This window comes from Pelosinus sp. UFO1 (assembly GCF_000725345.1).
Taxonomy (GTDB): Bacteria; Bacillota; Negativicutes; order DSM-13327; family DSM-13327; genus Pelosinus.
The window spans coordinates 2,950,685-3,008,355 of the sequence record NZ_CP008852.1; the positions used below are offsets into that span (position 1 = coordinate 2,950,685).

General features: G+C 39.2%; 56 protein-coding genes and 1 riboswitch (2 of these 57 running past the window's edge). Of the genes, 5 read left to right on the forward strand and 51 right to left on the reverse strand.

From position 1 onward, the window contains the following. From UFO1_RS14010 to UFO1_RS14070, 13 genes are all read right to left on the reverse strand, one after another. Positions 1-167, reverse strand: the 5' end (the start) of a protein-coding gene (locus UFO1_RS14010; RefSeq protein ID WP_038671762.1) for an amino acid ABC transporter substrate-binding protein. Its footprint begins 616 nt before the window's first position; the window shows 167 of its 783 coding nt (coding positions 1-167); the start codon lies at positions 165-167; its stop codon lies off the left edge, out of view. Positions 168-536: 369 nt separating this feature from the next. Further along, on the reverse strand, positions 537-1,577 hold the full coding sequence (locus tag UFO1_RS14015; RefSeq protein ID WP_038671764.1) for a low specificity L-threonine aldolase: 1,041 nt from the start codon (positions 1,575-1,577) through the stop codon (positions 537-539). 131 nt (positions 1,578-1,708) lie between these two features. Continuing rightward, positions 1,709-3,127 (reverse strand): FAD-binding oxidoreductase, encoded by a 1,419-nt coding sequence (locus tag UFO1_RS14020; RefSeq protein WP_038671766.1) that lies wholly within the window; start codon positions 3,125-3,127, stop codon positions 1,709-1,711. Then, a complete protein-coding gene (locus tag UFO1_RS14025) occupies positions 3,124-4,344 on the reverse strand; it encodes a pyridoxal phosphate-dependent aminotransferase (protein WP_084159835.1) in 1,221 nt (406 codons plus the stop codon). The genes UFO1_RS14020 and UFO1_RS14025 overlap by 4 nt, the downstream gene beginning before the upstream one ends. A gap of 38 nt (positions 4,345-4,382) precedes the next feature. Then, complete coding sequence (locus UFO1_RS14030; RefSeq protein WP_038671768.1) at positions 4,383-5,159, reverse strand: ATP-binding cassette domain-containing protein; 777 nt, start codon at positions 5,157-5,159, stop codon at positions 4,383-4,385. A 7-nt stretch (positions 5,160-5,166) separates the two neighbouring features. Further along, positions 5,167-5,952, reverse strand: a complete 786-nt coding sequence (locus tag UFO1_RS14035) for an ABC transporter permease subunit (RefSeq protein WP_038671770.1) — start codon at positions 5,950-5,952, stop codon at positions 5,167-5,169. Between the two features lie 17 nt (positions 5,953-5,969). Beyond that, positions 5,970-7,010, reverse strand: coding sequence for an ABC transporter substrate-binding protein (locus tag UFO1_RS14040; protein ID WP_038671772.1), 1,041 nt, complete (start codon positions 7,008-7,010; stop codon positions 5,970-5,972). A 212-nt stretch (positions 7,011-7,222) separates the two neighbouring features. Further along, positions 7,223-7,939, reverse strand: coding sequence for a hypothetical protein (locus UFO1_RS14045; RefSeq protein ID WP_051788940.1), 717 nt, complete (start codon positions 7,937-7,939; stop codon positions 7,223-7,225). 12 nt (positions 7,940-7,951) lie between these two features. Further along, the gene (locus UFO1_RS14050; RefSeq protein ID WP_038671774.1) at positions 7,952-8,839 is read right to left on the reverse strand and encodes an ABC transporter ATP-binding protein; all 888 of its coding nucleotides are present in this window, start codon (positions 8,837-8,839) and stop codon (positions 7,952-7,954) included. A 121-nt stretch (positions 8,840-8,960) separates the two neighbouring features. Continuing rightward, on the reverse strand, positions 8,961-9,890 hold the full coding sequence (cysK, locus tag UFO1_RS14055; RefSeq protein WP_038671776.1) for a cysteine synthase A: 930 nt from the start codon (positions 9,888-9,890) through the stop codon (positions 8,961-8,963). A gap of 37 nt (positions 9,891-9,927) precedes the next feature. Further along, a complete protein-coding gene (locus UFO1_RS14060; protein WP_038671778.1) occupies positions 9,928-11,442 on the reverse strand; it encodes a nitrogenase component 1 in 1,515 nt (504 codons plus the stop codon). 13 nt (positions 11,443-11,455) lie between these two features. Further along, positions 11,456-12,796 carry a nitrogenase component 1 gene (locus tag UFO1_RS14065; protein ID WP_038671780.1) on the reverse strand — a complete coding sequence of 447 codons (1,341 nt, stop codon included), beginning with the start codon at positions 12,794-12,796 and terminating at the stop codon, positions 11,456-11,458. Between the two features lie 20 nt (positions 12,797-12,816). Further along, the gene (locus UFO1_RS14070; RefSeq protein WP_236639200.1) at positions 12,817-13,896 is read right to left on the reverse strand and encodes a uroporphyrinogen decarboxylase family protein; all 1,080 of its coding nucleotides are present in this window, start codon (positions 13,894-13,896) and stop codon (positions 12,817-12,819) included. A 596-nt stretch (positions 13,897-14,492) separates the two neighbouring features. On the opposite strand from UFO1_RS14070, the gene UFO1_RS14075 reads away from it, so the two are divergent. The 4 genes from UFO1_RS14075 (at position 14,493) to UFO1_RS14095 (ending at position 17,336) form a co-directional block, all read left to right on the forward strand. Continuing rightward, the gene (locus UFO1_RS14075) at positions 14,493-14,696 is read left to right on the forward strand and encodes a hypothetical protein (protein ID WP_038671782.1); all 204 of its coding nucleotides are present in this window, start codon (positions 14,493-14,495) and stop codon (positions 14,694-14,696) included. Between the two features lie 357 nt (positions 14,697-15,053). Continuing rightward, positions 15,054-15,461: a DUF4418 family protein gene (locus tag UFO1_RS14085; protein ID WP_051788942.1), complete on the forward strand. Its 408-nt coding sequence runs from the start codon at positions 15,054-15,056 to the stop codon at positions 15,459-15,461. Beyond that, positions 15,458-16,657: an FtsX-like permease family protein gene (locus UFO1_RS14090; RefSeq protein WP_038671784.1), complete on the forward strand. Its 1,200-nt coding sequence runs from the start codon at positions 15,458-15,460 to the stop codon at positions 16,655-16,657. Before UFO1_RS14085 ends, UFO1_RS14090 begins: the two co-directional genes overlap by 4 nt. Before the next feature lie 13 nt (positions 16,658-16,670). Then, entirely contained in the window at positions 16,671-17,336 is a 666-nt protein-coding gene (locus tag UFO1_RS14095) for an ABC transporter ATP-binding protein (RefSeq protein ID WP_038671787.1), read from the forward strand. A 304-nt stretch (positions 17,337-17,640) separates the two neighbouring features. Here UFO1_RS14095 and nifB read toward each other — a convergent pair whose 3' ends face one another. The 33 genes from nifB to UFO1_RS14260 all read right to left on the reverse strand — a co-directional run bounded on the left by nifB (position 17,641) and on the right by UFO1_RS14260 (position 51,963). Continuing rightward, positions 17,641-18,909 carry a nitrogenase cofactor biosynthesis protein NifB gene (gene nifB, locus UFO1_RS14100; protein WP_038671789.1) on the reverse strand — a complete coding sequence of 423 codons (1,269 nt, stop codon included), beginning with the start codon at positions 18,907-18,909 and terminating at the stop codon, positions 17,641-17,643. Between the two features lie 129 nt (positions 18,910-19,038). Beyond that, complete coding sequence (nifH, locus tag UFO1_RS14105; protein WP_038671792.1) at positions 19,039-19,914, reverse strand: nitrogenase iron protein; 876 nt, start codon at positions 19,912-19,914, stop codon at positions 19,039-19,041. A gap of 199 nt (positions 19,915-20,113) precedes the next feature. Further along, positions 20,114-20,551 (reverse strand): cupin domain-containing protein, encoded by a 438-nt coding sequence (locus UFO1_RS14110; protein ID WP_038671793.1) that lies wholly within the window; start codon positions 20,549-20,551, stop codon positions 20,114-20,116. Positions 20,552-20,956: 405 nt separating this feature from the next. After that, positions 20,957-22,087 carry a RuBisCO large subunit C-terminal-like domain-containing protein gene (locus tag UFO1_RS14115; protein ID WP_038671795.1) on the reverse strand — a complete coding sequence of 377 codons (1,131 nt, stop codon included), beginning with the start codon at positions 22,085-22,087 and terminating at the stop codon, positions 20,957-20,959. A 279-nt stretch (positions 22,088-22,366) separates the two neighbouring features. Then, positions 22,367-22,945 carry a DMSO/selenate family reductase complex B subunit gene (locus UFO1_RS14120; RefSeq protein ID WP_038671797.1) on the reverse strand — a complete coding sequence of 193 codons (579 nt, stop codon included), beginning with the start codon at positions 22,943-22,945 and terminating at the stop codon, positions 22,367-22,369. A 3-nt stretch (positions 22,946-22,948) separates the two neighbouring features. Beyond that, a complete protein-coding gene (locus UFO1_RS14125) occupies positions 22,949-25,207 on the reverse strand; it encodes a DMSO/selenate family reductase complex A subunit (protein ID WP_038675215.1) in 2,259 nt (752 codons plus the stop codon). 127 nt (positions 25,208-25,334) lie between these two features. Continuing rightward, on the reverse strand, positions 25,335-26,801 hold the full coding sequence (locus tag UFO1_RS14130; protein ID WP_038671799.1) for a nitrogenase component 1: 1,467 nt from the start codon (positions 26,799-26,801) through the stop codon (positions 25,335-25,337). A 56-nt stretch (positions 26,802-26,857) separates the two neighbouring features. Continuing rightward, on the reverse strand, positions 26,858-28,174 hold the full coding sequence (locus UFO1_RS14135; RefSeq protein WP_038671800.1) for a nitrogenase component 1: 1,317 nt from the start codon (positions 28,172-28,174) through the stop codon (positions 26,858-26,860). A 200-nt stretch (positions 28,175-28,374) separates the two neighbouring features. Further along, complete coding sequence (locus UFO1_RS14140; protein ID WP_038671802.1) at positions 28,375-29,397, reverse strand: ABC transporter substrate-binding protein; 1,023 nt, start codon at positions 29,395-29,397, stop codon at positions 28,375-28,377. An 18-nt stretch (positions 29,398-29,415) separates the two neighbouring features. After that, a complete protein-coding gene (locus UFO1_RS14145; protein ID WP_038671804.1) occupies positions 29,416-30,261 on the reverse strand; it encodes an ABC transporter permease in 846 nt (281 codons plus the stop codon). Positions 30,262-30,266: 5 nt separating this feature from the next. Then, on the reverse strand, positions 30,267-31,049 hold the full coding sequence (locus tag UFO1_RS14150) for an ABC transporter permease (protein ID WP_038671806.1): 783 nt from the start codon (positions 31,047-31,049) through the stop codon (positions 30,267-30,269). Positions 31,050-31,345: 296 nt separating this feature from the next. Further along, complete coding sequence (gene nifH, locus UFO1_RS14155) at positions 31,346-32,221, reverse strand: nitrogenase iron protein (protein ID WP_038671808.1); 876 nt, start codon at positions 32,219-32,221, stop codon at positions 31,346-31,348. A gap of 172 nt (positions 32,222-32,393) precedes the next feature. Next, on the reverse strand, positions 32,394-32,585 hold the full coding sequence (locus tag UFO1_RS14160) for a DUF1858 domain-containing protein (protein WP_038671810.1): 192 nt from the start codon (positions 32,583-32,585) through the stop codon (positions 32,394-32,396). Positions 32,586-32,872: 287 nt separating this feature from the next. Then, entirely contained in the window at positions 32,873-33,628 is a 756-nt protein-coding gene (locus UFO1_RS14165) for an amino acid ABC transporter ATP-binding protein (protein WP_038671812.1), read from the reverse strand. Continuing rightward, on the reverse strand, positions 33,625-34,341 hold the full coding sequence (locus tag UFO1_RS14170) for an amino acid ABC transporter permease (protein ID WP_038671815.1): 717 nt from the start codon (positions 34,339-34,341) through the stop codon (positions 33,625-33,627). Before UFO1_RS14170 ends, UFO1_RS14165 begins: the two co-directional genes overlap by 4 nt. Beyond that, entirely contained in the window at positions 34,338-35,546 is a 1,209-nt protein-coding gene (locus UFO1_RS14175; RefSeq protein WP_038671817.1) for a M20 family metallopeptidase, read from the reverse strand. Before UFO1_RS14175 ends, UFO1_RS14170 begins: the two co-directional genes overlap by 4 nt. Next, complete coding sequence (locus UFO1_RS14180) at positions 35,543-36,253, reverse strand: amino acid ABC transporter permease (RefSeq protein WP_038671819.1); 711 nt, start codon at positions 36,251-36,253, stop codon at positions 35,543-35,545. The genes UFO1_RS14175 and UFO1_RS14180 overlap by 4 nt, the downstream gene beginning before the upstream one ends. 18 nt (positions 36,254-36,271) lie before the next feature. Then, positions 36,272-37,120 carry a transporter substrate-binding domain-containing protein gene (locus tag UFO1_RS14185; protein WP_038671821.1) on the reverse strand — a complete coding sequence of 283 codons (849 nt, stop codon included), beginning with the start codon at positions 37,118-37,120 and terminating at the stop codon, positions 36,272-36,274. Positions 37,121-37,498: 378 nt separating this feature from the next. After that, on the reverse strand, positions 37,499-37,705 hold the full coding sequence (locus UFO1_RS14190) for a hypothetical protein (RefSeq protein WP_038671823.1): 207 nt from the start codon (positions 37,703-37,705) through the stop codon (positions 37,499-37,501). Next, positions 37,702-38,571, reverse strand: coding sequence for a 4Fe-4S binding protein (locus tag UFO1_RS14195; RefSeq protein WP_038671825.1), 870 nt, complete (start codon positions 38,569-38,571; stop codon positions 37,702-37,704). The genes UFO1_RS14190 and UFO1_RS14195 overlap by 4 nt, the downstream gene beginning before the upstream one ends. 11 nt (positions 38,572-38,582) lie before the next feature. Continuing rightward, entirely contained in the window at positions 38,583-39,167 is a 585-nt protein-coding gene (locus tag UFO1_RS14200; protein WP_038671827.1) for a hypothetical protein, read from the reverse strand. 161 nt (positions 39,168-39,328) lie between these two features. Further along, complete coding sequence (locus tag UFO1_RS14205) at positions 39,329-39,781, reverse strand: pyridoxamine 5'-phosphate oxidase family protein (RefSeq protein WP_038671829.1); 453 nt, start codon at positions 39,779-39,781, stop codon at positions 39,329-39,331. A 78-nt stretch (positions 39,782-39,859) separates the two neighbouring features. Continuing rightward, positions 39,860-41,158 (reverse strand): O-acetylhomoserine aminocarboxypropyltransferase/cysteine synthase family protein, encoded by a 1,299-nt coding sequence (locus UFO1_RS14210; RefSeq protein WP_038671831.1) that lies wholly within the window; start codon positions 41,156-41,158, stop codon positions 39,860-39,862. Between the two features lie 30 nt (positions 41,159-41,188). Then, complete coding sequence (locus UFO1_RS14215; protein ID WP_038671833.1) at positions 41,189-42,541, reverse strand: nitrogenase component 1; 1,353 nt, start codon at positions 42,539-42,541, stop codon at positions 41,189-41,191. Further along, positions 42,534-44,072 carry a nitrogenase component 1 gene (locus UFO1_RS14220; protein ID WP_038671836.1) on the reverse strand — a complete coding sequence of 513 codons (1,539 nt, stop codon included), beginning with the start codon at positions 44,070-44,072 and terminating at the stop codon, positions 42,534-42,536. The genes UFO1_RS14215 and UFO1_RS14220 overlap by 8 nt, the downstream gene beginning before the upstream one ends. 149 nt (positions 44,073-44,221) lie before the next feature. Then, positions 44,222-45,538 carry a nitrogenase component 1 gene (locus tag UFO1_RS14225; RefSeq protein ID WP_038671838.1) on the reverse strand — a complete coding sequence of 439 codons (1,317 nt, stop codon included), beginning with the start codon at positions 45,536-45,538 and terminating at the stop codon, positions 44,222-44,224. Then, entirely contained in the window at positions 45,522-47,003 is a 1,482-nt protein-coding gene (locus tag UFO1_RS14230) for a nitrogenase component 1 (protein ID WP_038671840.1), read from the reverse strand. Before UFO1_RS14230 ends, UFO1_RS14225 begins: the two co-directional genes overlap by 17 nt. Positions 47,004-47,090: 87 nt before the next feature. Further along, positions 47,091-47,933, reverse strand: coding sequence for a MetQ/NlpA family ABC transporter substrate-binding protein (locus UFO1_RS14235; RefSeq protein WP_038671843.1), 843 nt, complete (start codon positions 47,931-47,933; stop codon positions 47,091-47,093). Positions 47,934-47,957: 24 nt separating this feature from the next. After that, positions 47,958-48,626, reverse strand: coding sequence for a methionine ABC transporter permease (locus UFO1_RS14240; RefSeq protein WP_038671845.1), 669 nt, complete (start codon positions 48,624-48,626; stop codon positions 47,958-47,960). After that, the gene (locus UFO1_RS14245) at positions 48,623-49,402 is read right to left on the reverse strand and encodes a methionine ABC transporter ATP-binding protein (protein ID WP_038671847.1); all 780 of its coding nucleotides are present in this window, start codon (positions 49,400-49,402) and stop codon (positions 48,623-48,625) included. The genes UFO1_RS14240 and UFO1_RS14245 overlap by 4 nt, the downstream gene beginning before the upstream one ends. A gap of 164 nt (positions 49,403-49,566) precedes the next feature. Beyond that, the gene (tsaA, locus tag UFO1_RS14250) at positions 49,567-50,046 is read right to left on the reverse strand and encodes a tRNA (N6-threonylcarbamoyladenosine(37)-N6)-methyltransferase TrmO (RefSeq protein WP_038671848.1); all 480 of its coding nucleotides are present in this window, start codon (positions 50,044-50,046) and stop codon (positions 49,567-49,569) included. Between the two features lie 121 nt (positions 50,047-50,167). Then, the gene (locus UFO1_RS14255) at positions 50,168-50,563 is read right to left on the reverse strand and encodes a NifB/NifX family molybdenum-iron cluster-binding protein (RefSeq protein ID WP_038671850.1); all 396 of its coding nucleotides are present in this window, start codon (positions 50,561-50,563) and stop codon (positions 50,168-50,170) included. Positions 50,564-50,730: 167 nt separating this feature from the next. After that, positions 50,731-51,963: an MFS transporter gene (locus UFO1_RS14260; protein ID WP_038671852.1), complete on the reverse strand. Its 1,233-nt coding sequence runs from the start codon at positions 51,961-51,963 to the stop codon at positions 50,731-50,733. Positions 51,964-52,220: 257 nt separating this feature from the next. After that, positions 52,221-52,321, forward strand: a riboswitch (SAM riboswitch). A gap of 124 nt (positions 52,322-52,445) precedes the next feature. Here UFO1_RS14260 and metA point away from each other — a divergent pair. Further along, positions 52,446-53,363, forward strand: a complete 918-nt coding sequence (metA, locus tag UFO1_RS14265; protein ID WP_038671854.1) for a homoserine O-succinyltransferase — start codon at positions 52,446-52,448, stop codon at positions 53,361-53,363. A 10-nt stretch (positions 53,364-53,373) separates the two neighbouring features. Here the strand turns inward: metA and UFO1_RS14270 are convergent, their stop codons facing one another. From UFO1_RS14270 to UFO1_RS14290, 5 genes are all read right to left on the reverse strand, one after another. Next, positions 53,374-54,234, reverse strand: a complete 861-nt coding sequence (locus tag UFO1_RS14270) for a 4Fe-4S dicluster domain-containing protein (protein WP_051788943.1) — start codon at positions 54,232-54,234, stop codon at positions 53,374-53,376. An 85-nt stretch (positions 54,235-54,319) separates the two neighbouring features. Further along, complete coding sequence (locus UFO1_RS14275; protein WP_051788944.1) at positions 54,320-54,820, reverse strand: hypothetical protein; 501 nt, start codon at positions 54,818-54,820, stop codon at positions 54,320-54,322. Positions 54,821-54,825: 5 nt separating this feature from the next. Continuing rightward, the gene (locus UFO1_RS14280; RefSeq protein WP_051788945.1) at positions 54,826-55,626 is read right to left on the reverse strand and encodes a 4Fe-4S binding protein; all 801 of its coding nucleotides are present in this window, start codon (positions 55,624-55,626) and stop codon (positions 54,826-54,828) included. A gap of 38 nt (positions 55,627-55,664) precedes the next feature. Continuing rightward, on the reverse strand, positions 55,665-57,278 hold the full coding sequence (locus UFO1_RS14285) for a rhodanese-like domain-containing protein (protein WP_038671855.1): 1,614 nt from the start codon (positions 57,276-57,278) through the stop codon (positions 55,665-55,667). Positions 57,279-57,360: 82 nt separating this feature from the next. Continuing rightward, positions 57,361-57,671, reverse strand: the 3' portion of a protein-coding gene (locus tag UFO1_RS14290) for an ABC transporter permease (protein ID WP_038671856.1). 472 nt of this gene lie beyond the right edge of the window; the window shows 311 of its 783 coding nt (coding positions 473-783); the start codon falls outside the window, past its right edge; its stop codon occupies positions 57,361-57,363.

Here is a 57,671-nt window from a genome sequence, read left to right on the forward strand (position 1 = left end):
CCAACGATGTTGTTCTTGTCATCTCTAAAGCCCATAGGAGGGAAGCTATCATCTAAACCGATTACAATCTTTTTCTGTACTGGTGTTTTTGTATCCGCACTACCACATCCTGCGATTACCAAACCAGCCATCATAAGTAACAAAACTAACGTAACTATTTTTTTCATATGTAAATCCTCCACACAATGTATTTCATCTCATATTGGATATTATACTTTAGTACGGTAAAATTAGAAAGAGTTAAATTGGTGCAATTATAAAATTTAAAATCATCTTCCTTTCCTTTACTCCTTCAATCTCCTTATTTTGTTTTATTTCATTTTTAAATTTTTCATCCACTTTCACATGCTACTTCTAGCCATAATGTGAATATGTATAAGATAAGAAAAGAAAAGACTTGACTTGTGCCAAGCTCGGACGCAGGCAGAAGCCTTAGTCGTTCTTACTTGGAATCAAGGAAGTGTTATACTTTCTGATTCCGTAAAAAAGCGGCATGAACTACACTAGGTAGCCATGCCGCTTTGTCATGTTATTAGTTACATGTTATTTTTATTGCATAGACCTTTAAGATCCTCAATAAATTCCCTAACAGCATCCTCCTTTGTCGCCCAAGAGGTGACAAGGCGAATGGCAGAGTGCTCCGAGTCCACCTGTGACCAAACATAAAAAGAATACTTTTCCTGAAGCTTTGTTATTATTCCATTGGGCAATATAGGAAAAATTTGATTCGACGGGGAATGAGTTAGGAACAAATAACCTGCCTGGCTAATTCCCTCCCTTAGTAAACTTGCCATCTCATTGGCGTGTGTTGCCAAGTCAAAGTACAAACCATCTCTGAAAAGCTCTAGAAACTGTATCCCAAGCAACCTCCCCTTGGCAAGGAGTGCTCCTTTTTGCTTCATATGAAAGCGGAAATCCTCTTTAAGAGAATCTCGGCAAATAACAAGAGCTTCGCCCATGAGAGCACCATTCTTGGTTCCCCCTATGTAAAAAGCATCAACTAACATCGCTAGATCAGAAAGTTCCATGTCATTTTCATTAGAACATAGGGCGGAACCTAGCCTTGCCCCATCCACGTATAAAAAAAGTTGATTCTCTCGGCAAAACTGACTTAACTCTGCTAATTCTTTCTTTTTGTAGATTGACCCAATTTCTGTAGGATTTGAAATATAAACCAATTTTGGCTTCACCATATGCTCGTCAGCGTGAATCTCTAAGACTGTTTTGAGATGTTCTGGCCCTATTTTCCCATCCTGTACTTCAATAGAAATAATTTTGTGTCCTGTAGCCTCAATCGCTCCCGTTTCATGGACTAGAATATGACCTGTATTGGCTGCAATTGCCGCTTCATGTGGTCTTAAAAAAGCCGAAAGCGCAGTGAGATTTGTTTGTGTACCACCAGAAAATAAGTGAATATCGATATCTTTTTTCTTAATGTTTTCCTTTAACAGCTCAACGGCCTTACGTGTATAATAATCTTCACCGTAACCTTCAACTTGCTCTAAGTTCGTTTCGATTAGAGCACGCAATATTTTGGGATGAGCTCCTTCACTATAATCATTCTTGAAACTATACATTCTTCATCTATCCCCTTTGCTAATTAGCTTAGTATATTATTTCATCAATACTTAGCATTTCCCCTTTTCACTTATGTAAAAAATATAAAAGACTTCAACGGAATATCCGCGAAGTCTTTCGAAGCTTCTATTTATATTACTTCCTCTTTCTTCATATCAAAAATCTTGCCGGGATTTAAGATCAAATTAGGGTCAAATGCTTTTTTCACAGTTTTCATTAGTTCAAGTTCGGCCGGCTGAATGATGTTCTTTAAAAAATATTTGCGTTTAAAACCAATCCCATGTTCTCCCGACAGACGACCACCAAGTTGATATACTATCTCATACAGGCGATGCCGAAAAGTGCTAAGTTGCTCCTCCCATAGAGCTAATGGGCTCATTCCAGGAAAAATCCGTAAATGTATATTGCCATCGCCTGCATGCCCTGCAATACGAAACTCAAAGTCAAATTCAGTAATGAGAATTCCTAGTTTTTCAATAAGAATATTAATTTCATCGACAGGAACAACAATATCTTCAGAAATACCGACGGGATTGTTAACTTTAATAGCCGCCCCCCACTTCCTGCGTCCTTCCCATATTGTATCACCGTTAACTTTTTCAATACTCTTACAACCATGAGCATTACAAACTTGTGTAAGTCGCTCTTGTTTCCTCGTTAATTCCACTACATCTTGAGCCTCTAACTGTATAATTAAGCAATCACCCTCATCATCTTTAAATATCGGTTTCTTAAGATAATTTTCGATGGCAATAACCGTCTGTTTATCAATCAATTCTAAGGAAATAGGATCAATCGAATCCTCTACTAAAATGCCCACCAAAGTAAGAGCCGTCTTGATGTCTGGAAATACTGCCAAAAAGCTGGGTAATAGAGGCGCAAGACGATGAAGTTTCAGAGTTATCTGGGTAATGATACCTAAAGTACCCTCAGATCCAATGATTAATTTAACCAACCCATATCCTGTAGAATTCTTTTTTAAACGTCCGCCTAAGATAATGACCTCACCTTGCGGGGTTACGACTTCTAATTCGTACACCTGATCTCCTGTAACCCCATACTTTACGGCCCGGTTACCACCAGCGTTTGTCGCCACATTGCCAGCAATCACACAATCATCGCTGCTACACGGATCTCCAGCATAAAGCAAACCATGTTTTTTTGCTTCCTGCTGAATTTGCAAAGTGGGAACGCCTGGTTCCACTACCATGTATCTTGCCTTAGAATCGACATGTAAGATTTTATTCATACGACGTAAATCAATGACAATGCCTCCATGTATCGGCACCGCTCCTCCTGCAAGACCACTACCACCACCACGAGGTGTTATGGGAATCAACTGACGATTGGCTAAACGGAGAATTTGAGCTACCTCATCCCTATTCCCGGGGAAAACTACAACTTCCGGTAACCACCGTCTGTCATCCTTAGTCCCAGCATCGTGTGTATACTCACTTGATATAGTTTCACCAGCAATTACATGCTCACTACCAAGAGTTTCTCTCAATTCCAGTAAAGTTTCATTTGTTACATTGTTATAAACCGTCATTTTATAGTCTCCTTTTGCCCTCTTTGCAATAACTCTATTTTTTCAAGCCGTAAAAGAGCAGTTCGCAGTGTTTCTTCTGTTTTGCAAAATGCAAAGCGCAATAAAAGTTGCCCATCTTTAGAAATATTCTGGTAAAAGCCGGATAAGGGCACAGCCGCCACCCCAATAGTTTCGATAAGTTGCTTGCTAAAAGCAACATCGTCGTCCCAGCCCAAATGACTAAAATCTGCCAACAAGAAATATCCCCCCTCGGGCACTAAGCAAGGAATGCCAAGTCTCTCTAACCCTTTAACTAATAGATCACGCCTGACCTTATAAGCATTTCTAAGGTCTTGATAATATGAGTCAGGAAAACCAATAGCCTCTATAGCAGCTTCTTGCAATGGTGCGGCAGCACTAATTGTTAAATAATTATGAGCAATTCGTATCCCTTTAGTAAGCTCAGGGGGAGCCACAACATATCCAAGACGCCAACCCGTTACACTGTATGTTTTTGAAAATCCATTAACAATAATCGTACGTTCCCTCATCCCTGATAGTGTCCATAACCTAGGCGGATTGGTGTCATCAAAAACGATTTCATCATAAATTTCATCAGTTATGGCCAATAAGCCATACCCCTTGCAGATATCTGCCACAATCGTAAGTTCTTCGATCTCAAAAACCCGCCCTGTAGGATTGTGCGGCGAATTAATAAGAATAGCCTTTGTTCGAGGAGATAAGGCGGCTTCAATTGCCTCTCGTTCAATACGAAAGAGAGGTGGAGAAAGTTGTACATATACAGGTTTCCCTCCACAAAGAACAACATCTGGTGCATAAATAGTAAATGCTGGTTCCAAAATGATGACTTCATCATCAGGATTAACCACTGCGAGTAGAGATGCCGCAATGCCTTCTGTTGCACCGCTGCAGATAGTAATTTCTGTTTCTGAGTCAAATTCCACATCATGTTGCTGGTCGAGTCTCTTGGCAATGCCAACGCGCAGTTCTAATACTCCCTGTGAAAGAGCATATTGATTGCAATCCGACTGTATTGCCTTTACTGCAGCGTCCTTAATTTCTATGGGTGCTGCAAAGTCAGGCGTTCCGCCACCTAGATTAATTGCTCCTCGCTCTTTAGCAAGAGCTGCAATTTCGCGAAATACAGGTAATTGTAAATTTTGAACTCGATTAGCCAAAGATATTGGACGTTGTTTTTTATTTATTATCGTTCCCATACAATATAATCTCCTTCTTTTTACTTCAAACATAATCTCTAAATGGAATATTCAACCTTCTTCTTCTGAAAATCCCCTTCATAATCTTCTTGCTTACTCATAACGCGATCTAAAATATATTTCTCAAAGTACATAAAATCATTATCCCTCACTCGCGGACGATCCAAGGTAATTCGTACATCCATTCCAATCTTCCCCTGGTCAATAAAAATAACTCGATCAGCTAAAGCGACTGCTTCGCTCACATCATGGGTTACTAGAACCACGGTAAATTGTTTTTGTACCCATAACCTTTCAATAAGTTGTTGCATTTCAATACGAGTTAAGGCATCCAAAGCCCCAAGAGGTTCATCTAATAAGAGTAATTTGGGATCAGCTGCTAAAGCACGAGCTAAGGCTACCCGTTGTTTCTGACCACCGGATAAGACATAAGGCCATTCATTGATTCGATCAACTAAGCCAACTTCTCGTAGAGCGGCCCTAGCAATTTCTTCATTCTTGTTAACGGCACCAATTTGCACATTTTTTAGTACCTTTTTCCATGGCAATAAGCGGGCTTCTTGAAACAAAACTCGTGTTTCAGCATTGATGCCATCAACCACATGATCATTTAAATAAACATTGCCTTCTGTAGGTTGTTCAAGTCCTGCAATCAATCTTAGCAAGGTACTTTTTCCACAGCCACTTCTACCTACGACGGCAACAAATTCGCCTTCTTTAATTGCTAATTCTACATCTTGCAAGACTGAAATATCACCAAATTTCTTAGTAAGATTTTGTATATTGAGATGTATCGTCTTTTTATTTACTTGCATCAAGATTTCACCACCCGCTATTTTTAATGTTGCGCCATTCTAACCATCTTTGCTCCATTTTTTTAGCGATTATATCAGAGCTTTTACCAAGTAACGCATAGATAATAATACTTAATATAATTACATCCATTAGCATAAATTCTCTGGCATTCATTGCCATATATCCAATTCCAGAATTGGCAGCCACTGTCTCTGCAACAATGAGTGTAAGCCACATGATGCCTAGAGCATAACGTACACCTACTAAAATTGAGGCCAGGGATCCTGGTAAAATAATTTCCCAAAATAAAGAAAATCCTTTTAATCCATATACTTTTCCCATTTCGATGAGCCCAGGATCGATGGAGCGAATTCCATGGAAGGTATTTAAATAAATAGGGAAAAATACGCCTAAAGAAACAAGTACTAATTTGACTTCTTCGCCAATGCCAAACCATAAAATCAGCAATGGAATTAAAGCAAGATGAGGAATATTTCGTATCATTTGCACTGAGGAATCGATTAACTTTTCCGCACTAGGGGATAGCCCATTGAGTAATCCCAATAGCAAACCAATCCCTCCCCCAATAATAAAACCACTCAATGCCCTTTGTGTACTTGTTATAACATAACCAATCAATTCTCCCGTTTTTATCATCTTAATAAATGTATCTACTATTTTTAACGGCTGTGGCAGTATTTTGGAGGATATGACACCATCGCCCGTTAATACTTGCCAACCAATGACCACAAAAATAGGAATCAACCAAGGAATGAATTGATTGATCCAATTTTTTCTATTGTTTCTTCCCATTTGAAATCTCCCTACTTTTATTTTCCTTTATTCTCTAGTAATTTTTTTATTTCTTCATCAAATGCATTACTCCAGAAGGAACTGACATCGATTTTATTTTTCAATACCCCAGCTCCTAAAAATACATCGGCAACATCTTGTTCTGAAGCAATGGCCTGCATAGAAGTTGGTTTCACCTTATTAGGACGTTGTGCATTTCCTTCTTTGAATGTAATCAGTGATTGTTCAAAAGGCTCATGGGTATTCACTGCAATAATCTCTGCCCATTTTTCAGGATTGGCAGCAGCCCATTCATAAGATTTGTCTAATCTTGACAGATAATCAACAATTGCAGCATGTTTTGCCGGATCATTGATGGCATCTGGCGTCGCCTCAATCATAAAGTTTCCGGAAAGGATATCTTTAGCACTAACCAAAACAGTAGCACCTTGCTGATGTGCTGTAATGATCGCATTTCCGTACCCTGCTAACGCATCCACTTTACCCCCAACTAAGGCAATCAATCCATCCGAAGTTGACATTTGGACCGGAATGATATCATCCCAAGTCATTCCTGCTTGTTTCAGCATTTTCAATAGGAAATATTGAGAAGTGGTCGCTTTTACATAAGCAACCTTTTTCCCTTTTAAATCAGCCATTGCTTTAATATTTGACCCTTTAGGAACAACTAATTCTTGATTTAATGTAGTTCCTTCATAGAATCCGATGACCTTAAAATTACCTCCATTACCTGATTGTGAAGCAAAGATTGGTGGAATTTCACTACTAGTTGCCAGATCCAAATGATTCGCTGCCATGGCTTCTAGTTGCATATTCCCTCCTTGAAAGACACTATATTCTACCTTATAAGGTGTATTTTGAAGACCTGCTGCCTTGAGACCTTCTTGAGATCTTGCCCAGCCAGTCTCTCCCATTCTAATTGTAACTTTACTCAAATCAACGGAAGAAGTAGCTACATTTCTCTTGCTATCAGCATCACTTGTAGCTGAATTGGTTCCACAACCTGCTAATGCTACTAGAACGGAGAATAGAAGCAACATACTTTTTATTATTTTCATATTGATACCCTCCATTTTTAATTATTTTTTAAACAAATAGAAAAAGACTAAAGATGTATAGAAATACACCCTCAGTCTTCAGTTATCTGATCAACTAAGATAAATTCATGATTAAGTTATCGTAAGCACAATATTAGCTTGGGACTACCCCCATCACTATAGTAAAAACTGTATCCATTCAACCGCTTTAACAATGAATATATTTTCCCCCTTCAAGACAATCCTTGACTTGTTACAAGCTTAATATTTGTCGTCTCCTGATAGGGATTTTCACTGACAGCAACACCGAACAAAAAATTTGTTGCCTTAACGATAAATTTTGCAACTTCGGCAATATTTTCCGTTATCTGGGTCGATCCGTAGGAACGACACATTGAAACACTACTTTGTTTACCCAAACCGATTGTTATCATTCTCATTAATCCACTCTTATAATCATTAGAAAAACCCCCATGTAATTTCCTCCGATTCACGACTATGATACCATCAGCTTCATAGGCATAGCGATCAATAAATACGGGTATTCCCTGAGGAGTCTCACCAATGAGGATAGTTTCCATTGTTACATAGATAGGAGCACCTATAGCCCTTTCTGTAATTCCTATAGCTTCTAAAGCATGCCTTTGTTCATCAGCCGAAAGCCGCTGACCACCACTAATTGCCGGTACGATAAAAGGTTCTGCTCCCACTGATCGCAGTCTAGCAATTAACACTTTGAGCATTTCAACTAGGTTACTCATTCCTTGATTTGCAACAGCCACTGCAATCTTTTGCCTTGGAATAATTTTCATCAAAACTTCTAAAGCATCAATTTCGACGATTAGCTCTGCTCTCACATCTACCGAATGTTTGTTTCCTCGTAATTGTTTCCCCTTAAACAAAGGAGGCAAAGCAATAATACGAGGAAGATTATTTTTATTGGCACTCATAAGCTATCTCTCCTATAACGCTGCCGACGTCGATATGGCTTCCGCTATATTTTGATCTGAAAGTTGTTTTTCAGCCAGAACAGCTGGTTGGTTTTGCAGAAGCTCCCAAATCTTATGCCGTACCCACCCAAAGTCAGCAGATGAACGAATACCATCCCGGGGGCGCGGTAGATTAATGCTAACAATTTCCTTGATACTTCCAGGATTGGTAGACATGACCGCCACCCGATCTGCTAAAAATACTGCTTCATCAATACCATGAGTAACAAATATAATTGTTTTTTTGGTTTTTTCCCAAATACGCAACAGTTCTTCCTGCAAAACTTCTCGAGTCTGGGCATCGACGGCCGCAAAAGGTTCATCCATCAATAAAACCTCAGGATCATAAGCCAAGGCTCTAGCAATGGCCACGCGTTGTTTCATCCCTCCAGAGAGTTCATGGGGATACCGATCTTCAAAATTGTGTAATCCAACCAATTCAATATACTTCTGACTAATTTCTGCTCTTTGCTTTTGGGGAACTTTCTTTACCGCTAGACCAAATTCAACATTCTTCCGCACTGTCCGCCAGGGAAAAAGTGCATACCCTTGTAATACAATTCCTCTATCTAACGCTGGCCCAGTAATAAGCTTATTGTCAATAAATATTTCTCCCGAACTCGGCTTTGCAAGTCCAGCAATCATATCTAAAAAAGTTGATTTTCCACAACCACTTGGTCCAACAATTGCTAAAAACTCACCTTTCTTTACAGTGAGATCTAATTGTTTAATAGCCTGAAATTCTGTAGGTTTATCATCAGATTTTCTTTTGATTTGATATATACGATTGATATTACGGGCTACAATTTTTGCCGTTTTTTCCTCAACCTGGACCGCAGGCACCTCTCCCTCTCTCGACATATACCTCAGCTCCTTAAAGATAATTTTAAAAGGTCAAGTCCCCTCCTTAAGGGAACTTGACCTCTAGTTTCCTAGTCAGACAAGTTATTCGTTCTAATTCTAATAACTTTGTTTTGAAAAATTAGCTTTCTTGAAAAAGCACAGTACTAAGATACCTTTCCCCTGTATCCGGCAATATCGTCACAATTAATTTCCCCTCATTTTCTTTACGTTTAGCAATTTGGAGAGCCGCAAATGTTGCAGCCCCAGAAGAAATTCCCACTAATATACCTTCTTCTTTTGCAAGAAGCCTAGCAGTATCTAAAGCTTCATCATTCTTGACTTTATAAATTTCATCAACAATGGGAAGGTTTAATACTTTAGGAACAAATCCTGCTCCAATCCCTTGAATTTTATGCGGTCCTGGCTGACCTCCAGAAAGAACAGGGGAATCAAAAGGCTCTACAGCAACTACCTGAATCGTCGGTTTACGTTTTTTAAGTACTTCACCAACACCCGTAATGGTACCACCAGTACCTACACCACCGATGATAATATCGACTTTACCATCAGTATCTTTCCATATTTCTTCGGCAGTAATTGCCCGATGAATCTCTGGATTGGCTGGATTGTTAAATTGCTGTGGAATAAAAGAATTTGGAGTTTGCGCTGCTAATTCTTCCGCTTTACGTATTGCTCCCTTCATTCCTTCACTACCTGGGCTCAATACTAATTCTGCCCCATATGCTTTCAATAAGTTACGCCGTTCAATACTCATAGTGTCAGGCATTGTTAATATCAATCGATAACCTTTAGCTGCAGCGATGAAAGCCAGGGCAATTCCGGTATTACCACTCGTCGGCTCAATAATGACCGTATCTTCTTTAATAAGTCCTTTTTCTTCAGCATCTTTAATCATACTAAAACCAATACGATCTTTTATACTGCCACCAGGATTAAAAGATTCTAATTTAACGACAACGTCAGCTTTCGATCCTTGGGAGACTTTGTTAATTCTAAGTAGTGGTGTACCACCGATTAATTCTGTAATATTATTAGAAATTTTTGACATACCATTCACTCCTCTTATTTTTTACTTATGCTTTACACTAACCATTTCCCTCATCAATATAAGAAAAAGCATCCTTTTCATACCAGTTTTTAAAGTAGGGAAGTTTAGTATTTTCACCTAAATTGCGATTAAAAGAAGGATTTTTCAAAACCCTTGCTAAGCGCCGAGCAAATTCAAAGACACCTGTATAACCTAAGAAAATATTACTTTGGTGAAATATTGGTAAAACAGGAATCCCTTGTTTACCTGCCCAGCCATTGCCACCAACATGGCCCACATATAAGTCAGGTTTCAAATTAGCAATTAAATTTGCTTGTTCAAAAGGCTGCCCAGTCGCTACATTGAAAGGAACTCTATCACCCTCTCTAACTTCGTCTAGCATTTCATCAGCAAACTGATCATAATGATAAGCGCGCATTCCTACAACTTCGAGTCCAAGGTAGGTAAGAAGTTCGGCATTGGCAACTACACGAATTTCACCACCGCCAATCATTACCCTTTTCCCTTTAAACAGTTCTCGATAAGGTACCAATGCTTCTTCTAGAAGTTTGGTCTCTTGAGCAATAAACCGCTCTGCCGCTTCTTCAATACCAAAGAATTTAGCAATATCCAAAATCCAACGATTTGTATATTTTACACCAATTGGAATCGTGCGAAGGACGTAGGGAATATTATACTTTGTTTTTAAATGTTCCACGAAATAATCATCATGAGTGGCACAAATACTCACATTTAATGACGCCTCAGTGGCCTTGAGAAAATCCTCAGGATGGGCATAACAAGGCAAGATGTTTAATTTGAGCTCCAGAGCCTTGAGTAATCTCACCAATTCATACTCGTCAATACGGCTCATAGAGGAAACATTGAGCACATTTACTGTCCGACTAATACGATATTTTTCCTGTAATTCTTCAAGTTGATTTTTATTATCTTGCTTAGATTTCACCTCTGCATCCAAATCTGGTATCAAATTCCTTAAGATTCCATGATAAACTGCATCATAAGCACTCGCCATAATTTTCGTTTTGAAGCCTTCGCAATGTACAGGTACTATTTTAGCTTGAATTTCGCCTTGCACTCCTTCAACAACGCTATCAATGTCATCGCCGATAATGGCTGGTACGCAGCTATTTACAATAATAATAGCACTTGGACGGAATTCTTTTTCAGCATACAAAATGGCATCTCGTAAATTATTTTCACCACCGTTGATTACTTCTGATTCACCCATATTAGTATTAACCCATAACAATCCTCGTGCATTACTGTCACGCAATTGTTGAAAGTTCTTATTAATTCCAGCAACCGATAAATTAGCTCCACCGCAACCAAGAGGACCATGTACAATAACCACTGCATCACGAATCGTATTCAATATAGCCAAACTTAAATTTAACTGGCAACCTTGTGTTTGGGAAAATGTCCTCTTAATCCCATTAAGGCATCCCTTTTTTGATTGGTCCACCAAGTTGTTGCATGATCCGCCATATGCATTACAGGCTCTTAAACGATCTTCACGTACTGGAGGTGCTTTATCTTTTATATAATCCATTTCATCCTCTCTCCTATCTGCTTCCTACTAATAATCCAAAAATATCTTCCACTAAACTTAATGCCCCACGATAACCCACATAGGCTCTGTCGAGTACAACCCTATTGGATAGTGGATAGGATACACCTAAATGTGGTGCCCCTATAGATGTAGCAAAATCCCTATCTAAACTACTTCCCAAAACAAATGCCGGGCTAAAGCTATCGAAATATCGATCATTATTATTTTTCTGCCACGAAGCATTAAAATGCTTGCTCACATTTGACGTATCGGTATCAAATACAAGTTTAGGACGAATACCAGAAGTAAAGTCTTGAAATCTTGTTTCGACCAGCTGCTTCTCTTCATCCGTAAGAACATCGGTAATCATCACGAGCTCTGGTAACCATCCCAAATCATCAGCCAAAAATCTAGCAATTGCCGGAGCATAATTGACATCAGCCACAACTACACTGTACCGTTGGAAATCCAAATCATTATAAACATCAGCCAATCGTTCTATATAGCTATAATAACGAGCCTTTTCCTCTGTTATAACCTTCTCAATGATAGTCTCTTTCGTTCCTAAGGCTTCGCCTACTGTACGCAAGAATCTTTCAGTTCCAGCTGCGCCGATAGGTAAGGGTGCAATCACATAAGGCACTCCATGGATTTCTTCGAATATTTTGGCAGGTTCAATCCCGTATACATCCGATACAACGATATTCAAACTAGCAGCACCAGCATATTTAAGATTATCTAGTGTTTCTCCTTCGCCAAAAAAGGTATTAACCTCATAACCAATTTTTTCAAGAAGCGCTTTCAATATATTCAAATTCCCTTTCCAAAATACATCCTGAATAGGGACAAGGCCAAATAAATTAACAACATTCTTTTTCTTCACTGGATTCTTTTCAACAAAGTCAGTGAATAGTTTACTTAGAACAATATCGTACCCTTTATACGAATTGCCTTTAAATCCACCTGTCTCCGCTCCCAAAACTGGCTTGCCCTCTTGGTGAAACCGATTTGCTACCGCCACTGCATCATCACCAATAATATCTACCATACATCCAGTAACTACAAAATATAAGTCACCATCAACAACTTCAAGTGTGGTAGCAATTTGTTCCGTTAATCGCTCTTCACCACCAAATACAATATCTTTTTCATAGATATTAGAACTTGGCAATGCCAATCCAGCACAATAGCCACTGCCCAAATAGCCAGATGCACCATGCAAGGCATTGGCAATATTACCACCGCACCCAGCTGCAGCATGGATAATAGGTATTACTCTTGGCAAGACTTTCAAAGTTGCTATTGCGCCCCCAAGAGTGCACAAATAGCGTGGCCGCTCTATAAATTTGCTCATATATCTTCCTCCGTGTACTATTAATTGAATTTCTCAGGATCAAATGGATATCGCCCAAACTCTCTAGCGACTTGAAACATAGCGTGAATATTTTCAACAGGAGCGCACATAGGAAGACCACAACCTAGAGCTAAAATGTAGCCTTTAGGATTGTCATATGCCTTACACAGGCACCCTTTAGCATCACGGATGACATCATCAGGTGTTCCTAGATACATTGTCGCTGTAGGTTTGACATTGCCTAACAGGGCTACCCGGTGACCAACTTCTTGTTTGGCAACTGCCAAATCGATGGTATCATCTAAACTAAGAATTCCCGCCCCAGTATCAGCCATTGACTTCCAGATTTTTCTTGTATTGCCACAAATGTGCAGGGTCGGGGCACTCCCGCTTAACTCTTTAATAGATTGAATCAAGCCGCGTAAATAGGGAAATGCGAATTCATCAAACTGTTTAGGTCCTATTAGAGTCGCCGACGCAGTAGGATCAGCAACACTAAATCTAACTCCTAATTTTGCAGCTTCTCTTACATAAGCGAGAGTGCTGTCTACAGCAAATTTTAGCAACCGATGAACAAATTCAGGATTATGATAAAGATCACGAAGAAATTGGTCTGTTCCTCGAATGTTAGCCGCTGTAGTAAAAGGTCCTGCAAGATTGCTAACCACAGGAACATCATCGCCTATCCCCTCAACCATGAGTTCTAAAGCCTTTAAATGTATGGGAAGACGACCTTTGCTCCAAGGATCAGGAATTTCTAGTCTTTCAAAATCGCCATACTCCTTGAGAACAAAATCTGTAATATATGGCGTATTCTCCTCTTTGGGATAAAAAACCGTAGACCCTACCGCTTCTGCAATACCAGGTAAACCAGGGCCAGTTCCCACAGACTCCACACCAAATATTCGGTAGGCTTCAAATTGAGTTTGCGCCGTATGTTCTGCTGAATAATAGCATTGCCAGTGATTAATTCCAGCCAACTTGCCCGCTTGGTTGCTCACTTGAATACTACATGGTACCCGATCAAAAGGTTTTCCGGTTAACACAGCTTCCATTCGTTCTTTGGGCTTCATTTCATCACGGAAAACTCTAGTGCCCACACTCTTTCCCTCACTTTCCGGCAATATTTATCATTTAATAAACAAAAAAGGCAAAGATTGATCCTTCTATTAGGATCCGTCTTTGCCTTCAGTACGTATTACTGATCAGTCAAATTTATTATGGATTTGTCGATAGCCATTTTTACAGTCCTCAAGTATTGAATACCTGCCAGATACTGTATAACTAAATAAAAAAGGCTAAAGTATATCCAAAAGGACACTACTTTAGCCTTCAGTTTTTCTGATCAGCCCAAAAAATATGTTATAAACACTGCACTTTTTCTTTAGTATAATTCATTTTACTAATTTGTCAATACACTTTCTCACCCTAATTAAAAAATAAAATTATAAGTTGTAAATATAAAACTGTTACAAACTGATTGCTTAAATTCACTGCCCTTATAAATCTATCATTTTGCTAAAAATATATTTACAATTCCAACTCTAAATGCTATCATCTTTATCAAATACTAAAATAAGTGTGCGCTTACACAACTAAATCAGTACTGGCTGGTTAGAAAAAACTAAAGGCCGAGTCTATCCTACGGGATAAACTCGGCTTTTTCGTTTTAATTCATTTTAGGGAGGTGGCATCATTGGTTAGAAGACTATTGATATTCGGAGTCTTGTTACTTTCACTCTTATCGGCTGGACTGGTTTCAGCAGCTCATAATGAGAAAGAATGCATAAGTCAAGAAACAGAAACGATTCAGAATAAGAGTAATTCTGATAAGACTGATATAACACATAAAAAAGATAAGTGTTGCGATAAAGATAACAAAGAAAACGAAGATAATTAAGAAAAGACTTGGCTTGTGCCAAGTCCTCGGACGCAGGCAGAAGCCTTCGTCCGAGGACTTGGAATCAAGAAAGTGTTATACTTTCTGATTCCGTAAAATAACTATAAAAGGATGATAAACAATGACACTTAATCGATTTCTAGTCCTGTCTTTTTTTATATTTTCCTTGGGAATTGTCATTTTGTACAATGGACTTAATAGGGTTCCTTTGAGACAAATTGATCCTAATGCACTCCATAAACACGGGCAATCTTCACTACTTCAGAGTGAAGCCGTAGCCAATAAGACAACTACCGCCTCGGCGACTGCTTTGCGTCTTAAGAATATAGATATTATACAGAAAAGGAGTTAACCATCATGAATCGTTATAAAATATTATCATGGATTGCTCTTTTTATTAGCATTTCACTGTTACTTTTACCTAAATATGTACCAATTTGCACAGGACATACAGGTGATGGCAATCCTATGCAATGCCATTATACATACCAGGCTGAATTTATCATTACATTACTTGCTATAATACTTTCTGCCAGTCTGTTAGTGCTACGCACTACTGAGGCCCGATTACTTAATAGCTTTGTTGTCTTCTTACTTGGAATTATCGTTATCATCCTACCCCAGCCATGGGCTATCGGCATCTGCGAAAATGGTGCTTGCTTAAAGACCACCTTTTTTACGACAATCGGCGGTAGTATACTTGCTATAATAGGCCTCGTGCTCCTTTTATTAACCCATAAAACACAATCGGAGGAGGTTATATGACCTTTCTAATTTGGAAAAATCTCTTGCATCGTAAACTGCAAAGCTTTGCTATCCTATTTTCCATCGCTACCGGGGTTGCCATTATTTTATGCGTTTGGGCTCTTTATAACGGAGTGTCTTTTGGTATGGATATTTCAAAACAACGTATGGGAGCTGATATTGTCATTATACCTGGCGGCGCAACCATAGAACCTAGCCTCGTATTATTTGGTGGAGCAGCGGCCAATACCTACATGTCCCAAAAAAACGTTGACGCCATTCGTTCTATTCCTGGAGTTCACAAAGCAACCCCTCAATTCTTCACCCATAGTTTAACAGCAGACTGCCATGACATTGGAACGAATAACCGTATGATTGGCTATGATCCAACCAGTGACTGGATCGTCGGGCCATGGCTAAAAAAACTACAAAAAACAGATCTCAAAGACAATGAGGTCATTCTCGGAGCGAAAGTACCTACTTGGACGCAAAATAAAATTATGATCCTTGGGACTTGGTATGATATTGTAACTGTCGCAGAAGAAACTGGAACAACTCTAGATTATTCACTCTTTGTCAGTATGGCTGAAGCACGCCGTGTTGTTAATAAAACTCCTGCACTAAAATCAATATGGGAAAAACAAGGACCGCCTGCTGAACTTATTTCCACAGTGTTAGTGCAAGTCGATGAATCAGCTAATATCATGGATATCGTGACAAAGATTCAACAAGTTGATTATGTGCAAACCATTGTGGCAGCAGATGTTAAGAAACGTATCAATGACCAGTTTACAGTTCTCATTGGTTTACTAGGGGGCATTGGCTTACTGGTGGTCTTGCTTTCTTTATTTCAACTCTTTTCACGTTTTTATACTTTAACTGTTGATAGGCAAGCAGAATGGGGACTTTACCTAGCACTTGGGGCTTCTAGTCAAGAGATATCTTCTATTATCGTGGGAGAAGCAGTAATCATCGCTTTTGCGGGATCGTTAGCTGGTCTTATTTTAGGTGGTGGGTTATATAAGCTAAGTTTAGTACTACTCCAGTCCTACCAATCCTTTCCTTTTGTTGAGCCAGCTTGGCACTTCTTCGCTATTGCCTCTCTCTTATTAATAGGAATTTTTTCTGCCCTAGGAGCTCTGGCCGCTTGGCTACCTGCTTACCGGGGTAGTCAAGTCGACCCAAGTACCGTCATGACACATGGTGAATTTAATTAATGTGGAGGGAAAAATGAGCAACTTAATTGAACTACAAAATATTAGTAAAAGTTATGGCGAGGATATCATTTTCTCAAACTTATCTCTCTCTGTAAAAAAAGGTACAGCGTTAGCCATTGTTGGCGATTCGGGTGGTGGAAAAACTACCCTTTTATCAGTCATGGGATTGCTGCAAAACACTACGTCAGGTAGGAGACTAGTTGATAATATTGATGTGGGTTCTTTAACTAAACAAGAACAAGGCAAAATGCGAGGTAAATATTTTGGTTTTGTTTTTCAAAGGGCCCGTTTGATCAACTCCCTCACAACTCTTGAAAATGTAATGATACCTGCCTGGCTAACCCAAAAAGATAGCAATTTAAAAAACAGAGCACTGGAATTATTAACCCACTTTAACATGGAACATCGTTTACATCACAAACCTGAGCAACTTAGTCTAGGGCAATTGCGTCGCATTTCCCTTGCCAGAGCCTTATTATTGAATCCCCCCATCTTATTGGCTGATGAACCAACCAACGACTTAGACCCAGCCTTGGCCAAAAGTGTTGCCGATTGTTTGTTACAAGCACGCAATACTGGAACCAGTGTCGTAATCATTACCCATGACCCTGCTTTGGCAGCCCGGGCTGATGAAGTCCTCAGTCTACAGAACGGACAACTAAACCGAGTTCAACACTAAGAGTACATACTTATAAGAAAAGACTTGGCTTGTGCCAAGTCCTCGGACGCAGGCAGAAGCCTTAGTCGTTCTTACTTGGAATCAAGAAAGTGTTATACTTTCTGATTCCGCAAAAAGCAAAGGTTAAAGAGCGCTAATTAACGCTTTTCAACCTTTGCTTTTTTTCTGAATAACAGTTGCTCCATCTTAATCAACGTAGAATAAATTCAATTTCACTATATACTTACCCAGGATACTATTGTAATCGTCGCGCTGATTAATAAACTCTGAAAAAATAAAATTACTACCTCCTCAATATTAGGTCTCATAATAACACCTTATTTGTCAATTGATTCACTGTGTAAGATAAACCATTCTCTACAGTATCACAGTACTCTACACTGTAAATTCCTTTTGCCCCTAATTGTAGTTTTGCATGATACCCAATACGCATTGTTAAAACAGCATCGCAATCTTGTACAGATAGAATTGTACCCTCTCTTTTTGATTCGTCATTATCACACTCTTCCATACCCTGACAATATTGTTCTACTGCTCGTTTTTCTAATACCTGAAAGTCATGACCATCACCTTGATAAATAATAAATTCAGCAGCATGGCCAAAATGCTGATCAACAAGTTTGCCATACTTAGATGTGACAGCAATTTTATATTGTTTTTCCTCTACCTTGGGTGTCCTTATCTTTGGTGTTTGTCGGTTGCACATACGAAATTCTTGTGAACGATCTTCCCCCAAAAGTCCAATAGCATCCGCTCGGCATTGCTTACAATGCCTCATTTGCTGAATATCGAGTTGGCAAGTATTCCTAAGATCATTAATATCTTTCATACTGGTTTGAGGGAATTCTTCAAAAGCACTACCTGGAGCAGGAATCAACGGCATAATATTGGTAATAAAGGCACCAAGTTCTTTTACTTTCTTCACTACCTCAGGTATATGATGGTCGTTGATACCTTTTATCATCACAATATTAACCTTGACTAGTACTCCACGTTGGGCTAGGTATTCGATACCTGCCAATTGATTTCTCGAAAGTAACTCTGCTGCCGCAGATCCTTCATAAATTTTCCCTTTATAAGAAACAAATTTATAAATTTTTGCTCCGATTTCAGGATCTAGTGCATTGACGGTCACTGTCACATGATGAACCCCTAGGGCAATAATTTCACTTGCATATTCTGGAAACATCAGCCCGTTCGTTGATAAACAAAATGTGACATCTGTGTTAGTTTCTTTTATTTTTTCAATTGTCGCCTTAGTATATTCCCAATTTGCCAAAGCATCACCTGGGCCAGCAATACCAACTACAGTTAGCTGGTCAATCTCTCTTTTTACCCAAACAAATTTTTCTTTGGCCAAATCTGGTGTTAAAACCTCGCTAGTTACGCCAGGCCTACTTTCGTTGACACAATCAAATTTCCGATTACAATAATTGCACTGTATATTACAATTAGGCGCTACTGGCAAATGGATGCGCGCATATTTATTGTGTGCATCAGCGGAATAACAAGGATGTTTTTTTGTTTTCTCTAAGATCTGATCACTTATCAAATTAGGGGAAGGGTTAGTCATTTTTCATCTCTCCTTCTGTACTAACAGTACTCCTAGGTAAGAACCTAATGTCATCTTATGAAATGAAGGCTACAGAAATAGTTACTTTTCTGCAGCCTTCAACTAATATGATCAGCTTATGGTTCTTTATTATATTCCTTCTGCTTTACTGCGTACCTCGCCTGTTTCCATAGCCAATAACTGATCAGCCCATTTAGCAGCCCAATCTCTTAGCTCGCTAATCTCTAAGGGTGACGGAACTTTTGATTCTGTAGTTTCTATCACTTTTTTCGCAAGACTTTGATATACTTTAGCCTGTTCTGAATTAGGTGCCGCTTCTATCGTTGTTTTGCCTTGTAGCTCAGATTGGGTTACAGTAACTGAACGAGGAACATATTCCACAACACGGGTCTTAGTTCTAGCAACAAAATCATCGATGATATCTTTTGCATAAGAAGCATTGATGGAATTAGCAATTAAACCACCTAGCAACGCACCACCTGAATTAGAGTATTTCTGAATTCCTTTAAATAAATTATTAGCAGCATACATCGCCATAAAGTCTGCCGATGACACTGTAAATACATGTTCAGCAATGCCTTCACGTATAGGAACAGCAAAGCCACCGCATACTACATCTCCCAAAACATCATAAATAATTACATCTAAATCTAATTCTTCATACACTTTTAATTGTTTTAATAATTGTACCGCAGTAATAATCCCCCTGCCAGCGCAGCCAACTCCGGGAGCTGGCCCACCAGCTTCTACACAATACACTCCATTAAATCCTTGAAAAATTACATCTTGGGCATTTACCTTATTTTTTTCTCTTAACGTATCAAGCACTGTCGGAATATAAGTGCCATCTCGCAAAGTATTTGTAGAATCAGCTTTAGGATCACAACCAAACTGCATAACTTTATAGCCCATCGTCGATAGTGCTGCACTAATATTAGAGGTAGTGGTTGATTTACCAATTCCCCCTTTTCCATAAATAGCAATTTGTTTAATTTTTTTACTCACAATGATTCCTCCTCATTTTTTAAAACAAAAAAGGTCAGAAAAACAATCCCGAGGGAAAGTTTTTCTGACCTTTGGCTTATTCCAATCAGTCATACCACTATATAATCTTTTATATATTATACTTAAAATTGACTAAAGATGCAAGTACCTTATCGCTTTTCATTTTTGCTCAGTCCTCTGGCACATATATATCCATAAATTAGTTCTTGATGAATGCAGCAACTTTTGGATCTTTCCTTAATTCCGCAAGGTCATCCCCAGTAGGCAGTTGTACCTTGTCACGCTCCACATTAACCAAACATAAAAATCCCAAGGGGAATTCCCCATTTGCTTGAAACTGATGCCATGTCTTGGGCGGTATCGTAATTACATCATTTTCTCCAATAGAGTGAATGTTATCTCCTAAAAGAACCTGGCCAGCACCGCGCAGGATCATAACCAAGTGAACATGTTCATGTCGCTCTAATGATGAGTAACCGCCTGGCTGTACCTCAAAGTAACGAAGTTGGCAAGTTAGATCCCCCAGCCCATCAAATAAAACCTGACGACTAATGTTTTTAAAGTTTGTACCAGTTTCTTTATAGGCCAAAGAGGACACATTTTCCCACTTGTAATCTCCAGAATATTTCACTATCATTATGCTTTTCCCCTTTCTTGTGTTGTAGCACGGCCCGCGGCAACTGGTTAGCCAGCCAATTACCTATTATCTGCTACAATTCTTGCTGCTGCCCAGCGGCAACGTGATCAAAATCAGTTATGGCCAGTTCTTTCTGACCCCTATAAGCAACATGTATAAGTTGAGTCCCCACCAAAGGATAAACGTTTATTTCTACTACTCACCCATATATGCTCTTTCATACCTATCACCTTCTTTTACTAAAATAAGAATATTTAAACCACAAAGACACAAAGAACACAAAGTTTTTTTTACAATGGATTTAATTATAAATGTTTTTTTCGTTTCCCTTTGTGTGACGCAATAGCGGCATTGTGTCTTTGTGGTTCGCAAAACTCTTATCGCCAATAATCTATTCCTATCCAACTATACTTTTTCTACTAAATCCAAAAAGTATCGGCAGTTTTTAACTAAATCCGGCCCTTGCTTAAAGAGCCCACCACCCATTAGAAAGGCGACATCCTTACCATATACATCTAATAGTTCTGGAATACGCTCTATTGTCATGCCACCCCCCGGACTAGGAAAAATCGATTTTAAGTGTCCCATAGTTTCTTCCGTACCGCGAACAATAGCGCGACATTCGTCAATGCTAAAAGAAAAACGCCCGCCAAAGTTCGGATAAATCACGGCATCAGCCCCGGCCAAACGGCTGATTTGCCCATAAAGAGCATAATGAGAAAAGCCAAATCCATAGGCAGAACTTGTTATATAACTGCCTTGAAAAGCAGGATGGCTAATGATAGGCAAAGCCAAACTATCTTCATCTGACAGCCAGCGCATCGTATCAAGCCCAATCAATGCAGGTGAGGCCAATAACCCGCCGACTCCAGCCTGCTTGGCAAATTGCGATCTGGATAAGATTTCATTAGCAGGAGCAGTTATATTTGGCACGTAGATACTGTTGCGTCCAGTTTCACGATTGGCCTTATGAACAGCTTCGCTACACAGCGTAACACGCTCTTCGAAAGGCGCAAAGGTCTGATTACTAAGGCCGTGATCGTCTTTAATAATATCAATGCCGCCTACTGCACATCGGTAAACGATATCAGCCAGTTGCACCGAGGTCAATCCCATAGGTTTAATAGCTGCAAACAGCAGTGGGCGGTCGAAAACCCCAAGCACCTGACGCAGCCCTTCACGTCCAAAGCGCGGCCCCTTAAATACCTTAAGCAGACTATCTGGTAAAATCAATTGATCCACCAGAATACCAGGTTTAATGCTGATATTGCCAAATACTACATTTAGCAATTGTGTTAGTTCATTTGCAGCTAGTTCAATCGCATAACTTATAACTACACGGTAACCTTGGTTGCTCTTAAGCGGCGCAAAGGAGTCAATGCGTCCCACTACTTCATTTTTTATAAAACCTGGTGCCAAAAGTTCATAGGGATATTCAATTGTCTGTTCGACGCAAATATCTTGGGCCTTAGCGTATGCTTCTTTTTCATTCCCTGTTACATGATAAATTACCGAAAAACGTTCTCCAGAAGTCATAGGTTAGACACTCCTTACTTCATTGTAATCCTTTTATCAGGTGGGACTTTAATTCTTACTAAATCATCATAGTAGGTGAATGGCCTAGAAAAAGCAAAAAGGCTAAGAATATTCTCATCGAATGTTCTTAGCCTTTAGTTTTCTAATCAGCTATTATCTATATTTTTTCTAAAAAGCAATAATTTAAATTCATGCTAACATTTTATGCTTATCATGTCAATATCTAGCCTTAGATTTGTCAAGAAATAACGCCCATCATCAAATCACTGCTATTTAGATTTATTTATAAGCGTGACGATGGGGTGTGATGACTAAAGCTGGCTGGGTAATATCTCCTTCAGGCATACCCTTAGTCTGATTAACTTTTCCGTGCCTTTCCTGTAAAGTTTCGAGTGGACCATAGTCCAATACCCGCATTGGACATGCCGAAACACAAACTGGTGGCTTACCTTCTGCCAATAATTCACGGCAAAAATCACATTTATCTATTTTTTTAGTTTTAGAATTATACTGGAGTGCATTATAAGGGCAGCTTCTAGTGCATTTTAGGCAACCTATACACAATTCTTGGTCAATATAAACAATACCATCCTCTATCCGCTTTTGGATTGCTCCAACTGGACAGCTGATAGCACAAACTGGATTGATACAGTGATTGCAACTGATAGACAGCCAAAAGGCATAAACCTCAGGAATAACTGCAAAACCCTTTTCTTGATAACCCCCACCAACAACTTCCGATACTTTACGAAAAAGTTGTCCTACCTCTAAATCATTCTTATCTTTACAAGCAATTTGGCAGGTCATACAACCAGTACAATGTTTTTGTTCAAAATAAAATGCGAGTTGCTTGCCCATGTATTATACCTCTCCTGCTTCATGCTTTTTAATTTGTACTAAATTAGTGTGCTGGGCATTACCAAAGGCTAATGGCGTTGGATGGTACTTTGTCAAAGAATTTATACAACCGCGCTCATCAACCCCATGCTCATTTGGTGCCCACCAAGCGCCTTGCGGTATAGATACTACCCCCGGCATGATGCGCGGTGTAATTTTTGCGGTTAGCACAATTGTACCACGATCATTGAAAACTTTTACTTTATCGCCATTATTTAGACCACGTTTCGCTGCATCCTTAGTATTTATCGACACTTGTTGTACTTCCGTTTCTTCCATCCAATCTGAATTATCCAGCGTAGAATGTACGCGACGTTTAGAGTGAGGTCCGATACATTGTAGAGGATACTTTTCTCGCAATAGATCTTCTGGTCCCTCCCATGCTGTAACGTATTTCGGTACTGCTGGAATTTCTCGCGGCTGGTTCATCTCCCATAAACGGGTTGAAAAGATTTCAATTTTTCCAGATGGTGTCGGAAAGGGATTATTTTTCGGGTCTTCGATCTGTTTTTTAAAAGCAATCGCTGGTTCTGGATATTGCCAATGGTAAACACCTTTTTCCTTAAATTCTTCATAGGTCGGAAAACCAGGATTTTTCTTGGCAGTTTCTTCAACTAAATAGCGCATCCACTGTTCCAGTGTCTTACCTTCAGTAAATTTTTCCTTAAGCCCTAAGCGCTCTGCTAAATCAGCGATCCAGTCATATCCATTACGACATTCAAAAACAGTGTCAACGGCTTTGCTTATGTAGAGAGCATAATCGCCGAATCCCCATGGTAAAGTAATATCGTCACGCTCTAGCATGTTATCCGCTGGCAGTAGAATATCGGCAAACTTAGCACTTGATGTAAGAAATTGATCATTAACAACAATCAGTTCAACTAAACTTTCATCTGCCAATAATTCAGCCGTACCATTCGTATCAGCATGCTGATTAATTAAACAATTTCCTGCTAAGTTAAAAATGAGTTTAATGTTTGAAGATAATTGTTTAACACCTTTGACACTTAGATCGGCACCCATGCCTTTACCGCGTTTAATGGCATCGGGCCAACTAAATACAGATATTTGCGCTTTACAAGGATTAGAGGCTGGAATAGAGGCTACAAAGTTAGCCCGGGATTGCCCTCCATTACCAGATGCCCAGCCGCCTTTGACACCAATATTGCCGGTTAACGCCGCCAATACGGTACCACTACGCACTACCTGCTCGCCATAAGCATGACGCTGAGGACCATAGCCTTGTATCAAAGCACCAGGGCGATTCGTTGCATATTCCCAAGCAAGCTGAACAATCGTCTCTACTGGTATACCTGTAATCCGTTCCGCCCAGGCAGGAGTTTTTGGCGTATTGTCTTCACTTTCACCTAGAATATAACTTTTATAGGACTGACCTACTGGAATTCCTGGTGGCATATGCTCTTCGTCAAAACCTAGGCAGTATGTATCAAGAAATTTTTTGTCATGGATATTTTCTGTAATCATTACATAAGCCATTGCATCTAGAAGAGCACTGTCCGTCGTTGGGCGAATCGGTATCCACTGATCAGCAAGGGCGGCAGCTGTATTCGAATAGATAGGGTCAATACTGATAATTTTTGCTCCAGCTGCTTTGGCTAATTTAAGGTAATAGGCTGTATTGGTTCCCCACACTACATCCGCAGGATTCCAACCAAGCAAAATAATCAGCTTGGAATTAACCCAATCTTCTCTGCTATTGCCCGTCCGGGTTGTACCAAAGGTAAAAGGAGTAGCCATTGACGAACATGCCGAGCTGTAGCTCCCATAATAGGAAAGGAATCCTCCATCTAAACCCATTAAACGTTCCATCCAGGTACGTTCAGCTACTCTCCCCACATTACCCGTACCATAATTCAAATAAATGGCTTCGGGGCCGTATTGCTGACGAATGCGTTTCGTATGACTCGCAATACTATCTAGTGCTTCATCCCAGGAAATACGTTCGAATTTCCCTTCACCTCGTTTACCTACTCGTTTCATGGGATATTTCAATCGGTCGGGATGGTAAAGTCGGTCTCGATACCCACGGCACCGCATACATCCTCGCAATTGGAGCATTTCTTCTGTATCTGGATGTTCATTATCCGTAGTTATGCGGACGACTCGCCCATCCCGAACATGGGCCTTATTCAAGCATCTTCCACCGCAATTATGCGTACCTGAGGTAGGCACAATCTTTATATCGGACTCCGTCTTTTTCATCACTGTTGAACTAGGCTTCTTATCTAATGGTATTTGAGGCTTGGGCATTTATCATTTTTCCTTTCAAAAGCACTATGGAATATATCAAAATTCTGTCACATTTTTTCATTTAGATAAGATTCGAGCATTAGACCACATCCTCCTGCAAAAATGTAAAGCTATCCTGTTCTAACCACCAATTCGTATAAGGAAGTTTTACATGCAGCGCCAGATTTTTCGCCAAATTGCGGTTAGTTAATACATCAATAAGTCTGTGACCGAAATCAACTAATCCTTGATATCCATAGGCACTAAATTCATCAGCAACCATAATGGAAGGTATCCCTAATTTTGTTGCCCATACCGTTGTGCCACCATGACGACCGATATACAAATCGGGTTTAAGTCGATTTAATAAATTAATAACCTCAAAATTCTGCTGGTCGGCCACACTGACAGGGATGTCGGTTTCAGCACTTAATAAAAATTGTGAAGCCTCAGGACTAACGCCATTGTCATGCTGTGGATCAAAATGCCAAGTAGATCCCCAAATCACTTCAACACCGAGTTCTTGCAGCGTCCTAATATAATTATGACCAAAACTTGGTCCCATACCAACAACTGCTTTATACCCCTCTAGCTTTCCTCTTACCTCAGCCAAATCAGCAGCAACTTTTTCTTTTTCTTCACTAATATAGGCTTCCACTTCAACTTCCTTACCAGTCGCTACTCCAAGCCCTCGCAGCCAACTATCCATACCAGCAATACCATGAGGCTGCAAGGTTTGAATATAAGGGACTCCATACTGCTCTTCAAGAGCATTGCCTAGGTAACTACCTAAGGTTCCGCAAATACTAATTGTTGCGGCAGACTCCGAGATTTTCGACAACTGTTCGATGGTGCTAAAGGGCACAATAAATACTGGCTCCAATCCAAAACGAGCCAGAGTCGCAGTGATCTCTTTGCGTGCACTACCAGTAAAGTTAATCATATTTACTTTGTTGTTTTTTTGCTGTGGTGGTTTGACAATTGCTGTCACGATCGCATGCAAGGCAGCGTCAAAGCCAGAAGCCCACACCTTAGAGCGAAAACCTTCGCAAAAAACAGGAGCAAGAGGCACGGGTATTTCCTCCTGCAGTTCATCCAATACACTTTTCACATCTTCGCCAATGATGCCCGATACGCAAGAAGTCGTCACAAAAATTGCTTTGGGGTTAAACCGTCTGTAAGCTTCTCTCACAGCAACCTTCAGTTTGCCCACAGCACCAAACACCGTATCTTCCTCAACCATATTGGTATTAATGATATTGACATTGGTGTGTTTCCAATTCCTAATCTTTTCTCCCCATTTTCGATTCGTATTCGCAGCAATGGTATCTGCCGCACAACCTACTGGTCCATGGATAACAATTGCCGCATCTAAAATTGCAGAAAGATAAAATTGAGCGCAACCAGAGCTACAAGCGCTGGCTTGGCTAAAACATCGCTCTTTATTTTTCAAGGAGCCACATGATCCTTGTGCTACTAAATCACGTATGGTGCCTTGATATCCAGTAATCGATCCTAGTCTATTTTCTCTTGTCGGTGCTTCAGAACTCTGTAAATTTATCGCCATGGGTAAAATCCTCCCTTCATTAATCCAATTGATAAAATACATCTCATAAAATATTTCTATTGAAAATCTTCCAACACGATTGAATAAATATCTTCAACCAACCGTAATGCACCGCCATATCCTACATAAGAGCGGTTTAGTACCAACCGATCACTTACTGGCATGGATACTGACAATTGGTAACCATTAATTTCTTCTGCCAAAACCTTCTCCCAGGCGCTACCAATGAGTAATGGCCTGCCACGAAGCTTGATTTTGCGAATATCTTCATGTACTGCCCCGCCGTCATTATCAAATATAATATTCGCTGTGATACCATCTGCAAAATTTTTAAACTCGGCTTCGATATCAGCTTGGTATACTTCTGTTACTCCATCAGTTATATATTGTGTTTCAGGTAGTAATCCCAAATCGTTGATTAAAAATTTGGAGATCCCCAGAGAATAGAAACTATCGGCAATCGTGATAAAACGCCTTGGTAACAATCTTGTTTCAAGAAGTACGTCTGCTGAACGTTCTATGTAATAATAATAGTCAGCTTCATACTTACTGATGACCTTCTCAATTTTTTCTTCATCGACACCTGCATATTTACCCACATTCCGGAGAAATTTATTGGTCTCCGTAGGTCCAATGGGTAAAACGGGATAATGTAAATAAGGTGTCCCAAATTTTTCTTCTAAATGCTTAACATTTTTTAGACCGACCCATGGAGAGATTAATAGATTAAACTGGGCCTTAGGAACTTTCGCCAGAGCATCAAGACCATGACCTGGTCCAAAAATAACATTAGGTTTGAGTCCTAGCTCAGCAATCAGAGATCCTAATTCTTTAAGATTACCTACCCAAAAGGGATCATGGAAAGGTACAACTGACCAAATATTCACAAGACCTGGTTCCACTGTTTCACCAGGCTGTAAATACTGATCGATGATGGCATCAAGCACCAATTCATGCCCGAATAAATTGGTCCCTTTAAACCCACCTGTTTCAACAAAGACCACAGGCTTCCCCTGCTCCTGAAAACGATGAGCCACTTCGCCAACATCATCACCTACAATATCTGAAGTGCAACCAGTCAAAATAACAAAAAGATCAGCATCGATCACCTCTAGAGAATTTTTAACGATATTTCGAAGTCGCTCGTCACCACCAAATATGACCTCTTTTTCTCCGATATTAGTGCAAGGCACTGAATGTCCCCCCACATAACCAGAACCTTGGCATCCATTTTGAAAACCTAAAGCTCCCCACAACTTTTGCCCGCAGCCTGGCCCTGCATGAAGTATGGGGACTGCCCGATCAATTGCTAGTACCGATTGCAATGCTCCTAGAGAGCATACATGTCTAACTTGTTCAACATGTTGTGACATTAGACCACCTCTTCCTCTCAAACTTCTTATATATATTGAACTAAATATCCTTAAAGGCAATCGTCAGAAATGGGATATAGGGTTGAGCAGCGTTACTTAGTAAACAAGCAATCCCTATATCCCATTTTTGACCGTGCGTTATATGTGGTTGACTACACTGACCAATAGATCATTTGATCGATCTGCCAATAATCTGGAGTTCACTCAAAGGCATGGGTTATAATGTCGGAAGCCTTTATTTTTCCTTTAGGAATTACATTTGAGTTTTCCAAGTCTTGTATCCATGGTTCAATTTCCGATTCATTTATTTTAGTATCGGAAGCGTAATAATGTACAGCATTAACTGGTACTTTAATCCAGTCTTCCGTCATTTTTCGAGACTCTTCCGGATTATCATTCGCCCATTTTTGAGCTTTGGTAATAGCTCGCGCAAATTTTTTGATTGTATCAGGATGTTTATCTATAAATTCATCGGTGAAGAAATAAAATCCTAAACCACCTGCTACGCCAACACCAGCATCTAAGCTATCTGCAATTTTGACAGCACCCGACTCTTCCATGCCTTTATAATATGGTGGATGTACACCTGCTACCGTTATAAGGCCTTGCTTTAATGCTTGAATTGCTTGAATATCAGGCATGGAAACCCACTCAATTTTATTTCTAGGAAATCCTTGATGATCTGCAATATTATTTCCGAGGAAATCTGCGCATATATTATTCGTGATCGTAGAAAATTTAAGTTGACCAGATAGTTTGTTCAAATCGGCAAAGGAATGAACATCTGGGGTAACTGCAGGATTTACATACCAAAACATATGACGTAGTCTTGGATTTTGATCTGGTGTTGGATCAATACCATTTTTCACCACACCCTTAATTTTTGCTCCTCCAGCAATTGCTACAGTGAGAGTATTCGGGTGAGCACTACCCACATCATTATTGCCATTAAGAACAGAAGGGAGTTGTTGAGCAGGCTGCGTATCCCCCGTATAAACAACCTTAAGTCCTTCTTCTGCAAAAAATCCCTTCTGATCTGCAACAATCCAAGGCGTGGAAGCGCAATCAGTCTTCGACCAGGTTTTTATAGGGTATAACCCATCATCCTTTGTACCACTGCTAGCGGGTTTATTACCAAGCTGGGCACCATAGACTACTGAGCCCACTACGACAAGGGCAACGATTCCTAATAAAATTTTCTTTACAATCTTCTTGTCAGCCATAATATACACTCTCCTTTTTTAATATTCAGCCGGATTTTCTTTCCAGCTTATGAATTTGCGTTCGAGTATAACAAACAGATAATTCATGAACAATCCTAAGGCAGATATGGTAATTGTAGCCGCAAACAAAATTGGAATTTGATAGTTAGTTTGTGCATTCCATATCAACCAACCTAGACCACTACTTGCACCAATCATTTCAGCGGCGATGAGCATAAAAAACGCTACACTTGAACTGGTTTTAAGACCATGAAAGATGTTCGGCGAAGCAGCTGGCAATATAACTTTGAAAAATAATGTTCTTCCTCCTACCCCCATGGAACGCGCCGACTTAATTAACAACTCATCGACATTTTTAATTCCTGTGATGGTGTTTAGCAAAATTGGCCACAAGCATACCCAAAAAATCATGGATATCTTAGATACCTCGCCAATACCAAACAAGAGAATAAAGATCGGGAAAAGAGAAAATGGATTTACTTCCCCAAGTAGCCGTAGCACTGGAGTGAGAATACGTTCAAAGAGTTTAAACCATCCTCCTAGAAAAAAACCTAAAGGAATGGCAATCACAGCTGCACACACAAAACCAAAAACAGCCCTCCCTAAACTGACTCCAATATGTTTTATTAAAATACCACTTACTAGCAGCTCCCAAAGAGTACTTACGATAATTGTCGGTGGTGAAATAAAGGTTTGCGGGACCCAGCCCACTCTAGGCGCTATTTCCCAAATTCCAATAAAAATAATAATTGATAGACTATCATAAACGATTGCAGTTATTTTTTTTAGTAGCGTTCCTACTTTATCTTGCTCAATATGCTTTCCCGACCTTTTCTCTACTACTTTTTGCAATGCTGTTTCCATTTTTATCAACCCCTCTCAGAACTTTGCTTCCAATCCAATAGATTATCTTCCAGCAAGTAAAGCAGATAATTGATTGTCATTCCTAATAAAGCAATGGTCATCGTTGCCGCAAATAACCGGGGCATAATATTATTTACCGCTGAGTTCTGAACCAGCCATCCAAGACCAGCGCTAGCGCCAATCATTTCAGCTGCAATTAGCATTAGAAATGCATGGGATGCGCCCGTTCGTATCCCTGTAAAAATAACCGGGGCTGCTCCTGGTAAAATCACTTTGCTAAAGATGGTAAATTTATCAGCACCAATTGACCGTGCACTTTTAATATAAAGAGGATCGACATTCTGAACACCAACAATGGTAGTAAAAAGTACTGGCCAAATTGTGGACCAAAAGATAATGCTTACCTTGGCAACTTCACCAATTCCAAAAAACAGAATAAAGATTGGAAAAAGGGAAAAAGCGTTAATTTGTCCGAATACTCGCAGTAGTGGCCTTAGTTGTCTTGATAACGCTGGGAAAACACCACCTAAAATAAAACCAGCAGGCACTGCAACGGCAATTGCCAGCACGAATCCAATAAAACTCCTCTGTAAGCTTGCGGCAATATGAATGAACAAACTACCATCCGCTGCAAGTTTTCCGACCGCTAAAAGTACTTGGGACAGTGGCGGAATAAATTGACCGTCGACGATTCCAAGGCGTGGTGCTATTTCCCATAGTAGAAAGAAAATTACAATTCCTGAAACATCGATTAATTTATCCACTAGACTATTTACATGATCTTTCATTTTCTTTTTTCTCCCTTTCTCTATAATATAAGATTGCCAACTGATTCACTGCATACCGTAAGCCATTTCCTACCTATCACACTGTAGATATCCGTTGGAATCGCAACGTATTTTCACTCACAGTACCTATGTCATTTTTCACCTCGCCTTCCTGTACCAGCTTTTTAGGATTATCATAATCACTATAAAACTGCTAAATAACTTCAATGTATCCACTCTGTAAAAAAAGGAAGGCTCACAGAAATAGTTACTTTTCTGCAGCCTTCACTTTAACTTGATCAGCCTCTTTTCCTCTATTAAATTCCCGATGCTTTGCCACGCACTTCGCCTGTTTCTATTGCCAATAAGTGATCCGCCCATGAGGCAGCCCACGCTCGCAATTCGCTTATTTGCAATGGTGCAGGAACTTTTGATTCCGTAGTTTCGATCACCTTTTTCGCAAGGCTTTGGTACACTTTCGCTTGCTCCGAATTTGGTGACGCTTCTATCGCGGTTTTTCCTTGCAGCTCAGCTTGGGTTACAGTGACGGAACGGGGAACATATTCCACAACGCGCGTCTTGGTTCTAGCAACAAAGTCATCAATGATATCTTTCGAGTACGGAGTATTGATGGAATTCGCAATCAAGCCACCTAACAGCGCACCACCTGAATTAGAATATTTTTGAATGCCTTTAAACAAATTGTTCGCGGCATAAACAGCCATAAAATCGGCGGATGACACTGTAAAAACATGCTCAGCAATACCTTCACGTATGGGAACGGCAAAACCACCGCATACTACGTCTCCTAAAACATCGTAAATGATTACATCTAAATCTAATTCTTCATATACGTTTAACTGTTTTAACAATTGGACCGCAGTAATGATCCCCCTACCAGCACAACCAACTCCTGGAGCCGGTCCACCAGCTTCCACACAATAAACTCCATTGAAACCTTGAAAAATCACATCTTGGGCATTTACCTTATTTTTTTCTCGCAGTGTATCGAGCACTGTAGGAATATAAGTTCCATCCCGCAAAGTATTGGTGGAATCGGCTTTAGGATCGCAACCAAACTGCATCACTTTATAACCCATTGTTGATAACGCGGCACTAATATTAGAGGTCGTGGTGGATTTACCAATTCCCCCTTTTCCATAAATAGCAATTTGTTTAATTTTTTTACTCATTTTTTTATTCCTCCTACTCTTTATAAGAACAAAAAAGACTAGAGTGATATTTCCATAGAAATATCATTCTAGCCTTTGGTCTTTCATCCAACCAGCTATATTATTCAATTTACTTTGCCACAATAGCTTCATTCCCTTTAAAAGCATCTTAAAAACGGGAATTAAGATTCATCTACACAACCTTATTAAGATCAACAATCAAGGCATCAACATTGATACCATGAGCCGTTGCTCCTTGCTCAATATTTTCAAAACGGGCAGCAGAGCAACCAAAACATCCCATACCATAGTTGCGAAATATCCCCACTGTTTGCGGATGGATTTCAACAACTTCGCTAATACTCATTTCTTTAGTAATCTTCATTTTTATCTCTCCTTATAGTTTAAAATAAAAGGGCAGATTTTTTTCAATATGAAAAAAATCTGCCTCTGGTTTTTCCAGTCAACAAGTTACCAATATTATTTTAGTTAGTAATTTGATTTATGGTTTAGATTATAAACTTCAAATCGGTTCCTGTCAATCTTATTTTTGTGATTATATACCTGTAATGTTTTCTGCCAGCACGTATTTCTTCTATTAGAATTACGCCTGTTCAAATACAATCGCAGAACATCAATTCACAAGAAATTTCAAGCAACTGAATTTATATTTCAGATATTATATTCAGTAAATGCAATGTAACGTGATAGAAATTGTTTCGTACGATCTTCTTTCGGATTACTTAGTATTTCTAGTGGTGGTCCTTGCTCTACGATGACGCCATTATCCATGAAAATGATATGATCGGCGACCTCACGAGCGAAGTTAATTTCATGTGTAACAACCACTAAGGTACAATTGACTTCTTGGGTTACTTTTTTCATTACTTCCAGGACTTCACCTACTAATTCTGGATCAAGTGCCGAAGTTGGTTCATCAAATAGGATTACATCAGGATTAAGGGCGAGTGCACGTGCTATACCAATCCGTTGCTGCTGACCACCTGATAATTCAGAGGGATAAGAATTAGCTTTATTGAGCAGTCCAACCTTTTCTAAAAAATATAAGGCTTTGTCTTTCGCCTCAGTTTTCGGCATTTTTTTTACAACAGTTAAACCTTCCATAATGTTCTCTAAAGCAGTTTTATTTTTAAACAAATTATACATTTGAAAAACCATAGCCGTACGTTGACGCATCTTATGAATATCGGCTTTTGATGCCTTTTCGACATCAATATGGATATCGTCTAAAATGATTTCTCCACGATCCGCTTTCTCAAGAAAGTTTACCGAACGTAGTAGTGTTGTTTTACCAGAGCCACTTGATCCTATAATAACCGTTACAGAGCCAGTGGGTATCGTGCAATTAATACCTTTTAATACTTCATTGTCACCAAACGCTTTATGGATATTTCTAAATTCAATCATATAGTGGCTCCTTTCTTGAAGAATCCTATTTTACGTTCTGCCAGTAAAGAGAGTTTTTCAAATCCAATACTTATAATCCAATAAATCATAGCCACAACTAAGTAAGTTTCTAAATAGCGATAATTTTCGGCACAAGCAATTTTCGCTCCACCTAAAAGTTCGACTACTGTTATGGTAAAGACAACGGATGTGCTTTTAATCAAGCCCAGAAATTGATTTGCGAGGAGCGGCATAGCAAATACTGCCGCCTGTCTAAATAGGATTCGATAAAACCCTTGAAACCAAGTCATTCCAATTGATAACGCTGCTTCCATTTGCCCTTTATCGACAGAGAGCAATGCGGATCTAAAGATTTCTGATAAATACGCTCCCGTGTGTACAGTAAGCCCAATAATTGCAAATACCATTGGTGGTATATGCTGATAGCCAGTATCAATACCTGTTTCCTCAGTAAATGCCATCAGTAGTAGGGGTAAACCAAAATACACTAGATACAGCATCACCATTGTGGGTATTGCTCTGCCAATCAGCAAATAGACATTAGAAATTTGTTTCAAAACCGGTATATTTCTAAACTGTACGACTGCGCTGACCAGACCAATTAAGCTTGCCAAAAGCATGCTAATGACTGCCAAAAACAAAGTAATCGGTACAAATTTTAGCATTTCAAGAAAAGTATCAAACATAAAAGAAAACTCTAATATATCGTTCATACAGACGCCCTGCCTTTTTGCAAAAATGCAATAGCCGCAGCCGCCATAACGCTTACTCCAGTTTTCAATGCTTCATCAGCAGCTCTGAATTTTGGGCTATGGGCTGGTTCTACACTTTCTAGTGGATTATCACTAACACCAATACGAAAAAACACGGATGGTACTTCTTTAGAAAAACGATAAAAGTTTTCTGAACCATTATTAGGAAATTTAGCAATCAAAACATTATCTAGGCCGATTAAATTTGCGGTTGCAGCAACGAACTCTTTTGTCAATTCTGGATCATTATAAACAGCTCCTGATCCTATTCTAAATGATGCGATTCCCTTCACGCCGGTAATACATTCTTGTGCAGTGAGAATATTATTTATATGTTCATGAATTTCTGGATGTAATTTATTATTTTGAGTTCTAATTGTCCCTATTAAAACTAATTCTTTTGGTATGATGTTGCCACGTGTACCACCATGAATACTACCAACAGTAATCACTGCTGGTTCAATATGATTTATTTTTCTACTTGGAATGGATTGCAGCTCCATAATTAATTTTGCGGCTGCCAAAATAATATCATCTGTTTGATGGGGTGCAGAAGCATGACCGCCACGACCGGTTAGCGTAATGGTAAATTGACTGGCAGCCAACATCACTTCTTCAGCTTTCACTTGAATTTGTCCGACTTTAACATCCTCAGACACATGAGCTGCTAAAAAGGCTGTTACTTTCGGATTTTCCAAGACACCAAAATCTAGTATTTCCTGAGCACCACCACCGATTTCTTCAGCAGGTTGAAATACTAATTTGACAGTACCCGAGAAATGATCCTTTAACTGGGACAATACATACCCTGTACCCAAAAGATTTACCGTGTGAATATCATGTCCGCATGCATGCATGACACCCTTAGTTTTTGATGCATAATCCAGAGCGGTATTCTCATCAATTGGCAAGGCATCCATATCTGCTCTTATACCAATGGCATGATTACCTTCAATATTCCCTTTAATTTCAGCGATGATGGCCGTACTATTTGGCAATCTTACATACTGTATTTCCCATGCGGAAAGTATTTTTTCCACTAATTCTGCTGTTTTGTATTCCTCATTACTCAGTTCAGGATTTTCATGTATTGTGTGACGAAGGAAAACCAATTCATTATATATTTCTTCTACAATTGCATGTATTCTTTCGGTCAAGTTTTTCATAATGAATCTCCTCCCATACCAATTGATACATTACTCATTTTTTTCTCTAAAAATGTTGATAATGCACTGAGTAGGAATACTAAAATAACATAAATGATGGCAACATCAATATATAGTTCTAAACTCCGATGACTGTTAGCTCCCATCAAATCAGCTTTACGCATCATATCAATCACGCCCACATTAAATACCAAAGATGTTCCTTTTAATGTTGAAATAACCGTATTACAAATTGCAGGAATTGCCATACTAAAAGCTTGTGGCAGTATAATCCTTGTATAAGCTTGAATGGTTCCCATACCAATGGCATAAGCCGCCTCTAACTGTCCTTTATCAACAGCTAGAATCCCGCTGCGAATGATTTCTCCAATATAGGCTCCAACATGTAGTGAAAAAACAATAAATACATAAAACAATGCTGGTATCTCACGAATTCCTTGATAACCAAGTTTTTGCAAAAGTTCTGGTAGTCCAAAGTAAACTAAAAATAATTGTACTAAAAAGGGCGTTCCTCGGATAAAAGAAATATAAACTGCAGCGATTTTATCCAAAACTACTATTTTATTAATACGAATCAATGCAACAACACTTCCTAAAATAATGCCTATAATTGTTGCAACAAAGGTAATCAATATTGTCGTATGTACATAGGACAATATAATCGGAAAAGACCTAATGAGATAACCTACGTCAAAATAACTTCCCAAGGTAAAACCCCTTTCGATTTATTTAGGAACAACGGTATAGTCTGCACCTAAAAATTGATCCGATATTTTCTTTAGTGTGCCATCAGCTTTCATTTCTTTCACCGTAGCATCAATTCTATCTGCTAATTTTTGTGAATCAGCATCTTTTCTTAAAATGAAATAAGTAGGGACACTGGAAATAACACTGCCAACACTTTTAAGATCAAGACCTAAGGTTTTCTTTGCTTCTCTTACTGCGACTTCATAGTCAGCACCCGCATCCGCACGGTTCGTAGCAACTAAGTTAAAAGATTCAGCGGAACCTTTATCAGTATAGATTAAATTAATTTTAGGCTCAGCCGTTTCATTAAACTTCTTAATTACTCTAGCAACTTCACTCGTAGGCGTTAGAATCATTGTTTTACCTTTCAAATCATCAAGAGTATTAATATCATTTCGATCACCTTTGACTGTAATTTTCGTGCTAGTATAATTGTTCACTTCTTGTGTAAAGGTATATTTAGCAGCGCGTTCATCATTACGTCCCATTTGGTTGGCAATAATATCAACTTGGTTTGATGTCAGACTGACAAAAGCACTTTCAATACTCATGGTTTTAAATTCAAACTTTATATCTTTATTTCTTTTTTGGACTTCTTTTAAAATTTCAATATCATAGCCAGTTAATTCACCTTTATCATCCATATAAGTAAACGGTTTAAAAGTTCCTCTAGTTGCTACATAATACGTCTTAACTTTATCATTTGATGTTACTGTTTGCTTATCGTTGCTATTAGAGCCACAACCTGCAATAATTGCACCCCCTGTAAGTAATAGAAACGCTAAAAACAGCTGAAGTAGACCTCTTTTTTTTATTAATGTTTTCATAATGTTCATTCTCCTTTTAAATATGATTTTTCATTGATTTAAATGCTGAAACGCTTCATTTATTTGTTGTTTCACCCTCTCTTCGAGGATTTTGGAATATAAAAAAGGCCGGAAACATCCCATTGGATGTTTTCCAGCCTTCAATTATATGATCAGCTTTTACAACAAATTTCTTCAAATATCTTAAATTTTATTGCAATAAGAATAACACATTTTTTTATATACTGTCAATATGTTAGTGTAAAATCTAGGAACAAGGCTTCAAATAAATATATTTCTTATAAGGAATATACATGGATTTTTTATGCCTTCAGTTGATATTTTGCAATGCTTTCTCAACCACTTAGACTCTACGAGTACATTCTGCCTACATTAACATTAATTCTCTTTTTCTTTTTTACGACTGAACAATCTAGTAAAAAAGATTAGTCCACCAGCTCCCACTCCTAAAATTACCCCTGCACAACCACCACAAGAACTGCATATCCCTGTACATGTAGCACTTGTAGATGGCAGTAGACTAGGAACCATTGCAATCATTGTTGCACTAAGTCCTAACCACAAAGCTTTTAACTTTTCCTTCATTTTGTAGACTCCAGTGCGACATCCTTACTGAGGCATTCTTTTTGCCACCCTCTTTCTCCTGTACCATAAGAAATTGCCTTTTTGGAGCAAACAGTTTCACATTGACGGCAGGTAATACAATTATAGATTTCATAGGATAAAGCACCATCCTGATACGATAGTGCCCCCATTGGGCATTGTTTTACGCATTGTTTGCAAGCAACACATTTTCTTTCGATAAAACGCAATTTATAAGTAAAGCCAATCCGAGCGCCCAAACTATGTATTGCACTTTGCAATGCCCCTACAGGACATAAATAACTACAAAAGCCTCGTCCTCCTTTGGCCATGATCCCAAAGATGCCCAACCACAAAATAGCAGTAATAATTGCTGTAGAAAGAAGAGGACCTATATCACCTTGGACTCCGCCTACAATTAGCTTTTCCATCATATTATAATTACAAAGTGCACAAGCTATGGAACCAGCGAGAAAAGGCGATATTAGGTAACCAATAAAAAAACCATACCTTATGGGAACTGGATTTACTGACTTTTGCCAATCAATTTTATACTTGTTTGGTAGAAATTTACTAAGATATTCTGGTAAGGCTCCACTAGCACAAAAGCGACCGCAAAAGACAGGACCAAATAAAAATGCAACACTCACCAATAAGAATAATGAAATAAACCCAACTGATAATATTTCCATGCTTTTTCCTGTTAAAAGATTTAGCAAAGGGATACGTAAGCAAAATTCATGAATATCCGTTGCTTGGGGCCCTCCTAGCCAAGTAGAAAGTGCTTTTTGATAATAAGCAAAGGGCGCGAAGAACAGTAACATTCCTATAAAATATCCTAAAAACCGTTTAATCTGTTGCATATTCATTTTAGTCCCTCCTACTCATTTTTTGTATGTCCCTCATGCTGAACTGCAGGTGTCGCCAATGTTTTTTCGTGTGGTGGCTGTACTGTAGAATTGATTGCATAAACTGATGAGTTCCCCAACTGTAAACCATTTTGCTGATTGAGAACACGAAGCATTCCCAAATACTGTTTTGACTGAATCAAATTAGTATCTGAAAGACTAACACGAACTTTAAGACGAATTGATTTTCCAGGATTCAAGGTCGTTACATATTCAGCAGAGGGTTTCTCAAATCCAGGAGAGCCTGATTCCACTATAACATTACTCGTAAAATTAACCGCATCTACTTTAATCGTCAAAGGCTCCTTTCCCTCATTTTTAATCTCATACCGTGTTATCAAGTGAGTAGGTTGTAACCATTTCTTGACTACTCCTTGATCAGCTACATCTATAATGATAGGTTTTAAAGGTTTAACACCTTCACCATTGACTGACACAGCAGTTGTGATTTGCTCTTTTGCCACTGCCTTATTATAATACCCAAAACCTATAGCAAATGAGATTCCTATAGCAATTGAAAGTGCCGTAATAATTTTAGAATGTTTTTTAACTTTCATAAAAAATGTCTCCTATCTACATAACATAAATTTATTCTTTTTTTAGCTCTACCAAATACGTAAAAAGGCTAAGGCTGGGCCTTAGCCTTCAATGTTTTTGATCAACTAATAATAAATTACAACACTTGATTACCATTGCTCTATTTGTATAATACCAATTACTAAACTCTAAGAATCTCAACAGCATTGGGGCCAAGACCTTTGCTAAAATCAAGCACTTTTACTTCTTGTGGATCAATTCGAAAGAAGATATTATTGTCAATTTCACCTTTATCCACACGTTCCTTAAATCTTGGACTTCTGTCAGATAATACTTTAATCGCTTTTTCCAACTCTATTTTTTCCGTAATTTCAGTTGCTTTTCCTGTTATCGTTGCATTAACAAAAGAACCTATTTCCTGATTTTCATGTTGAAACAAAATAGAAACCTGTGGATTTGACTTTATTTGCTGAACTTTATCCGTCTTTTTGCCAGTTGAAAAATAAGTTGTTAAATTATCAACTGCAAACGAGGCCAACGTTCTTACGATCGGCACCTGTTCATTGTTTGTTGCTAAGACAATAAACTTAGTTTGATTTAAATATTCATGTAGACTATTTGTATTAATGGACATTACGTTAACACTCCTTTATATTAAAAATAAAAAGACTACATCCCATACATAAATGGAACATAGCCTCTAGTTCTTTGACTAGTCAGCAAGGTGGCTTGCTTCCAATGCTTCTTCAAGGTAATAAAGTAAATCATCAATATCTTCTAACCCAATTGATAAACGCACAAGGTCTTCAGTAATACCACAAGACAACTGCTGCGCAGGTAATAATTGTTGATGAGTCGTACTTGCTGGATGAATCACAAGGGACTTGGCATCGCCAACATTTGCCAAATGAGAAAACAAGCCTAAATTATTGATGAATTTCGTCCCTGCTTTGAGTCCACCATGAATGCCAAAGGTAAGAATTGCTCCCGCCCCTTTGGGGAAATATTTTTGCCCTAATTCATAATACTTATTACTCTTGAGTCCAGGATAACTTACCCAGCTGACAAATTTATGTTGCTCCAAGAATTCTGCGACTTTTTGTGTATTTCTAACATGTCGGTCTAACCGTACCGAAAGTGTTTCTAATCCCTGTAAAAATAAGAATGAATTAAATGGCGTGATAGCCGCCCCTATATCACGTAATAATGTGACACGTGCTCTAAAAATATAAGCAGCATTTCCAAATTTTTCGGTAAAAGATAAGCCATGGTAACTAGGATCAGCTTCCACCAATCCAGGAAATTTACCATTATTCCAATTAAAATTACCTGAATCAACAATGATGCCGCCAATAGAAGTTCCGTGACCACCAATAAATTTGGTAGCAGAGTGGACAACAATATCCGCCCCCCACTCAATGGGCCTATTTAAATAGGGTGTCGCGAAAGTACTATCAACAATTAAAGGAATGCTATTTTCATGGGCCACTTTAGCTACATTCTCTATATCTAAAACATCAATCCTTGGATTGCCGATGACTTCTGCATAAAGAGCTTTTGTTTTAGAAGTAATCGCCTTACGAAAATTCTCAGGATCGTCTGGGTTTATAAAATGAACCTTTATGCCAAGTTTAGGTAAAGTGTGATGGAATAAATTATAAGTGCCACCATAAATTGCTGATGATGAGACAATTTCATCTCCAGACTGGGCAATATTCAATATTGAATAAGTAATGGCCGCCTGGCCCGATGCAACTGCCAAAGCACCTACGCCACCTTCTAATGCAGCGACCCGTTCTTCAAAAGCTGTCTGTGTAGGATTCATCATTCTGGTATACGCATTGCCAAATTCTTCAAGAGCAAAGATTCTGGCAGCTCGTTCTGTATCCCCTAATACAAAGGATGTACTCTGATAAATAGGTACTGCTCTAGCCCCAGTTTCCCTATCCGGTATTTGTCCTGCATGCAAAGCCACTGTATCAAATCCATGTTTTCTTTCTTGTTCACTCATTTTAATTTCTCCTTTCTATTTGTTTTTTTACTAAGCACTAGCACTTACTGTAGTTGTATATATTTTTTCGAGTAAGGCCAGAGCCCCCCGATATCCTACATAGGACCTGGAAAGAACCAATTCATAGGATGCTGGAAATCCGACTTCCACAATTGCTCCCTTTAACTCTTTGGCAAGATCTCGCTCCCAAGTCGTGCCAAATATGATAGGAGCCTTGTGACCGAAGTTTGTTTGCCTAATTTTTTGATGGATAATATAACTATCTTCTTCAAATTCAACATCTGTGGCTACATCCTCAGCGATCTTTCGATACTCTTCTCGAATGTTTTCCCGATATTCTTCTGGTGGATTCTCCGTGATAATTTGTTTACCTGGAATAATCCCCAACTGATTCACTAAAAATTTAGTTAACGCAAGATTGTAGGCACTATCACCAACAACGGCAAATTTTGCCGGCAATCCCCACCAATATTCCGCATAGAAATCGGAGAAGCTTTCTAGATAATGATAATAAGTCTCCTCCTCTTGCCGAATAAACTCTTCAACTGGAGCATGATCCAGCCCTGCAAAAGCTGCTACTTTACGCAAAAAGCTACTGGTTTCTTGCGCTCCAATAGGAATTACAGGTACGTGCAGGTACGGTTGTTCATATTTACTTTCTAAATGCTCAGCTGTCTGAAGACCTAACCAAGGAGAAAGAACTAAATTAAATTGAGCCTTAGGAATATGCTTCCATTCAGATACGCCTTTCGATTCATAGCCAAACAATATGTTTACTTTAAGACCAATCCCTTCTAATATACGCTTGATTTCCGTGAGATCACCACGCCAAAAGGTATTATGGTATGGTAATAGGGACCAAAGGTTGACAGTAGCCTGCTGCCGTGGCCCATCATACTCTCCTACATATTGATCAATAATAGCGCGCGTCACCAGTTCGTGACCGGTAAAATTATTACCTTTAAAACCACCTGTTTCAGCATAAACAATAGGGACACCTTGCTCTTGAAATTCTTTAACCACAGATCCTACATCATCCCCTACCAAATCTGAAATGCAGCCTGTCAAAACAACAAATAAATCTGTATCTAGAATTTTAATAGAAGCCTTGATTAATTCTCGCAATCGCCCTTCACCTCCGAATACCACATCTAATTCTCTAGAGTTCGTACTCGGCACCACTGCACCACCACCATATCCTCCTCCCTGAAAGCCATTATAAAATGCAACATTCATAAACTGTTTGTCTGCACAACCAGGACCACAATGGACAATAGGAATGACGCGGGGAATAGCCGAGGCGCTATGCATAGCAGCAATGGAGCAAACATAACGTATTTGCTGAATAGAATTGGTGTTTTTTGTCTCTTCAATATCAGGCATGTTTTTTTCCCTCCGTATACAATGGATTCTCTTCCTTTGCCAAAATAAATGGGTCTTCCTGATCCAGCCACCATTGTTTATAAGGCAGCTTAGTGTGTGATGCTAAATCTTGATGAAATTTCTTATGTGCCAAAATATCAAGTATCGATTCGCCTAAATTAATGATTCCCTGATATCCCAAGGAATGATGCTCATCGCCAAGGGGCGCAGCCGGAATTCCCATACGAGAAGCCAAGGGCGCAAGACCATTGTGGCGAATAAGAATAAAATCAGGATTCACTCTTTTGAGTAAACTATAAAATTGGTGTTGCTGACGATTGCTCACAGTAAAATGTGAAACATCCCCATAGTTATCAACTACATGAGCAAGGGAGTCTTGCCTAGGATCTTGACTGTCATAAATTGGATCGTGATGGAATACAAGTGAGCCATTCACTTCGACTCCTAATTCTCGAAGTACAGTAATCAATCCGTGGGCATAAGCAGAACCCGTTGCAACATAGCCCTTTTTTCCCTTAAGAAGGGTACGCAATTCTGTTAGACGAGGGGCAATCCTTGCATGCTCTTTGGCAATATAAGCTTCTGCCTTTTCCTCCCTGTGGGTAACTCGTGCCAATTCTCGAAACCAAGCATCTGTCCCTGCAAAACCATAAGGCTGAGGTGCCTTAATTTCTGGAACACCAAATTCTTGTTCTAACCCTGCCGCCATATAGGAAGAAAGGGTATAGCAAAACCCAACAGTAGCTGCCGCTTCAGAAAGTTGTTCTAGATCTTCTACGGTTGCCAGGTCAACTACATAGTTAACTCTAAGTCCTAGTTCAGCAAGCATCGGAGTAAAAATATCTGAACCCCATAAGTTAATCACATTGACTAGATCTTCTTGCTTTTTAGGATTTTTACGTACGACTTGCCTTATGATACCGTGCTGGGTTGCATCGAAGCCAGTACTCCAGTGTTTGGACTTAAAGCCTTCGCAATGGAGGGGAATGACAGGTATCTTAAGCTCAGTTTCCATCTGACTTGCTGTACCATCCACATCATCACCAATAATTCCAGTAGCGCAAGAGGTGGCAATAAAAATAGCTTTCGGATGATAACGTTCCCATGCATCTCGAATGGACTGTTCTAATTTGGCAACGCCCCCATAGACCATATCTTCTTCTAGTAGATTCGTGCAAATCACATGCTGGTTTTCTACTGGTAAATTGCGCCCCGCCAAACCATTGCGATAGATGGAATTATAGATGACTTGGCCTGCACCGCAGCCAATCGGTGAATGCTGAATCAGTACTGCATTGCGAATATGACCAGCTTGGCATTCTACCATTTGCTCACTGCAAACAGATCCTTGCGTGAATGGCCCCTCAATCTCGCAAAGTTTACGCGACTTTTCTCCACAAGTCGTTTCACAACTACCACGTGCATAAGCTGATTCCTTAGAAAGATCTGACGCCTTTCCATCCCAGGAAATAATGGTGCCAAGACGTTGTTCACGACTTTCAACTACTGGAGTCTTAAAATTAATCTTCATACTAGTCACTCCTTATAAGTCTTTATATACTTTCTGATTCCGTATAAAAAGAGACCAGCCTTAATCCTCTAATGAGAGGTGTAAGACTGGTCTCTAGTTTATCTACTAGCCAACCACTTTTAATTTTTATTTACATTGGATTTATTTTATTATCGGTAGGTATCGAGTACTTTACCGTAAATATCCTCTATAACCCTAAGGCCACCATTATAACCAGCATATCCGCAATTCAAAATAAGTCTATAAGCAACAGGAACACTGACAATTAAAAGATCAGCCCCAATGTCCGTAGCTAGATCTCGTTCCCAGGCACTCCCTAGGATCAGCCCTCTGCTTTTATGCTCATCATTTCTAATTTCTTCTTGAATGGCACCAGCATCAATGGAAAAACTAACCTTAGCGGAACGGAATTCGGAAATTTTCTCGAACTGTTCGTGAATAGCCCCTTGAAACACTTCCGGTGTATCATCAATAATAAACTGTTTCGTTGGCAGAATACCAAGTTCGTTCAGTAAATATTTGGAGAAACCAATGGCGTAAGAAGCATCTAAAATAGTATAAAATCGACGTGGAAGACCATATCTAAATTCCAACATAAAATCAGCCATTCTTTCAATATGCATATAAAACTTTTCTTCTTCTTTTTTAATGAAGGCTTCTGCATAATCTACGTCAAGAGCACCGAAGGCCACCACTTGCCTAAGAAACTTTGTTGTTTCAAGACCACCAATTGGTAAATACGAAAAGTGAGTATAAGGAGTACCATATTTATTTTTTAAATGCTCAGCAATCTCAAGGCCCGCCCAGGCACTAACAACAATGTTGAACTCGGCTTGAGGGATTGTTTTCCATTCTTCAATTCCTTGAGACTCTGCCCCAAATAGAATATTGACGGTAAGACCGATTCCTTCCAATATCCGTTTAATTTCTTCTAAATTTCCATTCCAAAAAGCATCTTGATAAGGGATGGTAGCAAATACATTGACTAACCTCTTAATTTTATGGCTTCCTATTTTAAATTTATCTACATATTGATCAATAATTCCTTTGACTACCGTTTCATGACTTACATAATTATTACTTTTAAAACCACCTGTTTCAACATAGACAATAGGCTTATCTTGTTCTTGATAGCGGCTCGTCACTTGTGCGACATCATCGCCAATAATATCAGAGGTACAACCAGTCAGTACGACATAAAGATCTGCGTCGATCACTTGAAAGGCTCCCTCAATAACAGTTCCCAATTTTGATTCTCCACCAAACACAATCTCTGATTCACTTGCGTTGGTACAAGGTACCGTGTTGCCACCTGCATAACCTTCACCTTGTCCTAGAAGTCTATTGATTTTGTCACCGCAACCTGGTCCTGAATGCAAAATAGGAACGGCTCTCTTTATGGCAATTACCGACTGTTGTGCGCCTAAAGCGCAAGAATAACGAGGCTGTTCAATAAGTTTTGACATTTAGGTCACTCCTTAGAAAAGAAAATGGATCTTGATCTAGCCACCATTTGGTATAAGGCATTGTACTGTGTTTTGCCAAATTAATTACAAATTCTTTGTTATCAAGAGTCTCCAGAATCCTTTCCCCGTAATTTAGAATGCCCTGATAACCAAAGCTTAACTGCTCATCCCCAACTAATAGAGTAGGAATTCCTAGTTTTGCACCCCAAAGAGTCATACCACCGTGTCTTGCAATCATAATATCTGGCTTTATTTTGTTTAATACATTAACTAATTCATAGGCTTGTTTATTACAAACATTATAATTAGGAATATCACCATAGGTGTTTACCGCATGAGCTAAGGCATCAGAAGTGGTCGTATCATTATCATAAATTGGATCATGATGAAAAATTGCAGCACCTTGCACTTCTAGCCCTAATTCCCGCAGTAGAGCAATTAAGGCGTGACCATGTGCAGCTCCCGCTGTTAAATAGGCTTTTTTCCCTTGAAGTTGCTCCCGATATTCTTGTAATTTGGGCAATATCCGTTCATGTTCTTTGACAATCAAAGCCTCAATCTGCTCTTGCCGATCCAAAACTCGCCCTAGCTCCCTCATCCATTGATCGGTTCCTGCTATACCATAGGCTGGTGGAGATTTGATTTCTGGCACGCCATAAACCTGTTCTAGAGCAGCACCGATATAAGTGCCAAGAGTTGGGCAAATTTGAATGGTTGCTACCGCTTCCGAAATATGTTCCAACTGAGCTGTAGTCGAAAATGGAATGATATAATCGGCTTCATATCCTAATGGATTCAATATTTCATCAAAAATGCGGCTACCCCAAAAATTAACGATATTCACCTTATTCGACTTTTTTTCTGGGGGCTTTACGAGTTTTCTAATGATGGAATGATAGGCCGCATCAAAACCGGTCGTCCAAATTTTCGATTTAAACCCTTCACAGAAACACGAGATAACAGGAATGCCAAGTTCTTCCGTTAAATCATTGGCAACGCCCTCCACATCATCACCGATAATTCCTGAAGCACAAGATGTTGTAATAAAAATTGCATTAGGATGTATTCTTTCATAAGCGGTACGAATGGTATTTGCAAGTTTTTGTGTCGCCCCAAAAATAGTATCCTGTTCCTCAATATTCGTATTAAAATAGCGCCCAATCACTGGAGGCAAGTTTCTTTCCATTTGTCCCACGCGGTATACAAAATTAAAGGTAAAAAAATCTCCTGCACAACCCACTGGAGCATGATTGACAACAATGGCATCTTGTATCATAGACAGCTGACAAAAAGCATTGCCAGAACTGCACCCCATACATTGGCTAAAACTTCTGTCACTCTCTTTTAGCGTACCAGCTCGAGCGCATCCAACTAACTCTCCAGCAGTGCCTGCAAACCCTGTAATCGAACCCAGACGTGATTCTCGAGTTTGGACCTCTGAAGCATTAAGATTAATTTTACTCATCCTTACCTCCCTCGCTTAACACATTAATTTTATGATTTTTTAAAAGGCTGGTCAGAATTAAAACCTGCCCAGCCTTTACTTTTATAATTAAAATGCAGGAACTACAGCCACTCCATACTTATCCTGGATGAATTTCTTCACATCAGGAGAAGTTAGTATTTCTCCTATTTTCTTAATTTCTGGCCTACTTTCCTCACCTTTTCTTACAAATAAATCATTTGCATAAGGTGAATTAGCATCTTCTCTAAAGAGTGCCGTTTTAGGATCTATTTTTGCTTCAAGAATGAAATTAGTATTGATAATTGCACCATCAACATCAGGTAATGAACGGGTCAATTGTGCAGAGTCAACTTCAACAAATTTTAGTTTTTTCGGATTTTCTACAATGTCTCTAGGAGTCGCTGCAAAATTAGCAATTCCTTCTTTTAATTTAATCAACCCCTGGGCTTGTAATAAGACAAGAGATCGATACTCATTGGACGGATTGTTAGGAATAGCGATGGTAGCACCTTCTTTCAACTCATCTTTGCTTTTTATTTTTTGTGAGTATAAGCCAATGGGTTCTACATGCACTTTCGCAGCTACAACAAAATTATACCCCTTTTCTTTTGCTACAGATTCATAGTAAGGAACGTGTTGAAAATAATTAGCATCGATTGCTTTTGTTTGCAATGCAGGATTTAACTGCGCCTCATCATCCAGCACAACCACTTCAAGATTGATCCCTTCCTGTTTCAATTTAGGTTTTATAAAATTTAAAATTTCCGCATGTGGCACTACTGCTGCTCCCACTTTTACAGTTACTTCTGATTTACTAGTACTTACTGGGGCGCTTTCTTTTTTAGATGAGCATCCAGCAAATAAACCGGCAATCATGATACTGCTGATAACTAGAATGGCTATTTTAAAGAGAATACTTTTTTTCAACATATAAATCACCCTTTTTCCTATATTTTAATCAAACTTATACCTTTTCCCATTAATATAGTTAGCTAGGAAATCACCACCAAACTGCACACCTTGCACTAGAATAATCAAGGTTATGACAGTAGCAATCATAATATCATCTCGATATCTCATATATCCAAACCGTATGGCAAGACTACCCAAACCTCCTGCTCCAATTGCCCCAGCAACTGCCGTCATACCTATAATTCCTACCACTGCAATGGTCAACCCGCGGATGAGAGAAGGCAGAGCTTCAGGAATAAGTACTTTTGTAATGATCGTTAAAGGGTTAGCGCCAATGGCCGTCGCCGCTTCGATTTTACCAAAACTAACCTCCTTAAGGCAGTTCTCAATAATTCTAGCAATGAATGGTGCGGCTCCAATGGATAGGGGTACAACTGCTGCCGTAGCCCCCAGGGTCGTTCCCACAATAAACCTAGCTAAAGGAAGTAAAACAACAATAAGAATAATGGTTGGAAATGAACGTACTATATTGATAATTGTCCCCAAAGCTTTATTGACTTGGGGGGCTTCCAACACATTGCCTTTTTCTGTAGCTACTAATATAATTCCAAGTGGCAATCCAATCGCGAAGGCAATGAGAGTAGAAAGGGTTACCATGTAAACTGTTTCACCAAGACCAGTGAATAGTAGTTCTAATACATCGTCGTTCAAATCCCACCACCTTCCTTATATACACGCTTTGCTTCGAACCCTTGCAAAATGCTAATAAATCGTTTCGCCGTATCACTCTCAGGGTTTAAAAAGAATTTTTCAACTGGGCCATTTTCAACAATTCTTCCTTGCTCGATAACAGCCATATTGTTGCAAATATGTTTCAGTACATCAAGTTCATGGGTAATTAGGACAATTGTTAAACCTAATTTCTTATTGATATCTTTTAGAAGTTCCAATATAGAATAGGTTGTTTGGGGATCAAGAGCAGATGTCGCTTCATCACTAAGTAGTACATCTGGTTTATTGGAAAGAGCCCTAGCAATACCAACTCTTTGTTTTTGTCCTCCACTTAACTGCAAGGGGTATGCTTTGGCTTTATCTGCCAAACCAACTAACTCAAGAATTTCTTCCACCCGATGCCTAATTTGCTTCTTAGGATATCCGGAAACCTTCAAAGGAAAGGCAACATTTTCAAAAACATTTTTTGCATCAAGTAAATTAAATTGCTGAAAAATCATACCTATTTTTCTTCTAGCCAACTTTAAATGCTGTTTGTTCATAGCTGTAATATCTTGCCCTGCTATGATAACCTTACCTGAATCAGGTTCCTCAAGGCGATTTAGACATCTAATTAAAGTTGATTTACCAGCTCCACTAAAACCGATAATGCCAAAAATATCGCCTTTTTCAACTTGCAAATTTATATTACGCAAGGCATTTATCCTAGCATGAGGCGTAATATAATCTTTATTTAAATCCTCAATTGTAATCATTCAATCCACCTTCCTTAACCTTTCTATTCGACAAATAGCCAATTATAAAAATAAAGAGACTATATTCCATTAAAATGGACTATAGCCTCTAGTTCTTCCACCAGTCGGCAAGGTTCTAATCTAGAATCTATTCGTTTTTTCTGAACATAATGGCCATTGATCACTCATTTTATGAATCTACCATCATCTTTTGTATGTGAAAGTTTATGTATGCTTTTTTCGAACCACCCAGTCTTTTCAGTTTCTCTGACATCAAATTTTTGTACATAAGGTTTTATATCTAATAAAGGAGTCCCATCGATAGTATCTACATCCTTGATATACAGTGTATTGCCTTCGACCTTAATCAGACGTACGACTGATATGCCAATTGAGTTAGGTCGACTTGGTGATCGGGTAGCAAAAATTCCGTGCAGTTCATTATCCAGAAAAGGTTTTACTAATAAAGAAGACTCCCTAATCAAATGAAAGTGATACAGCAATATAAGATGAGAAAACCCCTCAATATCTTTTAAGCCTGCAACGTATTCTGGATCTAATTCAATACTACCAACAGTCTCCTGGGCTGCAACAGCTTGAATTGGTGTCCCCTTTGCCTCTTTAAAGGGCGAGTGAATGATACCTATCGGCTTATAATCAATCATATATTTCCTTCCTTTGTCTTTACTAAGAAGCAAGAATCTGACACCTAATACTACTAAAAATTAATTCTTCTATCAGCTTATAAATTCAAGTTACATTTAAGGAAATTTGACCTACTCTTACTCATTTACATCTATTCGAACATCCTAATCCACCAGATGCCTGGCAACCTTTTATTGTCCCTAGTAGTGCATTATTCTTGATAAACTTTCCTCTTTTTGCATAAGCGCTAAGGGCTTTATCAATGGTACCAGATACACTTAAGGCTATTATCCCTTCACGTCGCAATTCTTTCTCTGCTCCCGGGCCAATTTTGTTAACTAATACGACTTCAACATCAGCAAGTAATTGAACTGTAGTAGCATGATCGCCTTCAGATTCTTCAAGCGTTTTTTTTCTACGTTCAATAAATTGGTAAGCTCCCTCTTCATCGCTTTCATAAATCCAGAATTCTTCCGCTCTACCAAAATGCTCATTAATGGCTATTCCATCAGTACTCGCAACAGCAACTTTAGACATACTATACACTTCCCTTTCTCTTATTATTATCTGTAGTAATACATCCTTAAAATAAAAAGGCAAAGATTGATTCCTTCACAAGGAACCTTTCTTTGCCTTCAGTCATTACTACTGATCAGCTTTACGGTATAATTTGTTTATATAATATACTTGTTTATAGCACTTTGTCAAGATGCGATTCGATCAGCTTGAGCGAGTTCGGGAAATAGTTTTATCCATAGAATAACAACCAATACTGTGCCAATACCACCAATCAGCAGTGCAGGCACTGTACCGAAAAAAGCTGCCGTTACACCAGACTCAAATTCTCCTAACTGATTAGAAGTTCCAATAAACATTGAGTTGACGGCACTCACTCTTCCCCGCATTTCATCTGGCGTCTGCAATTGCACTAAGGAGGAACGAATGACAACGCTGATGACATCTGCAGCACCAAGGACAACTAATGAGGCGAGAGATAAAGCAAAGGACGTTGATAAGGCAAATACAATGGTAGCCAGTCCAAAAACAAATACAGCGCTAAACATCGTTCGGCCGACTTTACGTTTAAGAGGATAATGGGCTAAAAAACCTGACATCAATAAGGCACCTACGGCTGGCGCTGAGCGTAAAATCCCCACTCCCTCTGGCCCAATAAAAAGCACATCTTTAGCATAAATTGGCAATAGAGCAGTTGCTCCCCCTAACAGTACAGCAAAAAGATCCAGGGATATGGCACCAAGTATTGTGGGTTTTCGACGAATAAAAGTGATCCCAGCAAATAATTCTCGTAGATTAACAGCATGAACTTTCCGTATTTCACGTTCAATTTTAATTCTAGAAATAAGAAAACTGGCACCTAGAAAAAGTACACTAATTGCACAATAAACATAGGCAGGACCTGCAGCATAAAGTAATCCCCCAATTGCCGGCCCTATGATATTGGCTGTCTGATTTGCCGAACTAACAGTCGCCAAAGCTTGCGGAAAAATCTTAGCCGATACCAATCCAGGCATAAAAGCTTGCATCGTCGGTCCCTCAAAAGCCCTGGCTGCGCCGATCAGAAATACAATGGTAATGATACTTTCTTTGCTAAGCCAACCAGTATAACTTCCGATTGCCAACAAACCTACACCCACGCCTTCCGTTATTTGACAAATACAAATAACTTTCTGACGATTAAAACGGTCCGCCACATGCCCAACAACAAGAGTTAGTAAAAACATTGGCAAAAACTGAGCAAGACCAACCAACCCTAAATAGAAGGGACTATCAGTCAACTCGTAGACTTGCCAACCCACGGCAACAGCCAGCATTTGATACGCCAGAGTTGTCAGAACCCTGGAAAACCAAAAATGTACATATGACTTGCAGTGAATGAGGGAAGAAACTTGCGCATTCTTATTATGTGCTTTCAACATATAACAGGAGTCTCCTTGTTTGTTATACAACCAATATCTCACCAATTAAATAAAAGAGATCAAACCACTTTCATTTCAGAAAGAGCTTGACCTTTTTTCATAGTCATTCATCCTTGAAATTGACAATCTTTAACTTTTATTATATTCAGCTTGGTCACTTTGTCAATATAGTATGACATTTTGTAAAACCTCTTATTAAATTTTACTTTGACTTACTTATTTACCTATGTTAATATTATTCATAAATTAATATTAAACTCTTATCTAGAGAGGTCGAGGGACTGGCCCTATGACACCCGGCAGCCGGCAGCAATGCAACGGTGCTAATTCCAGCAGGAGCAATCCTGAAAGATGAGAGGAATGTGCGGTTTAAAGAGCCCCTTTCCTCGGAAAGGGGCTCTTTTTGTTACCCCACTTGATTAGAAGAGCATAACAGCCTTCTATTGAGTTTTTATAATATCAAAAAAATGGAGGAATGCACTATGCCTATAAAAATCCCTAACAATTTACCTGCTACCAACATTCTGGAAAGTGAAAACATTTTCGTAATTCATGAGAACCGAGCCTATACCCAAGATATACGTCCTCTTAAAATATTAATTTTAAATCTCATGCCTATCAAGATTACTACTGAGACTCAATTACTCCGCCTGCTAGGTAATTCTCCTCTGCAAGTGGAAGTTGACTTCATGTATACTGCTACTTATTGTCCTACCAATACATCACAAGAACATCTGATCAAATTTTATGAAACATTCGAGGATATAAAATCTCGCAACTATGATGGCATGATCATTACTGGTGCACCTGTCGAACAAATTCCCTTTGAAGAGGTAGCCTACTGGGATGAACTTTGTGAAATTATGGAATGGAGTAAAACTCATGTATATTCCACTCTCCATATTTGCTGGGCATCCCAAGCCGGACTATACTACCACTATGGTATTCCAAAATATGATCTTCCACAAAAAATATTTGGAGTTTTCCCCCACAAAAAGAATGATACGGAACAAGTCAAACTATTCCGTGGTTTTGATGATATCTTTCATGTTCCCCATTCCAGACATACTGAATTTAAACGGGAAGACATCCTCAAGAATCCTAAGCTACGCATTTTGTCAGAGTCTGATATTTCTGGTGTTTATGCTGCCGCTGATCTAACAGGTAGACAATTCTTTATTGCAGGCCATTCAGAATATGATCCTCTTTCTCTCAAGGCCGAATACGATCGAGATTTTGCTCAAGGGTTATCAGTTCAAATCCCACAAAATTACTATCCTAACGATGACCCCACGCAAACACCAGTAGTCCTCTGGCGAAGTGCTGCCAACCTGCTCTTTTCCAACTGGCTCAACTACTATGTCTATCAGGAAACGCCTTTCGATCTTTCTTTATTATAATGGTTCTTTACTATCCCTTATCCTCTTTTTTCTTTAAGGCCCCCTCTAATGGATAACTCCCATAATTACGAATATGTACCCAATCCCTGTATGCCTCTGCCTGCGGATTACGGGCTAAAATATCCTGCTCCTCAAAGTATTTTACAAAGCTATTACTCTGAAAAAGCTGCCTATCTTCCCCAACTGGGCACACTTTTAGACAAGAGCCACAGGGATCACTAAAAGCTTTTTGCAATCTTTTTTCGTTATTTATGCAGGCTGCTTGGTCTACTTGCGCATATTTTAACTTTTCATCACCGATAAGGGCTTGAGCAGGACAGATTTTTTGACAATACAAACATTTATTGCATAAATCTCCTTCAACTAAAGGATCTCCTGCCAATTCCAAAGCAGTGAAGATTGATATCAACTGAACCCTCGGACCATACTCCCGTGTTAACAAGGTATGATTCCAGCCTAATGAACCAAGTCCAGCATAATACCCAGCCCAAATATGAGAAAATGCTGCTATCGGTTTTTCTTCTAATTCATCTTCAACCTCGCTATCTGGAATGACAGCTAAATGACCTTTGCGGTTTAAAAATACCGCCAATCGATAAGCTACTTTTTCTAATAACTCATTTGTTACCTTTGCTTGTTCCCTCCCCAGTACGGTGGGTGATGCTTCTATAATAGGCAGCCATAAAGGAACTCCTAGGACGATCACCGTTTTAGCCTGGGGCCAAATTTTGTGGGGATGAAATGCCACTGGTACATCCCCAGACTCTATCCATCTATCAATGGACGCAAAACCAACAAACTCGGCTCCTAGATCTCGGGCTTCCTGGATAATCTCTGCCTTAGTTAACTCAACTTGTGCCAGTCTACTCACTCCTTTTTGCTAAGTTTGCATCCTCTCTGAACTTTAGGCATACTTTCTAGCATAACAAACTCTTATACATAACTTCTCTTTATCTTCATACGTCGCCTTTTAATTCAAAGGCTGTCAACACTGATACGAAATTAAGCTGGGGATTGTACTTTGCGGCCCGAAAAATGTTGTTTTTACTTACTTGACTCTGGCCCGCATAATGTCCAGCCCATACATGAGAAAATACTGCGATTGTTTTGTGTTCGGGTATGCCTTCCCCCTCACTGTCCCATGGAATATTGACAGCCGGATAGCCGTTACGGTTCAGAAATACTGCCAATCGATAAGCTACTTCATCTAGTAGATTATTTATAACGCTAGATTGTTCCCTCACTATTGTGGGTGATGTTTCCCCACTAGGCTGCCATGAGGGAACTCCTAAGACAATTACAGTTTTAGTCTGAGGCCAAATTCTGTGGGGATGAAGCGCTATAGGTACATCCTCAGACTTTTCCCACCTGTCAATGGTCGCAAAACCTACAAATTCCGCTCCAAGATTCCGAGCTTGCTCCATTATCTCAGCCGTAGTTAACTCTATTTGTGCCAAAATAGCTACTCCTCTCTTTCTATTATGTTTGCCCCAACCCCAGAACCCCATAAAGTGATATCCTTTGCTTCATCAAAATATTTTTTTATGGCTGTGCTGTTATAAAGGTTCCGATCTTCCCCCACTGGGCAAACTTTAATGCAACAACCACAATGATTAAATGGTCCGTTGAATCGTTTTCTCCTACTCATACAAGCAAACTTGTCCATGTTCGAATATGTATCACTATTGTTGCCCGAAAATGACTGCGTTGGGCAGGCCTTCTCACACAACTTACATTTATTACACAGTTTTTCTTCCACCATAGGATCGCCATCTAATTCTAATGCTGTTAGAACTGATACCAAGCGATGCCGTGGACCAAACTCCCGAGTTACTAAGGTATGATTCCAGCCTATTGTGCCGAGGCCCGCATAATAACCAGCCCAAACATGGGAAAATGCTGCGATCGGTTTTTCCTCTAACACCCCCACCCCATAGCCATCCCGGCAAATGTTAACCGCAGCATGTCCGTTTCTATTCAAAAAAGCCGCTAATCGATAAGCTGCTTCATCTAATAAGCGATTGGTATTGTTATATTGTGACTTATACAGATGGGAAATTTTTGTTTCCACAATAGGCAGTAAGGATGGGATGGCCAGAGCAATTACTGTTTTGGTTAAAGGCCACACTTTATGAGGAAAAAAGGATTCCTCTAAATCCCCATATTCTTCCCACCTGTTAATAGGAGCAAAACCTACCAACTCTGCTCCCAATCCTTGGGCTTGTTTAATAATCTCCCCTTTAGTTAACTCTCGTTTAATCAACTGTCTCCCTCCTATTGTCCAATCCTTCCCCAGTTTTATTATTTTACTATACCCCTGCGGTAAAAATAGTTCATATATTCTGGTAAGTTAATTATGTCTTCTTCCCATTTAAGATATTTGATTGCCTCCTTACTGCCAAATTCGGTTAGATGTACATGCCAATCGTCAGGCTCTATTCCTTCCATGCCAGTCGTAAGGCCAAAGCCAGCTTCTACCCATGAGTTCGTGCCGCCATCTAGAATGCAAACATTATAAAAATCCATTTCTAATAATGTTACTGCAGCAAGAACTGAATTGAAACCATCAGAGCAAGTTACAACGAGAGGAGTTCCTTTATCGGTAATTACATTTTCAATCCTTTTCTCAAGCCATCCTCGTGGCACCCAATGGGCTCCTGGGATATGCCCATGGTGAAATTTTTTACTATCTTCTACATCTATGATTATGGTCTTAGATGGTTTATCTACTATACCCTTTAATAGGTCAGGATTAATTTTATCTACCCTCTCAGAAGCTTCAATAAAACCCAGGGCAAATGGCTCAGCTGGACCTTTTTCTAATCTATGACCCGAATGAGTCCATGCACTTAAGCCACCATCTAGCACATACACATTAGTAAATCCCATTTGGTTATACCAATAAGCGGTTATAATTGCTCTAGCGCTATTATCGCAAACAAAAACGATGGTAGCATTATGAACTGCAATAACATCATCGGTATTTTGGATTGCTTGCCCACCGGGAATTGCAATGGACCCCGCTATATGACCAATCTCTGCATACTCCTCATGACTACGCACATCAAGAAGGTACAACGTTTCTTGGTGTGCATTTTGTTGCAAGGCTTGCAACTGTTTCACAGAAATAAGTTGTATATTGTTTTCATTAGCTAACTTGGTAGCAAAGTTAGCTCCTTCTTTTTTGCTTTCGAAAGAAGGAAGCGCTCCTTTTTTGACTTCTTTTTCTAAGTCAAACCCTGCTAACTGCCACCCCATCGTTCCATTATTTAGATCATATACATTATCAATTCCCATTAATTTTAATGTTGCACATGAAATAAATCCTCTTGTGCGACCAGCACACGTAGTTATTATTTTCTGTCCATTTTTAGCATAATCTGTGATCCTAAGAGGCAACTCTACACCAGGGATACTAATTGCACCTGGAATACTCCCTGTCTTCTGTACTTCTTCAAGGGGACGTACTTCGATAATAACAAAACTATCTTCATTAGAATCTATTATTTTTTTTAATTCTGTGGCTGACAACTTGGGTACACTTTTACGAATTTCTCCCACTATCTCACCAAAAGATTTACTCAGCACATGAATTCCTTCGACTACAGGATAGCCTGCAATTTTCCAGGAGTTTAAGCCACCTGCAAGAATATATATATTTGTATAACCATATTTTTTCAATGTATGAGCAGCCAAGCTAGATCGGTAATTATCATTATCATATAAAATAACTTTCGTATTGCGTACAGGAATGAGTACGGGAATACGGGACTCCAGTAAACGACGTGGAACCTGGGTTGCCCCTAAAATTTGTCCTTGTTCATACTCATTTCTTTCCCTTACATCAATCAATGCATAAATTTCATCACTCTCTAATAATAATTTTAATTCTTCAGGTGATATGATTTTTAGCATATGTCTATTTTCCCCCTACTAAAAAAACGTAGCCAATTGGCAGGTCAAACCGACCTGCCAACTGTTTTGATAATGTTCTGTCTTAAAAATTTTCGGTTGAACGACCTTTCCATTTTGTAAGCCTACCTTCAATAAAAGATAGAGAATAGTTAAATGTCAGCCCTACAAAAGCAAGGGCTATAATGGCAGCAAACATATCTGGTATCTTAAATGTTTCTTGGGAATACAGAACCAAAAATCCAAGTCCAGATTCAGCACCAATCATTTCCGCAGCCACAAGAGCAAGTACTGAATAAGACCCTCCAAGACGGATACCTGTAATAATACCTGGAGTTGCTGCTGGCAAGACTACTTTCAGAAAGATAAAACTTTGGGAAGCTCCTAGTGATTTGG

Excerpts from the sequence above, each read along its gene's own strand:
- UFO1_RS14015 (WP_038671764.1), bottom strand. The coding sequence starts at position 1,577 with ATGTATAGTTTCAAGAATGATTATAGTGAAGGAGCTCATCCCAAAATA.
- UFO1_RS14020 (WP_038671766.1), bottom strand. The coding sequence starts at position 3,127 with ATGACGGTTTATAACAATGTAACAAATGAAACTTTACTGGAATTGAGA.
- UFO1_RS14025 (WP_084159835.1), bottom strand. The coding sequence starts at position 4,344 with ATGGGAACGATAATAAATAAAAAACAACGTCCAATATCTTTGGCTAAT.
- UFO1_RS14030 (WP_038671768.1), bottom strand. The coding sequence starts at position 5,159 with ATGCAAGTAAATAAAAAGACGATACATCTCAATATACAAAATCTTACT.
- UFO1_RS14035 (WP_038671770.1), bottom strand. The coding sequence starts at position 5,952 with ATGGGAAGAAACAATAGAAAAAATTGGATCAATCAATTCATTCCTTGG.
- UFO1_RS14040 (WP_038671772.1), bottom strand. The coding sequence starts at position 7,010 with ATGAAAATAATAAAAAGTATGTTGCTTCTATTCTCCGTTCTAGTAGCA.
- UFO1_RS14045 (WP_051788940.1), bottom strand. The coding sequence starts at position 7,939 with ATGAGTGCCAATAAAAATAATCTTCCTCGTATTATTGCTTTGCCTCCT.
- UFO1_RS14050 (WP_038671774.1), bottom strand. The coding sequence starts at position 8,839 with ATGTCGAGAGAGGGAGAGGTGCCTGCGGTCCAGGTTGAGGAAAAAACG.
- cysK (WP_038671776.1), bottom strand. The coding sequence starts at position 9,890 with ATGTCAAAAATTTCTAATAATATTACAGAATTAATCGGTGGTACACCA.
- UFO1_RS14060 (WP_038671778.1), bottom strand. The coding sequence starts at position 11,442 with ATGGATTATATAAAAGATAAAGCACCTCCAGTACGTGAAGATCGTTTA.
- UFO1_RS14065 (WP_038671780.1), bottom strand. The coding sequence starts at position 12,796 with ATGAGCAAATTTATAGAGCGGCCACGCTATTTGTGCACTCTTGGGGGC.
- UFO1_RS14085 (WP_051788942.1), top strand. The coding sequence starts at position 15,054 with ATGAATCGTTATAAAATATTATCATGGATTGCTCTTTTTATTAGCATT.
- UFO1_RS14090 (WP_038671784.1), top strand. The coding sequence starts at position 15,458 with ATGACCTTTCTAATTTGGAAAAATCTCTTGCATCGTAAACTGCAAAGC.
- UFO1_RS14095 (WP_038671787.1), top strand. The coding sequence starts at position 16,671 with ATGAGCAACTTAATTGAACTACAAAATATTAGTAAAAGTTATGGCGAG.
- nifB (WP_038671789.1), bottom strand. The coding sequence starts at position 18,909 with ATGACTAACCCTTCCCCTAATTTGATAAGTGATCAGATCTTAGAGAAA.
- UFO1_RS14110 (WP_038671793.1), bottom strand. The coding sequence starts at position 20,551 with ATGATAGTGAAATATTCTGGAGATTACAAGTGGGAAAATGTGTCCTCT.
- UFO1_RS14115 (WP_038671795.1), bottom strand. The coding sequence starts at position 22,087 with ATGACTTCTGGAGAACGTTTTTCGGTAATTTATCATGTAACAGGGAAT.
- UFO1_RS14120 (WP_038671797.1), bottom strand. The coding sequence starts at position 22,945 with ATGGGCAAGCAACTCGCATTTTATTTTGAACAAAAACATTGTACTGGT.
- UFO1_RS14125 (WP_038675215.1), bottom strand. The coding sequence starts at position 25,207 with ATGAAAAAGACGGAGTCCGATATAAAGATTGTGCCTACCTCAGGTACG.
- UFO1_RS14130 (WP_038671799.1), bottom strand. The coding sequence starts at position 26,801 with ATGGCGATAAATTTACAGAGTTCTGAAGCACCGACAAGAGAAAATAGA.
- UFO1_RS14135 (WP_038671800.1), bottom strand. The coding sequence starts at position 28,174 with ATGTCACAACATGTTGAACAAGTTAGACATGTATGCTCTCTAGGAGCA.
- UFO1_RS14140 (WP_038671802.1), bottom strand. The coding sequence starts at position 29,397 with ATGGCTGACAAGAAGATTGTAAAGAAAATTTTATTAGGAATCGTTGCC.
- UFO1_RS14145 (WP_038671804.1), bottom strand. The coding sequence starts at position 30,261 with ATGGAAACAGCATTGCAAAAAGTAGTAGAGAAAAGGTCGGGAAAGCAT.
- UFO1_RS14150 (WP_038671806.1), bottom strand. The coding sequence starts at position 31,049 with ATGAAAGATCATGTAAATAGTCTAGTGGATAAATTAATCGATGTTTCA.
- nifH (WP_038671808.1), bottom strand. The coding sequence starts at position 32,221 with ATGAGTAAAAAAATTAAACAAATTGCTATTTATGGAAAAGGGGGAATT.
- UFO1_RS14160 (WP_038671810.1), bottom strand. The coding sequence starts at position 32,585 with ATGAAGATTACTAAAGAAATGAGTATTAGCGAAGTTGTTGAAATCCAT.
- UFO1_RS14165 (WP_038671812.1), bottom strand. The coding sequence starts at position 33,628 with ATGATTGAATTTAGAAATATCCATAAAGCGTTTGGTGACAATGAAGTA.
- UFO1_RS14170 (WP_038671815.1), bottom strand. The coding sequence starts at position 34,341 with ATGAACGATATATTAGAGTTTTCTTTTATGTTTGATACTTTTCTTGAA.
- UFO1_RS14175 (WP_038671817.1), bottom strand. The coding sequence starts at position 35,546 with ATGAAAAACTTGACCGAAAGAATACATGCAATTGTAGAAGAAATATAT.
- UFO1_RS14185 (WP_038671821.1), bottom strand. The coding sequence starts at position 37,120 with ATGAAAACATTAATAAAAAAAAGAGGTCTACTTCAGCTGTTTTTAGCG.
- UFO1_RS14190 (WP_038671823.1), bottom strand. The coding sequence starts at position 37,705 with ATGAAGGAAAAGTTAAAAGCTTTGTGGTTAGGACTTAGTGCAACAATG.
- UFO1_RS14195 (WP_038671825.1), bottom strand. The coding sequence starts at position 38,571 with ATGAATATGCAACAGATTAAACGGTTTTTAGGATATTTTATAGGAATG.
- UFO1_RS14200 (WP_038671827.1), bottom strand. The coding sequence starts at position 39,167 with ATGAAAGTTAAAAAACATTCTAAAATTATTACGGCACTTTCAATTGCT.
- UFO1_RS14205 (WP_038671829.1), bottom strand. The coding sequence starts at position 39,781 with ATGTCCATTAATACAAATAGTCTACATGAATATTTAAATCAAACTAAG.
- UFO1_RS14210 (WP_038671831.1), bottom strand. The coding sequence starts at position 41,158 with ATGAGTGAACAAGAAAGAAAACATGGATTTGATACAGTGGCTTTGCAT.
- UFO1_RS14215 (WP_038671833.1), bottom strand. The coding sequence starts at position 42,541 with ATGCCTGATATTGAAGAGACAAAAAACACCAATTCTATTCAGCAAATA.
- UFO1_RS14220 (WP_038671836.1), bottom strand. The coding sequence starts at position 44,072 with ATGAAGATTAATTTTAAGACTCCAGTAGTTGAAAGTCGTGAACAACGT.
- UFO1_RS14225 (WP_038671838.1), bottom strand. The coding sequence starts at position 45,538 with ATGTCAAAACTTATTGAACAGCCTCGTTATTCTTGCGCTTTAGGCGCA.
- UFO1_RS14230 (WP_038671840.1), bottom strand. The coding sequence starts at position 47,003 with ATGAGTAAAATTAATCTTAATGCTTCAGAGGTCCAAACTCGAGAATCA.
- UFO1_RS14235 (WP_038671843.1), bottom strand. The coding sequence starts at position 47,933 with ATGTTGAAAAAAAGTATTCTCTTTAAAATAGCCATTCTAGTTATCAGC.
- UFO1_RS14245 (WP_038671847.1), bottom strand. The coding sequence starts at position 49,402 with ATGATTACAATTGAGGATTTAAATAAAGATTATATTACGCCTCATGCT.
- tsaA (WP_038671848.1), bottom strand. The coding sequence starts at position 50,046 with ATGATTGATTATAAGCCGATAGGTATCATTCACTCGCCCTTTAAAGAG.
- UFO1_RS14255 (WP_038671850.1), bottom strand. The coding sequence starts at position 50,563 with ATGTCTAAAGTTGCTGTTGCGAGTACTGATGGAATAGCCATTAATGAG.
- UFO1_RS14260 (WP_038671852.1), bottom strand. The coding sequence starts at position 51,963 with ATGTTGAAAGCACATAATAAGAATGCGCAAGTTTCTTCCCTCATTCAC.
- metA (WP_038671854.1), top strand. The coding sequence starts at position 52,446 with ATGCCTATAAAAATCCCTAACAATTTACCTGCTACCAACATTCTGGAA.
- UFO1_RS14285 (WP_038671855.1), bottom strand. The coding sequence starts at position 57,278 with ATGCTAAAAATCATATCACCTGAAGAATTAAAATTATTATTAGAGAGT.